Source organism: Cupriavidus oxalaticus, from assembly GCF_016894385.1.
Classification (GTDB): domain Bacteria; phylum Pseudomonadota; class Gammaproteobacteria; order Burkholderiales; family Burkholderiaceae; genus Cupriavidus; species Cupriavidus oxalaticus.
Genome location: NZ_CP069811.1, coordinates 731,178 through 786,508, shown reverse-complemented (window position 1 = coordinate 786,508; position 55,331 = coordinate 731,178). Strand labels below are relative to the sequence as shown.

55 protein-coding genes and 1 pseudogene (1 of these 56 only partly in view) are annotated in these 55,331 nt (G+C 68.0%); 36 read left to right on the top strand and 20 right to left on the bottom strand.

All coding sequences use genetic code 11. The features are described from left to right. A protein-coding gene (locus JTE92_RS03480; RefSeq protein WP_063242024.1) for a LysR family transcriptional regulator crosses the window boundary here: on the bottom strand, window positions 1-640 show its 5' portion. The gene continues 269 nt to the left of window position 1, outside the view; 640 of the gene's 909 nt are visible here — the first part of the coding sequence; it begins with the start codon at window positions 638-640; its stop codon lies off the left edge, out of view. Between the two features lie 156 nt (window positions 641-796). Here JTE92_RS03480 and JTE92_RS03475 point away from each other — a divergent pair, with 156 nt between their 5' ends. From JTE92_RS03475 to JTE92_RS03460, 4 genes are all read left to right on the top strand, one after another. Then, window positions 797-1,978: a M20 aminoacylase family protein gene (locus JTE92_RS03475; RefSeq protein WP_063242025.1), complete on the top strand. Its 1,182-nt coding sequence runs from the start codon at window positions 797-799 to the stop codon at window positions 1,976-1,978. A 24-nt stretch (window positions 1,979-2,002) separates the two neighbouring features. Further along, window positions 2,003-3,019 carry a tripartite tricarboxylate transporter substrate binding protein gene (locus tag JTE92_RS03470; RefSeq protein ID WP_063242026.1) on the top strand — a complete coding sequence of 339 codons (1,017 nt, stop codon included), beginning with the start codon at window positions 2,003-2,005 and terminating at the stop codon, window positions 3,017-3,019. 82 nt (window positions 3,020-3,101) lie between these two features. Beyond that, window positions 3,102-4,010: a DMT family transporter gene (locus JTE92_RS03465; RefSeq protein ID WP_063242027.1), complete on the top strand. Its 909-nt coding sequence runs from the start codon at window positions 3,102-3,104 to the stop codon at window positions 4,008-4,010. A gap of 252 nt (window positions 4,011-4,262) precedes the next feature. Continuing rightward, window positions 4,263-4,862, top strand: coding sequence for a hypothetical protein (locus tag JTE92_RS03460; RefSeq protein WP_063242036.1), 600 nt, complete (start codon window positions 4,263-4,265; stop codon window positions 4,860-4,862). 19 nt (window positions 4,863-4,881) lie between these two features. Here the strand turns inward: JTE92_RS03460 and JTE92_RS03455 are convergent, their stop codons facing one another. Both JTE92_RS03455 and JTE92_RS03450 read right to left on the bottom strand, forming a co-directional pair. After that, window positions 4,882-5,811, bottom strand: coding sequence for a 2-hydroxyacid dehydrogenase (locus tag JTE92_RS03455; protein WP_063242028.1), 930 nt, complete (start codon window positions 5,809-5,811; stop codon window positions 4,882-4,884). 57 nt (window positions 5,812-5,868) lie between these two features. Beyond that, the gene (locus tag JTE92_RS03450) at window positions 5,869-6,639 is read right to left on the bottom strand and encodes a class II aldolase/adducin family protein (protein ID WP_063242029.1); all 771 of its coding nucleotides are present in this window, start codon (window positions 6,637-6,639) and stop codon (window positions 5,869-5,871) included. 121 nt (window positions 6,640-6,760) lie between these two features. Between JTE92_RS03450 and JTE92_RS03445 the strand changes: the two genes are divergently transcribed. Together JTE92_RS03445 and JTE92_RS03440 are read left to right on the top strand one after the other, a co-directional pair. Further along, window positions 6,761-7,453, top strand: a complete 693-nt coding sequence (locus JTE92_RS03445; protein ID WP_232353471.1) for a Crp/Fnr family transcriptional regulator — start codon at window positions 6,761-6,763, stop codon at window positions 7,451-7,453. Between the two features lie 247 nt (window positions 7,454-7,700). Continuing rightward, on the top strand, window positions 7,701-8,813 hold the full coding sequence (locus JTE92_RS03440; RefSeq protein WP_116386808.1) for an IS481 family transposase: 1,113 nt from the start codon (window positions 7,701-7,703) through the stop codon (window positions 8,811-8,813). Between the two features lie 107 nt (window positions 8,814-8,920). Here JTE92_RS03440 and JTE92_RS03435 read toward each other — a convergent pair whose 3' ends face one another. The 4 genes and pseudogenes from JTE92_RS03435 to JTE92_RS03420 form a co-directional block, all read right to left on the bottom strand. Beyond that, entirely contained in the window at window positions 8,921-9,877 is a 957-nt protein-coding gene (locus JTE92_RS03435) for a Bug family tripartite tricarboxylate transporter substrate binding protein (protein WP_063241877.1), read from the bottom strand. Window positions 9,878-9,924: 47 nt separating this feature from the next. After that, window positions 9,925-11,079 carry an L-talarate/galactarate dehydratase gene (locus tag JTE92_RS03430; protein ID WP_063241878.1) on the bottom strand — a complete coding sequence of 385 codons (1,155 nt, stop codon included), beginning with the start codon at window positions 11,077-11,079 and terminating at the stop codon, window positions 9,925-9,927. 2 nt (window positions 11,080-11,081) lie between these two features. Beyond that, a pseudogene (gene glxR / locus JTE92_RS03425) lies at window positions 11,082-11,969 on the bottom strand (2-hydroxy-3-oxopropionate reductase); the annotation flags it as partial. Between the two features lie 58 nt (window positions 11,970-12,027). Then, window positions 12,028-12,828, bottom strand: coding sequence for an HpcH/HpaI aldolase family protein (locus JTE92_RS03420; RefSeq protein ID WP_063241879.1), 801 nt, complete (start codon window positions 12,826-12,828; stop codon window positions 12,028-12,030). Between the two features lie 390 nt (window positions 12,829-13,218). Between JTE92_RS03420 and JTE92_RS03415 the strand changes: the two genes are divergently transcribed. From JTE92_RS03415 to JTE92_RS03400, 4 genes are all read left to right on the top strand, one after another. Beyond that, window positions 13,219-13,413, top strand: a complete 195-nt coding sequence (locus JTE92_RS03415; RefSeq protein WP_063241880.1) for a hypothetical protein — start codon at window positions 13,219-13,221, stop codon at window positions 13,411-13,413. 118 nt (window positions 13,414-13,531) lie between these two features. Continuing rightward, the gene (locus JTE92_RS03410) at window positions 13,532-14,053 is read left to right on the top strand and encodes a hypothetical protein (protein WP_063241935.1); all 522 of its coding nucleotides are present in this window, start codon (window positions 13,532-13,534) and stop codon (window positions 14,051-14,053) included. 63 nt (window positions 14,054-14,116) lie between these two features. Beyond that, window positions 14,117-15,388, top strand: coding sequence for a phosphoglycerate dehydrogenase (gene serA / locus JTE92_RS03405; RefSeq protein WP_084254809.1), 1,272 nt, complete (start codon window positions 14,117-14,119; stop codon window positions 15,386-15,388). Window positions 15,389-15,591: 203 nt separating this feature from the next. Beyond that, complete coding sequence (locus tag JTE92_RS03400) at window positions 15,592-15,942, top strand: hypothetical protein (protein ID WP_232353472.1); 351 nt, start codon at window positions 15,592-15,594, stop codon at window positions 15,940-15,942. Window positions 15,943-15,991: 49 nt separating this feature from the next. Here the strand turns inward: JTE92_RS03400 and JTE92_RS03395 are convergent, their stop codons facing one another. After that, window positions 15,992-16,987, bottom strand: coding sequence for a tripartite tricarboxylate transporter substrate binding protein (locus JTE92_RS03395; RefSeq protein ID WP_063241883.1), 996 nt, complete (start codon window positions 16,985-16,987; stop codon window positions 15,992-15,994). A 307-nt stretch (window positions 16,988-17,294) separates the two neighbouring features. On the opposite strand from JTE92_RS03395, the gene JTE92_RS30685 reads away from it, so the two are divergent. The 15 genes from JTE92_RS30685 to ccmI all read left to right on the top strand — a co-directional run bounded on the left by JTE92_RS30685 (window position 17,295) and on the right by ccmI (window position 31,387). After that, window positions 17,295-20,045, top strand: coding sequence for a winged helix-turn-helix domain-containing protein (locus tag JTE92_RS30685; protein WP_063241884.1), 2,751 nt, complete (start codon window positions 17,295-17,297; stop codon window positions 20,043-20,045). Between the two features lie 137 nt (window positions 20,046-20,182). Next, window positions 20,183-20,347 carry a periplasmic nitrate reductase, NapE protein gene (napE, locus tag JTE92_RS03385; protein ID WP_084254811.1) on the top strand — a complete coding sequence of 55 codons (165 nt, stop codon included), beginning with the start codon at window positions 20,183-20,185 and terminating at the stop codon, window positions 20,345-20,347. An 88-nt stretch (window positions 20,348-20,435) separates the two neighbouring features. Beyond that, window positions 20,436-20,762 (top strand): chaperone NapD, encoded by a 327-nt coding sequence (locus tag JTE92_RS03380; RefSeq protein WP_084254812.1) that lies wholly within the window; start codon window positions 20,436-20,438, stop codon window positions 20,760-20,762. Further along, window positions 20,759-23,254, top strand: coding sequence for a periplasmic nitrate reductase subunit alpha (gene napA, locus JTE92_RS03375; RefSeq protein ID WP_063241887.1), 2,496 nt, complete (start codon window positions 20,759-20,761; stop codon window positions 23,252-23,254). Before JTE92_RS03380 ends, napA begins: the two co-directional genes overlap by 4 nt. Window positions 23,255-23,280: 26 nt before the next feature. Further along, the gene (locus tag JTE92_RS03370) at window positions 23,281-23,811 is read left to right on the top strand and encodes a nitrate reductase cytochrome c-type subunit (protein ID WP_063241888.1); all 531 of its coding nucleotides are present in this window, start codon (window positions 23,281-23,283) and stop codon (window positions 23,809-23,811) included. A 58-nt stretch (window positions 23,812-23,869) separates the two neighbouring features. Continuing rightward, on the top strand, window positions 23,870-24,457 hold the full coding sequence (locus JTE92_RS03365; protein WP_063241936.1) for a cytochrome c3 family protein: 588 nt from the start codon (window positions 23,870-23,872) through the stop codon (window positions 24,455-24,457). A 3-nt stretch (window positions 24,458-24,460) separates the two neighbouring features. Beyond that, the gene (gene ccmA, locus JTE92_RS03360) at window positions 24,461-25,108 is read left to right on the top strand and encodes a cytochrome c biogenesis heme-transporting ATPase CcmA (RefSeq protein WP_371136898.1); all 648 of its coding nucleotides are present in this window, start codon (window positions 24,461-24,463) and stop codon (window positions 25,106-25,108) included. After that, window positions 25,105-25,782 (top strand): heme exporter protein CcmB, encoded by a 678-nt coding sequence (gene ccmB, locus JTE92_RS03355; protein ID WP_063241889.1) that lies wholly within the window; start codon window positions 25,105-25,107, stop codon window positions 25,780-25,782. The genes ccmA and ccmB overlap by 4 nt, the downstream gene beginning before the upstream one ends. Further along, on the top strand, window positions 25,779-26,549 hold the full coding sequence (locus JTE92_RS03350) for a heme ABC transporter permease (RefSeq protein WP_063241890.1): 771 nt from the start codon (window positions 25,779-25,781) through the stop codon (window positions 26,547-26,549). Before ccmB ends, JTE92_RS03350 begins: the two co-directional genes overlap by 4 nt. Next, the gene (locus tag JTE92_RS03345; protein WP_116386951.1) at window positions 26,546-26,695 is read left to right on the top strand and encodes a heme exporter protein CcmD; all 150 of its coding nucleotides are present in this window, start codon (window positions 26,546-26,548) and stop codon (window positions 26,693-26,695) included. The genes JTE92_RS03350 and JTE92_RS03345 overlap by 4 nt, the downstream gene beginning before the upstream one ends. Beyond that, window positions 26,692-27,165, top strand: coding sequence for a cytochrome c maturation protein CcmE (ccmE, locus tag JTE92_RS03340; RefSeq protein ID WP_063241891.1), 474 nt, complete (start codon window positions 26,692-26,694; stop codon window positions 27,163-27,165). The genes JTE92_RS03345 and ccmE overlap by 4 nt, the downstream gene beginning before the upstream one ends. Then, the gene (locus JTE92_RS03335) at window positions 27,162-29,186 is read left to right on the top strand and encodes a heme lyase CcmF/NrfE family subunit (RefSeq protein WP_063241892.1); all 2,025 of its coding nucleotides are present in this window, start codon (window positions 27,162-27,164) and stop codon (window positions 29,184-29,186) included. The genes ccmE and JTE92_RS03335 overlap by 4 nt, the downstream gene beginning before the upstream one ends. Next, on the top strand, window positions 29,183-29,725 hold the full coding sequence (locus tag JTE92_RS03330; protein ID WP_063241893.1) for a DsbE family thiol:disulfide interchange protein: 543 nt from the start codon (window positions 29,183-29,185) through the stop codon (window positions 29,723-29,725). Before JTE92_RS03335 ends, JTE92_RS03330 begins: the two co-directional genes overlap by 4 nt. Then, window positions 29,718-30,191, top strand: a complete 474-nt coding sequence (locus JTE92_RS03325; RefSeq protein WP_063241894.1) for a cytochrome c-type biogenesis protein — start codon at window positions 29,718-29,720, stop codon at window positions 30,189-30,191. The genes JTE92_RS03330 and JTE92_RS03325 overlap by 8 nt, the downstream gene beginning before the upstream one ends. Then, window positions 30,188-31,387 (top strand): c-type cytochrome biogenesis protein CcmI, encoded by a 1,200-nt coding sequence (ccmI, locus tag JTE92_RS03320; RefSeq protein WP_063241895.1) that lies wholly within the window; start codon window positions 30,188-30,190, stop codon window positions 31,385-31,387. Before JTE92_RS03325 ends, ccmI begins: the two co-directional genes overlap by 4 nt. 3 nt (window positions 31,388-31,390) lie before the next feature. On the opposite strand, the gene JTE92_RS03315 is transcribed toward ccmI, so the two are convergent. Continuing rightward, complete coding sequence (locus tag JTE92_RS03315; protein ID WP_063241896.1) at window positions 31,391-32,347, bottom strand: L-threonine 3-dehydrogenase; 957 nt, start codon at window positions 32,345-32,347, stop codon at window positions 31,391-31,393. After that, window positions 32,347-33,546: a glycine C-acetyltransferase gene (gene kbl / locus JTE92_RS03310; RefSeq protein ID WP_063241897.1), complete on the bottom strand. Its 1,200-nt coding sequence runs from the start codon at window positions 33,544-33,546 to the stop codon at window positions 32,347-32,349. The genes JTE92_RS03315 and kbl overlap by 1 nt, the downstream gene beginning before the upstream one ends. Window positions 33,547-33,659: 113 nt before the next feature. Here kbl and JTE92_RS03305 point away from each other — a divergent pair, with 113 nt between their 5' ends. Next, complete coding sequence (locus JTE92_RS03305; RefSeq protein ID WP_063241898.1) at window positions 33,660-34,256, top strand: helix-turn-helix domain-containing protein; 597 nt, start codon at window positions 33,660-33,662, stop codon at window positions 34,254-34,256. Window positions 34,257-34,300: 44 nt separating this feature from the next. On the opposite strand, the gene JTE92_RS03300 is transcribed toward JTE92_RS03305, so the two are convergent. The 8 genes from JTE92_RS03300 to JTE92_RS03265 all read right to left on the bottom strand — a co-directional run bounded on the left by JTE92_RS03300 (window position 34,301) and on the right by JTE92_RS03265 (window position 43,117). Next, entirely contained in the window at window positions 34,301-35,467 is a 1,167-nt protein-coding gene (locus JTE92_RS03300) for a xanthine dehydrogenase family Fe-S subunit (RefSeq protein WP_063241899.1), read from the bottom strand. 8 nt (window positions 35,468-35,475) lie between these two features. Next, a complete protein-coding gene (locus JTE92_RS03295) occupies window positions 35,476-36,303 on the bottom strand; it encodes an FAD binding domain-containing protein (protein ID WP_063241900.1) in 828 nt (275 codons plus the stop codon). Window positions 36,304-36,306: 3 nt separating this feature from the next. Beyond that, window positions 36,307-38,703, bottom strand: coding sequence for a xanthine dehydrogenase family protein molybdopterin-binding subunit (locus tag JTE92_RS03290; protein ID WP_116386952.1), 2,397 nt, complete (start codon window positions 38,701-38,703; stop codon window positions 36,307-36,309). A 115-nt stretch (window positions 38,704-38,818) separates the two neighbouring features. After that, window positions 38,819-39,445: an N-carbamoylsarcosine amidohydrolase gene (locus JTE92_RS03285; protein WP_063241902.1), complete on the bottom strand. Its 627-nt coding sequence runs from the start codon at window positions 39,443-39,445 to the stop codon at window positions 38,819-38,821. Further along, entirely contained in the window at window positions 39,445-40,503 is a 1,059-nt protein-coding gene (locus tag JTE92_RS03280) for a 2,5-dihydroxypyridine 5,6-dioxygenase NicX family protein (protein ID WP_063241903.1), read from the bottom strand. The genes JTE92_RS03285 and JTE92_RS03280 overlap by 1 nt, the downstream gene beginning before the upstream one ends. A 16-nt stretch (window positions 40,504-40,519) precedes the next feature. After that, window positions 40,520-41,371, bottom strand: coding sequence for an alpha/beta fold hydrolase (locus tag JTE92_RS03275; protein ID WP_063241904.1), 852 nt, complete (start codon window positions 41,369-41,371; stop codon window positions 40,520-40,522). Window positions 41,372-41,380: 9 nt separating this feature from the next. Continuing rightward, window positions 41,381-42,133, bottom strand: coding sequence for a maleate cis-trans isomerase family protein (locus tag JTE92_RS03270; RefSeq protein WP_063241905.1), 753 nt, complete (start codon window positions 42,131-42,133; stop codon window positions 41,381-41,383). A 21-nt stretch (window positions 42,134-42,154) separates the two neighbouring features. Then, a complete protein-coding gene (locus tag JTE92_RS03265; RefSeq protein WP_063241906.1) occupies window positions 42,155-43,117 on the bottom strand; it encodes an amidohydrolase family protein in 963 nt (320 codons plus the stop codon). A 452-nt stretch (window positions 43,118-43,569) separates the two neighbouring features. On the opposite strand from JTE92_RS03265, the gene JTE92_RS03260 reads away from it, so the two are divergent. The 10 genes from JTE92_RS03260 to JTE92_RS03215 all read left to right on the top strand — a co-directional run bounded on the left by JTE92_RS03260 (window position 43,570) and on the right by JTE92_RS03215 (window position 53,571). After that, a complete protein-coding gene (locus tag JTE92_RS03260; RefSeq protein ID WP_063241907.1) occupies window positions 43,570-45,198 on the top strand; it encodes an MFS transporter in 1,629 nt (542 codons plus the stop codon). A 165-nt stretch (window positions 45,199-45,363) separates the two neighbouring features. Continuing rightward, entirely contained in the window at window positions 45,364-46,581 is a 1,218-nt protein-coding gene (locus JTE92_RS03255; RefSeq protein ID WP_063241908.1) for an ABC transporter substrate-binding protein, read from the top strand. Window positions 46,582-46,589: 8 nt separating this feature from the next. Continuing rightward, window positions 46,590-47,363 (top strand): ABC transporter ATP-binding protein, encoded by a 774-nt coding sequence (locus tag JTE92_RS03250; RefSeq protein ID WP_063241909.1) that lies wholly within the window; start codon window positions 46,590-46,592, stop codon window positions 47,361-47,363. Then, window positions 47,360-48,097, top strand: coding sequence for an ABC transporter ATP-binding protein (locus tag JTE92_RS03245; RefSeq protein ID WP_063241910.1), 738 nt, complete (start codon window positions 47,360-47,362; stop codon window positions 48,095-48,097). Before JTE92_RS03250 ends, JTE92_RS03245 begins: the two co-directional genes overlap by 4 nt. A 12-nt stretch (window positions 48,098-48,109) precedes the next feature. Next, the gene (locus tag JTE92_RS03240) at window positions 48,110-48,994 is read left to right on the top strand and encodes a branched-chain amino acid ABC transporter permease (RefSeq protein ID WP_063241911.1); all 885 of its coding nucleotides are present in this window, start codon (window positions 48,110-48,112) and stop codon (window positions 48,992-48,994) included. Beyond that, window positions 48,994-50,037, top strand: coding sequence for a branched-chain amino acid ABC transporter permease (locus JTE92_RS03235; protein WP_063241912.1), 1,044 nt, complete (start codon window positions 48,994-48,996; stop codon window positions 50,035-50,037). The genes JTE92_RS03240 and JTE92_RS03235 overlap by 1 nt, the downstream gene beginning before the upstream one ends. 82 nt (window positions 50,038-50,119) lie before the next feature. Continuing rightward, window positions 50,120-50,425: a non-heme iron oxygenase ferredoxin subunit gene (locus JTE92_RS03230; RefSeq protein WP_063241913.1), complete on the top strand. Its 306-nt coding sequence runs from the start codon at window positions 50,120-50,122 to the stop codon at window positions 50,423-50,425. An 11-nt stretch (window positions 50,426-50,436) separates the two neighbouring features. Then, window positions 50,437-51,717 carry an NAD(P)/FAD-dependent oxidoreductase gene (locus tag JTE92_RS03225; protein WP_063241914.1) on the top strand — a complete coding sequence of 427 codons (1,281 nt, stop codon included), beginning with the start codon at window positions 50,437-50,439 and terminating at the stop codon, window positions 51,715-51,717. Between the two features lie 11 nt (window positions 51,718-51,728). Then, complete coding sequence (locus tag JTE92_RS03220) at window positions 51,729-53,018, top strand: aromatic ring-hydroxylating dioxygenase subunit alpha (protein WP_063241915.1); 1,290 nt, start codon at window positions 51,729-51,731, stop codon at window positions 53,016-53,018. Between the two features lie 37 nt (window positions 53,019-53,055). Then, on the top strand, window positions 53,056-53,571 hold the full coding sequence (locus JTE92_RS03215; protein WP_174544898.1) for an aromatic-ring-hydroxylating dioxygenase subunit beta: 516 nt from the start codon (window positions 53,056-53,058) through the stop codon (window positions 53,569-53,571). Between the two features lie 47 nt (window positions 53,572-53,618). On the opposite strand, the gene JTE92_RS03210 is transcribed toward JTE92_RS03215, so the two are convergent. Next, the gene (locus JTE92_RS03210) at window positions 53,619-54,149 is read right to left on the bottom strand and encodes a MarR family winged helix-turn-helix transcriptional regulator (protein WP_063241938.1); all 531 of its coding nucleotides are present in this window, start codon (window positions 54,147-54,149) and stop codon (window positions 53,619-53,621) included. Window positions 54,150-54,258: 109 nt separating this feature from the next. After that, window positions 54,259-54,930: an ankyrin repeat domain-containing protein gene (locus JTE92_RS03205; RefSeq protein ID WP_063241917.1), complete on the bottom strand. Its 672-nt coding sequence runs from the start codon at window positions 54,928-54,930 to the stop codon at window positions 54,259-54,261. Window positions 54,931-55,331: the final 401 nt, after the last annotated feature.

Genomic DNA, 55,331 nt, shown 5'->3' with positions numbered 1-55,331 from the left:
GCTCCGCCGCCTGCACGTGCTTGCGCACGCCGAACGATTCCGCCAGCGCTGCGCCCTGGTGCGCGGCCAGGTCCGCCAGCGTCAGCGCGCGCCGGCGCCGCGCGAGCGGATGGTCCTTGCGCACATGCACGCGGATCGGCGACAGCCGCGAATAGTGCGAGCGCAGGCGCACATCGTCGGGCGGCTGGAAGGCGAAGCCGATATGCGCCAGGTCCTCCAGGATATGGCGGACGGTTTCGTCGGTGCCCGCCACCTGGATGCTGCAGGTGACGTCCGGGTGCTTGCTCAGGAACCCCTGCAGCACCGGCTCGAGCACGAGGTCGACGAAGCCCTCGCCGAAGACCAGCTCGACATGGCCGCGCCGGGCGTTCTTCAGGTTGTTGACCTCGGCCAGGAACGTGTCGTTCAGATCCTGCTGGCGCCGCGCGAACAGCGCCAGCAGGCGCCCGGCGTCGGTGGCGACCACGCCGCGCCCGCGCCGCTCCAGCAGCGTCAGCCCGGTGTCCTGCTCCAGCTTGGCCACGGCGCGGCTGACCACCGAGGGGTCCAGCTCGAGGACCTCGGCCGCGCCGCGCACCGTACCGGTTTCAATGATCTGCAGCAGGCACATTGCCCGCTTGCGGTCCAGCACGTCATCCATGTCGCTTGCTCCCCTTTTTCCTGGCGCGGCCCGCTCATGCCGGGCCGCGTTTTTTGGATTGTTGCTATTTATACAACGTTTCCGCTCAAACATTGTCATGGATGCCGCGACCCAGGCCGTAGAGAATAGGACGGAAGTCCACGTACGCCGACAACCATGACCGAGTCCCCCACCACCAGCCTGCGGCAGGCCGTCCAGGCCATCGCGCCCGAGTTTGTCCGGGTCCGCCACCAGATCCACGCCCATCCCGAGCTCGCCTTCGAGGAGCGCCGCACCAGCGACCTGGTCGCAGAACAGCTGGCGGCGTGGGGGTACGCGGTGCATCGCGGCCTGGGCACGACCGGCGTGGTCGGCACCCTGCGCAAGGGCCAGGGCACCAGGGCGCTCGGCATCCGCGCCGACATGGATGCGCTGCCGATCCAGGAGCAGACCGGCCTGGCCTACGCCAGCACCATCGCCGGCAAGATGCACGCCTGCGGCCACGACGGGCACACGGCGATCCTGCTGTGCGCGGCGAAATACCTGGCCGAGTCGGTCGCTTTCAACGGCACGCTCAACCTGATCTTCCAGCCGGCCGAGGAGAACGAAGGCGGCGCGCTGCGCATGCTGGAGGACGGCCTGTTCGAGCGCTTTCCGTGCGACGAGGTCTACGCGCTGCATAACTCGCCGGGGATGCCGGTCGGCCAGATCGGCGTGATCGCCGGCCCGGCGATGGCATCGTTCGACCGCGCCACGGTCACGCTGCGCGGCCGCGGCGCGCATGGCGCCATGCCGCACCACGGCATCGACCCGATGCAATGCGCGGCCAGCATCGTGCTGGGCCTGCAGTCGATTGTCAGCCGCGAGATCGATGCGCTGAAGTCGGCGGTGATCACGGTGGGCTCGATCCAGGCCGGCAGCACCTACAACGTCGTGCCGGAAAGCGCCACCATCAAGATCGGCGTGCGCACGCTCGATCCGAAGGTGCGCACGCTGGTGGAAACGCGCATCCGCGAATTCGTCACGGCGCAGGCGCAGAGCTACCAGCTGCAGTCCGAGGTGGTCTACGAGCGCAAGTACCCGGTGCTGGTCAATCACGCCGTGCAGACCGAGTCCGCACGCCAGGCCGCCATCCGGCTGGTAGGCACCGGCAACGTGGTCGAGCGCCCGCCGGTCATGGGCAGCGAAGACTTCGCCTACATGCTGGAGCAGCGGCCCGGCGCCTATATCCGGCTCGGCAACGGCCTGGGCGAGGACGGCGGCTGCATGGTCCACAACCCCCGGTACGACTTCAATGACAAGGCCTTGCCCGTGGGCGCCGCATTCTGGGCGCACCTGGCGCAGAGCTACCTGGTTTGAGCATCGCTTTTTTCGGGAGTCTTCATGTATTCACTGAACCGCCGCCGCTTCCTGCAACTGGCCGGCTGCGCCGCCGGCACCTCGGCATTGGGTGCGCTGGGTGCACGACCCGCGCTTGCCGCTGAAACCTTCCCCGCCCGGCCGCTGGCGCTGGTGGTGCCGTATCCGGCCGGCGGGGCCAGCGATACCTCTGCCCGCATCTTCGGCGAATCGATCAGCAAGAGCGTCAGGCAGCAGGTCGTGGTCGAGAACTACGGCGGCGGCACCGGCCTGATCGGCGCCAACAAGGTGCTGGCCGCACCGGCGGATGGCTACACCTTCTTCCACGGCTCGATCAACGAAGTGTTCCTGGCCCCGCTGCTGAACCCGGCCGCTCGCTACAAGCCGCAGGACTTCATGCTGGCCGCGCCGATCAGCGATGCCAATATCGTGCTGATGGCCAGGAACGGCCTGGGCGCAGACAGCCTGGACAAGTTCCTCGACCTGGCGAAGCAGAGCAAGGCCAAGCCGCTGACCTATGCGACCGTTGGCATCGACTCGATCTATCACCTGATGGGGGACGCGCTGGCCGCCAGGCTCGGCGCACCGCTGCTGCACGTGCCGTACAAGGGCGGCGCGCCGGCACTGCAGGGCCTGGCCGGCGGCGAAGTCGACTTCGCCATCCTGCCCTACCAGTCGAGCTTCGACGCCATGCAGCAGCAAGGCCGGCTGCGCATCCTGACCAGTTTTTCCAGGGCACTGCCGCCGGCGCTGAAGCATATCCCGCTGATCTCGCAAAGCAGGCAGATTCCGGACTTCGAATACACCATCGGCGGCGGCTACTTCGTCAAGGCCGGCACGCCGGCGGAGCGGGTCACGGTGCTGCGCAAGGCGATCGGCGAAGCGCTGTCCAAGCCGGATATCCTGGGCAAGCTGGAGGCGGAAGGACGCACCGTCGCCAAACCCATCGACAGCCAGGCCCAGGCGAACCAGGCGTTCGACCAGTACATGACGCGGGTCACGCAGCTGATCCGCAGCGTGGGACGCAAGACCAACGCCTGATTTGCGGTCCCCGCTGCGGACCATGCCGGTGTTGGCGCGATGTTGGCGGATAATGCGCGATTCGCCAACACCCTCCTTCGCCATGCAAGCAAGCCGCGCCGGCTCCGGACGCATCGACTGGACCACCCTGTTCCTGCTGACCTTCCCGCCGCTGAGCTGGGCCGGCAACGCCATCGTCGGCCGCCTTGCCGCGGGCACGGTGCCGCCGATCACGCTGAATGCCGTGCGCTGGGTGCTGGCTGGCCTGCTGCTGGCGCCATTCGCCTGGCGCGGCGTGCTGGAACATCGTGCGGCGCTGCGCCGGCACGCCGGCGTGATCGCGGCCATGGGCGTGCTGTCCATCGGCAGCTATAACGCGCTGCAGTACCTGGCACTGACCACGTCGACGCCGATCAACGTGACGCTGATCGGCGCGTCCACGCCGCTGTTCCTGATCGTGATTGGCGCCCTGTGCTTCCGCGAGCGGGTCAAGCCGCTGCAAGTCGCCGGCGCGCTGCTGTGCCTGGTCGGCGTGTCCTTCGTGCTGGTGCGCGGCGAGCCCGCGCGGCTGGCCCAGCTCGACCTCGTGCCCGGCGACCTCTACATGCTGGCCGCCACCATCGCGTGGAGCGCCTATACCTGGCTGCTGCGCAAGCAACGGCCCGACGTGCCGCTGCCGGTCCTGCTGTTTGCCCAGATCGTCATGGGCGTACTGGCGAGCGCGCCGGTCACGGCATGGGAACTGATGGTCCAGGACCAGCCGCTGCCCTGGAACGGCAAGGTCGCCGCGATCCTGCTCTACGTGGCGACGATTCCCTCGCTTCTGGCCTACTTCGCCTGGGACCGCGCCATTGCCCGGGCTGGCGCGCAGCTGCCGGTGTTCTTCATCACGCTGACGCCGGTGTTCGCGGCGCTGCTGTCGACGCTGCTGCTGGGCGACTGGCCGCGGTGGTACCACGGGGTCGGGCTGGCGGCGATCGGTGCGGGGATCTGGCTGGCGCAGCGACGGTAGGCACCATCAGGAAGCGCAAGGCTTCGACTCCGGTGACATCCGGACAGGCGTAGTGAATCTGGTCGTAGTCAGCGATGAGCTCGCCGAGCGTCGCGACCAGGTCCGCCAGGGAGTGCGCTTCTTCAGCAGCACCAGCGTCGAGCAAGGCGTTCGTGGCAATAGCCACCGGCCTGCAGGTGCGCACGGGAAAAGGCCGTAGAATCCGCGGTGACTTATCGATCCCACCCCGTGAATCCGCTCCGCACCCAGAAGATGACGAAGGCTCTCCCCCTCTGCGCCGCCCTGCTGGCCGCGTTTGCAGCATTTGCCGCACAAGCCGCGCCGCAGGCCGCGGCCAATGCCACCGCCCCCACCAGCAACGCCACCGCTGCCGCCACCAACACCGCGGCACCGCTTGGCCTGGAGCTTGGCAAATCGAAATGCGCGCGGCTCGCCCCGGCCGAAAACCACGTCCGCACCGGCAAATCCGAATGGGCCGGCGGCGATACGGTGGAACTCAGGCACCTGGAGCGCTTTCACCTGGCTGGCCTGACGCGCGTGACGCTGAACTGCGACGCGCAGGATACGGTGGCGCTGATCACCATGACCTTCGATCGCTCGGCGCTGGAAGACGTGCGCGGCAAGCTCGATGCGCGCTACGCCTCGCTGCGCAGGACCGAAGCCTCGGCGGAGAACGGCTATGCGGAATGGGCCGCGGCCAATGGCAGCCTGGAACTGCTGTATGGCCGTGACGGCAAGCACTTCACCGTGGCCTACTGGGCTCGCAACGCCAAGGCCAGGTACTTCTCCTACAGCGGTGCCGGCAGCAAGCCAGCCGCTGCGGTGGCGGCGCCACAGCCCGCGCCGCTGTAACGCAAGCCGGGCGCGCCGCTCAGTAGCCGGCGTGCCGGTCCACCTGGTTCAGCAACGGGCGCCCGTCGCGCGCGCGGCGCAGGTTTTCGATGCACTGCTGCGCGACCAGCTCGTATGAAGGATCGGCGGCGATATGCGGCGTCGCCTCGATGCGCGGGTGGGTCCAGATCGGGTCGTCGGCTGCCGGAGGCTCCTTGGCGAACACGTCCAGCGCCGCGCCGGCAAGGTGGCCTTCGTCGATCAGCGCGAGCAGGTCGGCTTCGACCACATGCTCGCCCCGCCCCACGTTGATGAAGTAAGCGCCCTGCGGCAGCCGCGCCAGCGTCTTGCGGTCGAGCATGCCGTTGGTCTGCGGCGTCAGCGGCAGCGTGCAGACCAGGATATCGGTCTGCGCCAGCATCGCATCCAGCCCGTCGTCGCCGGTGAAGTCCGCCACGCCGGGCAGGTGCTTGGGGCTGCGGCTCCAGCCTGCCACCGGGAAGCCGATGGCCGCGAACATGCGGGCCACCTCGCTGCCGATCTCGCCCAGCCCCAGCACGCCCACGCGACAGCGCGACAGCGCGCGCCCGCGGTGGCGCTTCCATTCGCCGCGGTGCCGCTGCTCGGCATACACACCCAGTTCACGGGTATGGCGCAGTGCCATGGCCAGCACGAAGTGGGCGATGCCGGTCTGCTGGCCGGGATCGACGATGCGCGTGACCGGCATGTCCTGCGGCAGGTCCGGCGCGGCCAGCAGCTTGTCGACGCCGGCGGTGGCGGCGCAGACCAGCCGCAGCTTCGGGTAGGCCGGCAGCACGCCGGGCTTCAGGCCCCAGGCGATGATGGCTTCGACCTCTTCCGGCACGGCGGCTTCGCGGCCGTTCCAGACGGTGATATCCGGCGCTTGCTCGCGCAGCAGGGCCGTGATGGGGACCGCCATGAACGACGGCAGGTGAACAAGAATGGCCATGGTCAGTTGGGGCTCAGTTGGGGCTCAGTTGGGGCTCAGTTGGGGCTCAGTTGGGGCTCAGTTGCGATAGTCGGGGTTGATGCGATCCAGGCGCCGCAGCAGGCCCGGCCAGGCCAGGTTGGAGCCCTTGCCCTTGGTGGCCTGGCGCGCCTGCTGGCCCATGTTGGCGCTGGCGGCTTCCGGCACCATGGTCAGCGGCGTGCCGCCGCTCTGCGCCAGGATCTGGATGCGGCAGGCAGATTCCAGCGTGTACATGGCCAGGAAGGCATCGGACACGGTGCGCCCGCACGTCAGCAGGCCGTGATTGCGCAGGATCATCTGCTTGCAGCGGCCGAGGTCGGCCACCAGCCGCGCCTTCTCGTCCTCGCGCAGCGCCACGCCTTCATAGTCGTGGTAGGCCAGCCCGGTCAGCGCGAACATCGATTGCTGCGAGATCGGCAGCAAGCCCGCCTGCTGCGCCGAGACGGCAACGCCGTGCGAGGTATGGGTGTGCATCACGCAGCCGACCTCGGGGCGTGCTTCGTGCACCGCGCTGTGGATGATGAAGCCGGCCGGGTTGACGTCGTACGGCGTCTCCAGCACGGGCTGGCCCTCGTGGTCGACCTTGACCAGGCTCGACGCGGTGATCTCGTCGAACATCATGCCGTACGGGTTGATCAGGAACTGGTCCGGCGCATCGGGCACGCGCGCCGAGATATGCGTGAAGATCAGGTCGTCCCAGCCGAAGTGGGCCACCAGCCGGTAGGCTGCGGCAAGGTCGACGCGCATCTGCCATTCCGCGTCGGAAACGCGGTCTCTTACTGAATCGACGAGCTGGATCTGCGCCATCTGCGTGGTCTCCCGGGGGTGAGGTGTGTGACTGGACGCAGGCATTGTCGCGGCGCACCGTGCCAAAGTCTGTTAAGTATTGGACAATCTCGGCTCAACCGGAACGGCAATGAGAGCGCAGGTGGCCAGCAAAGTGAAGCACATCGAACCCGTGCGGGCGTTGCCGCGCAGCGTGCTGGCCAGCGGCTGGCTGCGCAATGCGCCGCCCGGCGTGCTCGACGCCGTGGCTGGCGCCGCACGCCGGCTGCGCTTTGCCGATGGCGAGATGGTGTTCGCGCGCGGCGATCCGCCGACTTACTTCTGCATGGTGGTGTCGGGGCGCGTGCGCATGAGCCGGGTCAGCAGCGGCGGGCGCGAGTCGGTATATTCGGTGATCGGGCGCGGCCGCTGGTTCGGCGAGATCTCGCTGCTCGACGGCAAGCCGCGCACGCATGACGCCTTCGCGGTCGGCAATACCGAGTTGCTGGTGCTCGACCGGCGCGCGTTCGACCGGATCCTGGCGCAGCACCCCGAGGGGATGCACCTGATCGTGCAGCAGATCTGCGCGCGGCTGCGCGTGGCCTTCGACCACGCCGAGAGCGCAGCGCAGGCGCCGGTCGATGCGCGCATGGCCGCGCGGCTGCTGGAGCTGGCCGACCGCACCGACCATGTCGTGCAGATCAGCGCCGAAGACCTGGGCGACATGGTCAACCGCTCGCGCCAGACGGTGGCCAAGTACCTGCAGGCATGGGAAGACGCCGGATGGATCCGGCGCCAGTACCGGCAGATCGAGCTGCTGGAGCCGGGGGCGCTCAGGCGGCTGGCGCGGGGTTGAGTATTGCAGGCGGGCAAACGGAATGGCGCTTGCTGACGCCCCCGCAATCGCTCCCCTCTCCCGCGAAGTGGGAGAGGGGTGGGGGTGAGGGCCGGAGTATCCACGGAGTGGCCCGGCATCGTGCTTGCCAAACGCCCGCCCTCACCCCCTGCCCCTCTCCCGCACGCTGTATGGACCGGGGACAAAGGTAACAGGTGTGCCAGGACATGGGTAACACTTTTCCCGCTTAGTCAGCGGGAGGACAACGTTGCCGTGGAGCCAAATCACCGTGAAGCAGCAAAGAGAAGAGTTCGTCCGCCTGGCACGCCAGGCGGACGCCAATATTGCGGAGCTTTGCCGCCGCTTCTGCATCAGTCGCAAGACCGGTTACAAGTGGTTGAACCGAGAAGATCTGGACGACCGAACTCGGCGGCCACATAGCTCTCCCGGCCGAACTCCAGCGGCAGTCGAAGAGAGCGTGCTAGCGATACGAGCCGAACATTCGGCTTGGGGCGCCCGCAAGATCGCACGCGTGCTGGAACGTGACCACTGCGTCCAAATCGCTCCCAGCACAGTCAATTGGGTGCTGCGCCGCCATGGCTTGATCGATCCGGCCGCCAGTGCGGCCGCTACAGCATGGCAGCGCTTCGAGCACGACCGGCCCAATGCACTATGGCAAATTGACTTTAAAGGCCACTTCGCCACCGACACGCAGCGGTGCCATCCGCTCACAGTCTTGGACGATCACTCCCGCTTCAATGTGCTGCTCAGGGCCTTGGGCAACGAACAGTTTGAATCCGTACAGGAAGCGTTAGAGAACGCGTTCGCGCGCTACGGGCTGCCCGAGCGGATCAATGCAGACAATGGCCCACCTTGGGGTTCTCCGGTGCCCCGGGCACTTACCACGTTGGGCGCTTGGCTGATTCGCCTGGGCGTGCGGCTCAGTCATAGCCGACCTCGCCATCCTCAGACCAACGGTAAGGACGAGCGCTTCCATCGAACCATGCAGGCAGAGCTGCTGGCCAACCAGCGCTTCCGGGATCTGGATGATGCGCAGCATCACTTCAGCCATTGGCGCCACGTGTACAACTTCAAGCGCCCACACCACGCGCTGGATATGGAGACACCCGCAAGCCGCTATGCGCCTAGTCCACGGGCGATGCCGCACGAACTCCCGCCCATCGAGTACGGCAGCGATGACATCGTGCGAAAGGTAGGCGACGGTGGGCGCATCTGCTTCCGAGGAAAGACGTTCCGGGTCGGACGAGCCTTGATCGGAACGCCCGTAGCGTTGCGCCCTCGCGTGGATCTGGACGGCACCTTTGACGTCTACTTCTGCCATCAAAAGGTGGCCACAATAGACCTACAGCAGGCCGACTAAACTGATGACTGGACTGTTACCCATGTCCCGGCACATGTGTTACCCATGTCCCCGGTCTATACAGCACGCGGGAGAGGGGAGAAAACCGGCGGGCTGATAACGTGCTCTCAGTCGGCCGTGATCTTGCCCACCTCGATCACCTTCTTCCAGCGCGCATGCTCCGACGCCTGGAACGCCGTGAACTGTTCCGGCGTATTGGCGACGACCTCGAAGCCCAGCTCGAGCAGCTTGGGCTTGACCGCGGGATCGTTGAGCGCCGCGACCACGGCCGAGTGCAGCTTGGCCTTGATCTCCGGCGCCACACCCTTCGGCACCGCCACGGCCTGCCACGAGTAGACCGTCACGCCCTTCACACCCGCTTCGTCCATGGTCGGCACGTCAGGCAGGATCGGCGAGCGCTTGCTGCTGGTGATGGCCAGCGCGCGCAGCTTGCCCGCCTTGAGATGCGGGATCGCGGTGTTGATGTTCATGAAGGTGGCATCGACCTGTCCGCCGAGCAGGTCGTTCAGCGCCGGCGCGCCGCCCTTGTACGGCACGTGCAGGCCGGTGGTGCCGGTCTGCTGCCAGAACAGCTCGGCGGTCAGGTGGTCGCTGGTGCCGTTGCCGGCGGAAGCGAAGGTCATCTTGCCGGGATTGGCCTTCTCGTAGGCAATCACGTCCTGCAGGCTCTTGTGCGGCGAGTTGGCGGGAACGGCCAGCACATTGGGCGCCTGCACCGCCACGCTGATGTAGTCGAAGTCCTTGAGCGGATCGTAGCCGGCGTTCCTGGTCAGGTGCGGCCCGATCACGAACGGGCCCAGCGACGATACGAACACGGTGTAGCCGTCGGCCGGCGCGCGCTTGACCATGGCGGCACCGATCATGCCGGCCGCGCCCGGCTTGTTGTCGACCACGAAGCTGCCGCCGAACTGCGACTGCATCTTGGCGCCCAGGATGCGGGCGACGTTGTCGCTGGAGCCGCCCGCGGGGAACGGCACCAGCAGCGTGACGGGCTTTTCCGGCCAGGCGGCGTGCGCGGTGGCCATGGCTGCGCCGAGCAGCAGGGATGCGATCAGCTTTTTCATGGGTTGTCTCCTGTTTGCTGTGTGTCTTGTATATGGGTTGTTCGGGGTTACGGCTGCTGGCCGAATTCCGCCTGCTGGCGCGTCCAGGCCCTTGCCTGCTCGCTCAGGCTCAGGCCCAATCCCGGCGCGGTCGGCACCTGGATGCGGCCGTTGCGGATCTGCAGGCGCTCGTTGAAGAGTGGCTCGAGCCAGTCGAAATGCTCGACCCACGGCTCGCGCGGATACGCGGCGGCAAGGTGCACGTGCAGTTCCATCGCAAAATGCGGCGCGAGCATCAGCCCCGCATGCTCGGCCAGTGCCGCCACCTTGAGGAAAGGCGTGATGCCACCGACGCGCGGCGCATCGGGCATCAGGTAGTCCGCGGCGCGGTGGCGGATCAGGTCCCAGTGCTCGGCGGCGCTGGTCAGCATTTCGCCGGTGGCGATCGGGGTGTCGAACTGCGTCGCCAGCGCGGCGTGGCCTTCGTGGTCGTAGGCGTCGAGCGGCTCTTCGAGCCACACCAGGTTGAACGACTCGAAGGTGCGGCACATGCGCTGCGCGGTCGGGCGGTCCCATTGCTGGTTGGCGTCGACCATGATCGGCACCGCGTCGCCCAGGTGCTCGCGCACCGCGGCCACGCGCTTGATGTCGAGCGCGCCGTCGGGCTGGCCCACCTTGAGCTTGATGCCGCCGATGCCGCGCTCGACCGACGCCGCGGCATTGACCTTCAGCTGGTCCAGCGGCGTATGCAGGAAACCGCCCGAGGTGTTGTAGCAGCGCACCGCGTCGCGATGCGCGCCCAGCAGCTTGGCCAGCGACAGGCCGGCGCGGCGGGCCTTGAGGTCCCACAGCGCCACGTCGAAGGCGCCGATGGCCTGCGTCGACAGGCCGCTGCGGCCGACCGACGCGCCCGCCCAGCACAGCTTGTCCCACAGGCGCGCGATATCGCTCGGGTCTTCGCCGATCAGCGCCGGCGCGATCTCGGCCGCGTGCGCGAATTGGCCGGGGCCGCCCGCGCGCTTGCTGTAGCTGAAGCCCAGCCCCTCATGGCCGTTGGCGGTGCGGATCTCGGCAAACAGGATCGCCACCTCGGTCATCGGCTTCTGCCGGCCGGTCAGCACCTTGGCGTCGCTGATCGGCGTGGCCAGCGGCAGGTAGCTGGAAGACAGCCGGATCCAGGCGATGCTGTCGGCGGGTTGGGTGGACGATGTGGTTGCTGTCATGTTCAGGATCCGATTTCGTGGTTGGCCAGCAGCTCCAGCGCGCGCACCAGCGCGGAATGGTCCCAGCCAGCACCGCCGTGGCTCACGCAGGCGTTGAACAGCTCCTGGCAGGTCGCCGTGTTGGGCAGCGACACGCCCATTTCGCGCGCGTTGGACAGCGCGAGGTTCAGGTCTTTCTGGTGCAGCCCGATGCGGAAGCCGGGCTCGAAGGTGCGCTTGATCATGCGCTCGCCATGCACCTCCAGCACCTTGGACGAGGCAAAGCCGCCCATCAGCGCCTGGCGCACGCGCGCGGGGTCGGCGCCGGCCTTGGCGGCGAACAGCAGCGCCTCGGCCACGGCCTCGATGTTCAGCGCGACGATGATCTGGTTGGCGACCTTGGCGGTCTGGCCGGCGCCGTTGTCGCCGACCAGCGTGATGTTCTTGCCCATCAGCTCGAACAGGGGCCGCACGGTCGCGAAGGTTGCTTCGGGCCCGCCCACCATGATCGAAAGCGTGCCGTTGCGCGCGCCGACCTCGCCGCCGGACACCGGCGCATCGAGGTACCGGCAGCCCAGCGCGTTGATGCGGCTGGCGAAGCCCTTGGTGGCGATCGGCGAGATCGAGCTCATGTCGACCACGATCTTGCCCTCGCTCAGGCCGGCGGCCACGCCGTCTTCACCGAACAGCGCCGCTTCGACGTGCGGGGTGTCGGGCACCATCAGGAAGATGATGTCGGCGCCCTGCGCCACTTCGCGGCCCGACGCGCAGGCGATGCCGCCCAGGTCGACCAGCGCCCGCGGCGCACCGCTGCGGCTCGACAGCCTGACTTCATGCCCGCCGGCGATCAGGTTCTGCGCCATCGGGCTGCCCATGATGCCAAGGCCAATGAATCCGAGTTTCACGTTTTGCTCTCCTTGCGTTCGGTACGGTTCGGTGTTGTCTTGTGTTGTCTGGAACCAGGCGGGCTTAGTAGCCGCCGCTGTCGGGCGCCGGTGCCTGCGGTGGCTGTCCGGCGCGCATCTCGGCCATGACCTGCTGCGCCCCCGCGGCCATCAGCCGCGCATCGGAACTGACCGTGACAAAGCCGAAGCCTTGCCCGATGCGGCGCAACGCGGCCGCCGGCGCGCCGTTGTGGATGCCCGCAACACGCCCGTGCGCCCTGGCACGCGCAACCACGTGCTCGATGGCCTGCGCCACCGGCGGGTCGACGTCGTCGAAGGTCGGCCGGCAGCCCAGCGCGAGCGACAGGTCCGACGGGCCGATATAGACACCGTCGAGCCCGTCGACCGACAGGATCTCGTCCAGGTTTTCCAGCCCTTGCCGCGTCTCGATCATCGCCAGCACCACCACGGTGTCGTTGGCGTGCTGCGCGTAGTCGGCGCCGCCGTACAGCAGCCCACGGATCGGCCCGAAGCTGCGCGCGCCCAGCGGCGGGTAGCGCGTGGCGGCCACCAGGCGCTCGGCGTCGGCGCGGGTATTGACCATCGGGCAGATCACGCCATACGCGCCGGCATCGAGCACCTTCATCAGGATGCCGGGCTCGTTCCACGGCACGCGCACGACCGGCACGGTGTCCGTGGTCGAGATCGCGGTCAGCAGCGCCAGTGCATCGGCGTAGTCGAGCGCGCCATGCTGCAGGTCGATGGTGAGCGCGTCCCAGCCCTGGTGGGCCATGGTCTCGGCGGCAAAGGCGCTGGGGATGGACAGCCAGCCGTTCACCACCGCCTGGCCCGCCGCCCACATTTTCCGGATCCGGTTCTCGCGCATCTTGGGTCTCCGCTGCCTTTTGTAATACGTTGTCGTACAACATTTTATGCCGTTATGACAAAAATGGTGCTGGGGATTACCCGGTATCACCGCCCAGAGAGGCGAAGAATGGCGCCACAAATCGCCTTTTTCCCCCGGGAATTCGCTCGATGTAACCACTTGCCTCCGCCAGAATCCGTTCAGCAGCGATTTGCGCAATGTCATAGGATGACTGATAACAAACTGCCCTGACTTCGCCTTGCGATGCCGGGCAGGCCAACGCTGCCATGACGCGCCCGCAAGGCTCCGCAGGCCAGGCGGCGGCCCGCCTATTCACGATTCCTTACAATTGACGACAGGCCGAAGCCTTATCCTCGGGCGCATCCGGATCCCCACAATAAGGAGAAATCAATGAAACCAGTCCTGGCCTTGCTCGTTGCCTGCAGCGTCCTGCTTGGCGGCTGCGTGGTTGCCCCGTATGACACCTACGGCGGCGGCGGTCCCGGCTGCCCGCCGGGACAAGCCAAGAAGGGCAATTGCCGCGTCGACGCATACGGCAATGAATCCTTCTGCCCGCCGGGGCAAGCCAAGAAGGGCCGCTGCTGACCGCCCCGGCGGCAGCCGGCATCCCGGCACGCCGGGTCCTGTTGCGCCGCCCATCGCACTAGTCGGAGAATGGCGGATGCGGGCATGACGCCCGCAGGAGAACGCCATGCAGCTTCGCATGCAACTTCGGCTCGCCGGCCGCCTGTGCGCGGCCGCATGGCTGGCCGGCACGCTCGGGGGCTGCGCCACGCTGCAGCCCGTACAGACCGGCCAGAAATTGATCGGCAGCCCGGAAAGTGCGGTGCGCCAGACCTTCGGGCCACCCACCGAGACTTTCCGCCTGGCCGACGGCACCACCCGCTGGCTGTGGTCGCGCCAGCCCTTCGGCCATGAGGTCTATGCCGCCGATTTCGATGCCGGCGGCAAGCTCACCAGGTATCGCCAGATGCTGACCGAAACGGAGGTCTACCGTGCCCAGGTCAATGTCTGGACCAAGAAAGACATGCAGGAGCATTTCGGCCTGCCCCGCGAACCGATCCAGTACTACCCCCTGATGAAGCGTGAAGCGTGGTCGTGGCGGATGTACAAGGACGGCCTGCAGAGCGCGCATTTCAGCGCCTACTTCGATGACGGCGGGGTGTTGCGCCAGACCATGATCATCGTCGACCCGCTCGGCGGCGACTCGCGCCGCTCGCGCTGAACCGGCACGGCGCAACGCCGGTGTCATTGCCGGCAGCAGGGACTCCCGGGGTCCCATGCCGTTTTGCGCGCAGAATGGAGGCATACCCATCCCTCCAGGCGGAAAACGAACGTGACCACTGCGATCCTGCTCGAGAACATCCACCAGAGCGCCACCGCACGGCTGGCTGAAGCCGGCCTGCAGGTGGAGCGCCGTACCGGCGCACTGGCCGGCCCTGAATTGCGCGAAGTGCTGGCCAGCCACGACGTGGTCGGCATCCGCTCGGCCACGCACCTGCGCGGCGACGATATCCGCAGCGCCCCGGGCCTGCTGTCGATCGGCTGCTTCTGCATCGGCACCTCGCAGGTCGACCTGGAGGCCGCCACGCATGCAGGCATCCCGGTATTCAACGCGCCCTTTTCCAACACGCGCTCGGTGGCCGAGCTGGTCGTGTCCGAAGCGGTGATGCTGCTGCGCCGGATCCCCGAGAAAAACACGCTGGCGCATGCCGGCAAGTGGGCCAAGGGGGCCAGCGGCGCCTTCGAGGCGCGCGGCAAGACCATCGCCATCGTCGGCTACGGCAATATCGGCTCGCAGGTCGGCGTGCTGGCCGAATCGATGGGCATGCGCGTGGTCTACTACGACGTGCTGGCGCGGCTGTCGCACGGCTCCGCGCGTGCCGCGGGCTCGCTCGAAGACGCGGTGTCGCAGGCCGAGGTGGTGACGCTGCATGTCCCGGCCACGCCGCGCACCAAGAACATGATCGATGCGAGCGTGCTGGCCGCGTTCAAGCCTGGCGCGATCCTGATCAATGCCTCGCGCGGCAGCGTGGTCGACATTGCCGCGCTGGCCGCGGCGCTGCGCGAAAAGCGCCTGGGCGGCGCCGCCATCGACGTGTTCCCGCAGGAGCCCAAGACCAACAACGATCCCTTTGCCAGCGAGCTGCAGAACCTGCCCAACGTGCTGCTGACCCCGCACGTCGGCGGCAGCACCGAAGAGGCGCAGGAGAATATCGGCGCCGAGGTCGCGGCCAAGCTGGCGCACTTCCTGGCGACCGGCGGCACCATCGGGGCGGTGAATTTTCCCGAGGTCGATCCGGGCCCGCTGCAGGCACCGGCGCGGCTGCTCAACGTGCATGGCAATGCGCCGGGTGCGCTGGCCGCGCTCAATACGCTGCTGGCGCAGGAGGGGGTCAACATCACCGGCCAGCACCTGCAGACGCGGGGCACCACCGGCTATGTGGTGACCGATCTCGACCGCGTGCCGTCCGGCCAGTTGATGCAGGCGCTGCGCACGCACGCCGGTTTCGCGCGTTCGCGCCTGATCCTGCGGCAGGGCACTGGCGAGGCAGGCTGAAGCCGCGCAGGGCGCCTTCGCGCCCTGCACCCCACTCGCCGGCACAATGGTCACAGCATTGTTCCAAATCTCAAGATATCACTATTGCGGCCGCTAACATCAAGTGGCGCATGTACTGCCTTCCGGTCGCGCAGTGGCAGCACCGCATCGCTCGGAGGCTTGCATCCGCACGACACCGACAGCGGAGTGATGACATGAGATCAATGAAACGAAGCGGGACAGTTCCCGGCATCACCGGGCAGCTGATGGCGGGTGGAGTCCTGGCGCTGGCGCTGGCCGGCATCGCGGCGGCGCAGACAGGCACGATCACGTTTCGCGGCGCCATCGCCAATCCGTCATGCGGCTTCACGCCCACGGCGGTGCAGGTGCAGGCGCGCTGCGTCGATGCTTCGGGACGGACAGTCTCGGCACCGGTGCCAATGCCACCGGCGCGCGCCGGCGCGCACGCGCGTGTTGCGACGGCGAAGATGCGCGTGGAGCCGGTGTTCCGCAGCCTGCTCGGCGGGCGGCGCGGCAGGCCGGACGGCTACGTGATGGTAGTGACTTACCAGTAGGCGTGGCACATGGAGCGGGACGGGGCGGCGCGGCCGCCCGTTCTTTCGTTCAATCGAGCCGGATATCCGAGGCGCGGATGGCCTCGGCCCAGTAGGCCTGCTCCTGCTTCACCACGTCGGCAAACGCCGCCGGCGATGACCCCTTCAGCAAGATGCCGAGTTCGACCATGCGCGCGCGCAGGTCGGCGTTGGTCAGCACGCGATTGACGTCGACCGACACCTTGTCGACGATGTCGCGTGGCGTTCCCGTCGGCGCGAACAGGCCGATCCATCCCTGCCGCTCCAGGCCAGGCACGCCGCCCTCCTGGAACGTTGGCACGTCGGGCAGCAGCGGCGAACGCGCCTGCCCGGCGACGGCGATCACCTTGAGCTTGCCGGTGCGCGCATGCTGGCGTGCCGACACCGCTGCCACCATGCCGGCAGGCAACTGGCCGCCGAGCAGGTCGTTGAGCATCGGTCCCTCGCCCTTGTACGGCACGTGCGTCAGCGGCACGCCCGCGTTGCGGCCGAAGATCTCCATGTAGAGGTGCCCGCTCGAGCCCAGCCCGTACGAACCGTACGGCAGCGGCTTGCCGAGCTTGCGGATGTATTCGACCAGCTGCCTGATGTTGGCAGCGGGCACGTCGGGCTGCACCACCAGCGCGAGGTGGGAGGTTGCCAGTTCCGAGATCGGCGCGAAGTCCCGCACCGGGTTGAAGGTCGCCCTGGTATAGAGGCTGGGCGCCTGCACCAGCCCGGTCAGCGCGAACAGCAGCGTATAGCCGTCGGGCTCGGCCTTGGCCACCATGTCGGCACCGATCATGCCGCCGGCGCCGGGCCGGTTGTCGACCACCACCGCCTTGCCCCAGGCCTTGGCCAGGCCATCGGCGATGGTGCGCGCAACCACGTCGCCGGTGCCGCCCGCGGCATACGGCATGACGATGCGCACCGTGCGCCCGGGATAGGCCGCGCCCTGTGCGCGTGCCGTCCAGGCGGTTCCCGCCAGTGCCGCGCCCGCGGCGCCAAGCCCCAATTGCCGCAGTACCCTGCGCCTGCCTTGCTGCATTGCTTGTCTCCTTGGTTCCCTGTCATTGGCCGCATCCGGGCAGCGCCCGTGCCGGCTCGGACTGCGCCACGCTGCCGGTCGGCCTCTGCGTGCCGTTCCGAACAGGTGCCAGTCTTGCTCCCCTGCTGCGCACCCAGCGGCGCGTGCGGGCCACTTTAGGCGCAGCGCGCGGCAGTGTCGTCCATCGAAAGGAGCAAAATCCCGCCGGCCGCCAAAATCGTCCAAACGAACTAGGACGCAACCCTGAGGCCATGGAAGAATCGGCCGCTCTCCAGCCCCCACCCGCGCTCCCGCGCCAGGAACGTCCTTGCAACCGCCTGCCCTTCACGCCACATCCCGGGCCGAACCGCCAAGGCCCGCCGTCCTTGCCTCCAAGCTCGCGCCGCCGGTGGCGCATGCGGCCATGCTGCACCGCCCGCACCTGGTGGCGCAGATGGCCGAAGCGCGCGCGGCGCGCGTGATCGTGCTGCGCGCCGCAGCCGGCTTCGGCAAGACCACGCTGATGCAGCAATACGCCGCGCATTGCGTGGCGCAGCATCACGCGGTCGCCTGGCTGCGCCTGGATGCCGGCGACAACGACCTGGAGCGCCTGCTGGCGCACCTGGAAGCGGGCCTGGCGCCATTGCGCGGCAAACGCGGGGCGTCGGCCGAGACCGGTGGCAGCGGCCCGCGGCTGGCGCACGCCCTGCTCGAGCGGGTGGCCAGCGCGTCACAGCCGTTCGCGATCGTGCTGGACGATCTCGAAACGCTGCATGGCGCGCCCGCGCTCGACTTTCTGCAGCAGCTGATCGCGGCGCTGCCACAGTGCGGCACGCTGGTGGCCGGGTCGCGGGCCACGCCGGAGATCGGGCTGGGGCGGCTGCGCGCACGGGGCCAGCTGCTGGAGATCACGCCGGCGGCGCTGCGCTTTTCGCTGCAGGAGACCACCGAACTGCTGCGCGGCCGCTGCGGCCTGCCGCTGCGCGACCCCGACATCGACACGCTGCACCGCGGCACCGAGGGCTGGGCCACGGCGATCTATCTCGCGGCACTGTCGCTGCAGCAGCGCAGCGACCACGCGGCTTTTGTCGCATCGTTCTCCGGCACGCACCTGGAACTGGGCGAGTTCCTTGCCGAAGACATCCTGGCGCGGCAGTCCGACGCCTGCCGCGCCTTCCTGCTCGACACCAGCGTGCTCGGCCAGCTCAGCGCGCCGCTGTGCGATGCGCTCACCGGCCGCGGCGACGCGCGCCAGATGCTCGACCACCTGGAACGCGCAAACCTGCTGCTGTTCCCGCTCGACGCCGAGCGCAACTGGTACCGCTACCACCGTCTCTTTGCCAGCTTCCTGCAGCACCGGCTGGCCGCGCAGGCGCCGGGGCGCGCACCGCAGCTGCATCTTGCCGCCGCACGCTGGTACCTGGCCAACGGCTACCCGGTGCCCGCGGTGGACCACCTGCTGCAGGCCGGCCACCACGACGAGGCGCTGGCCGCGATTGCCAGCGAATCCGGCACGCTGCTGGCCACCGGCCGCGTGCGGCTGCTGCTGCGCTGGTTCGACCAGGTGGCACCGGCCGCGCTGGCCCAGCAGCCCGCGCTGGCCCTGACGCGCGCCTGGGCCCTGCTGCTCAACCGCCGCCACGGCGAAGCGATGGCGGCGGTCGAGCCGTTCCTGGCGCAGGCGGCGGATGCCGATACCGGCCTGGCGGTGGAGGCGCAGACGCTGCACTGCGTGGTGCTGGCCATGGCCGACCGGGTCCACGCCTGCCGCGACGCCGCCACGCCCCACCTGCACCGGCTCGCGCCGGACGACAGCTTCCAGTACTGCATCCTGGCCAACTCGCTGGCCTATGCGCTGCTCTGCACCCACCGCTACGACGAAGCCCGCAGCGTGCTGTCGCGCGCCATGCAGCGCGCGCCGCGCCCGCTGCCGATGCGCGGCATCACCGACAGCCTGGAAGGCGTCATCGACCTGGTGCAAGGCCGGCTCGGCAATGCGCTGGCACGCTTTCGCGCGGCCTCCGGCGGCAGCTGGGGCGACTGGAGCGCACCCCCCGGCGAAGTCACCGGCGGCAAGCCTTCCAGCGACATCTGCTGGGCGCAGGCGCTGTACGAGCACGATGCCGTCGACCAGGCCGCGCGGCTGCTCGCCGATGCGCTGCCATACAGCAAGGGCAATGGCCCGCCCGACGCGTTGATCGCCTGCCACGTGCTGAGCGCCCGCGTGGCGCTGTTGCGCGGCGACCGCGGCCAGTGGCTGCAGCGCCTGGCCGAGCTCGAGCAGCTCGGCCAGCAGGCCGATGCCGCACGCGCGTTGTGCTCGGCGTGGCTGGAGCGGGCACGCGTCGCCACGCTCGAGGGCCGGCTCGAAGCCGCCGCGCAGGCGGTGCGCGCCGCGCAGCTGTACGGTGCCTGGGAAGCCGGCGACGCCGCCGGCCACGCCAACGATATCGAGCGGCCTAGCGTGGCGCGCTGCCGCCTCGCCATCGCGCAGGGCGAGTTCGCGCAGGCTCTCGATCTGGTCGAGCCTGCCATCGACACCGCCATCGCGCACCAGCGCTACTGGCGCCTGATCCGCCTGCGCCTGCTGCGCGCCGCCGCGCTCGACGGCCTGGGCCAGCGCGATGCGGCACTGCAGGATGTCACCGACGCGCTGCGGCTGGCGAGCCATGAGGGCTTTGTGCGCAGCTTCCTGGACGAGGGCCAGCACGTGTCCGCGCTGCTGCGCCACTGGGCCGCCGCGCACCTGCAGCAGGCGGCGGCGCTGGGCGTGGCGGCGCCGTTCGTGACCGGCGTGCTGGCGCGGCTGCAGCAAGCGCCGGTGGCCGGTACGCAGGCAAACGCACCCGGCGCAGAACCTGCCGCGGCAAGCGCGGGATCCGCCGATCCGCTGACCGCGCGCGAACTCGAAGTCCTGCACATGCTGTCCGCGGGATACCGCAATCGGGTGATTGCGCAGAAGCTGTTCGTCTCGGAACTGACGGTCAAGTCGCACCTGCGCCGCATCCACGCCAAGCTCGGCGCGCAAAGCCGCACCGAAGCCGTGGCGTTGGCGCGTGCGCGCGGGCTGATCGCATGAGCCGTTGCACCGGACATTGCCCAGGCTGCCGGCACGCCGCACGAGTGCAGTCTTGACACCTTCGGCCACGCTTCCTTTAATGGTGTTACGCATCAGGTGCATTGCCTGACCACTTTCACCGATTACTTCAAGCCATGATGGAAACCGGGGAAGTCCACGATCCGCAGCGCAAGAAAGAAGAACTGCGCAGCTTCCTGTTTCTGACCGCCGTGATGGTGCCGGTACTTTCCGTCATCATCGTGGCAGGCTATGGGTTCATTGTCTGGATGACCCAGCTGGTCAGCGGTCCCCCAACGCACTGAACGCGCGGCACGCCCCGCTGGCGCGAGTTGTAAGATAAAAAAACAAGCTGCAGCACAGACTGAAACGGCATTGAACCGGAGCATGCGCATGCCCGCAGCCAGATGTGCGATTCCCATCCAGCCGCTGCCAGCCAGCGACGAGTGGCATATTGCCGGCATCGTCGTGCATGCGCATCCGGCCAGCGTGGCGCAGGTACGCAGCGCCATCGAATCCCTCACCGGCGCAGAGGTCCACGCCGCCAGCGATGCCGGCAAGCTCGTGGTCACCATCGAAGCGCCCACCTCGCGCGCCATTGCCGCGCACCTCACCTACCTCCACCAGCTCCCCGGCGTGCTGTCGGCCGCGCTTGTCTACCAGCACAACGAAGACGCCGAAGCCATGAGCGAGACCATCTACGAGGAGGGCGCAAGATGAACATCTCCCGCCGCGATTTCATCAAGCAGACCGCCGTCGCCGCGACGGCGTCGGTGGCCGGCGTCACGCTGCCGGCCGGGGCCGCCAACTTTGTCACGGACAGCGAAGTGACAAAGCTGAAATGGTCCAAGGCGCCGTGCCGCTTCTGCGGCACCGGCTGCGGCGTCACGGTGGCGGTCAGGGACAACAAGGTGGTGGCCACCAACGGCGACCCGCAGGCCGAGGTCAACAAGGGGCTGAACTGCGTCAAGGGCTATTTCCTGTCGAAAATCATGTATGGCCAGGACCGGCTGACCAAGCCGCTGCTGCGCATGAAGAACGGCCAGTACGACAAGAACGGCGAATTCGCGCCGGTCACGTGGGAGCGCGCCTTCGACGAAATGGAGCGGCAGTTCAAGCGCGTGCTGAAGGAGAAAGGCCCCACCGCGGTGGGCATGTTCGGCTCGGGCCAGTGGACCGTGTGGGAAGGCTATGCCGCATCCAAGCTCTACAAGGCCGGATTCCGCTCCAACAACATCGATCCCAATGCGCGCCACTGCATGGCATCGGCGGTACAGGGCTTCATGCGCACCTTCGGCATGGACGAGCCGATGGGCTGCTATGACGATTTCGAGGCCGCCGATGCCTTCGTGCTGTGGGGCTCGAACATGGCCGAGATGCATCCCATCCTGTGGACCCGCATCACCGACCGGCGCCTGAGCCATCCGAAGACTCGCGTGGCGGTGCTGTCCACCTTTACGCACCGCTCCTTCGACCTGGCCGACATCCCGGTCATCTTCAAGCCGCAGACCGACCTGGCGATGATGAACTACATCGCCCACTACATCATCAAGAACAACAAGGTCAACAAGGACTTCGTCAACAAGCACACCGTCTTCAAGGAAGGCGTGACCAATATCGGCTACGGCCTGCGCCCGGAGCATCCGCTGCAGAAGGCGGCCAAGAACGCGGCCGATCCCGGCGCCTCGCGCCCGATCACGTTCGACGACTTCGCGCGCTTCGTGGCCAAGTATGACGCCGATACCGTCAGCAAGCTGTCGGGCGTGCCCAAGGCCAAGCTCGACCAGCTGGCCGAGCTCTATGCCGATCCCAACATCAAGGTGATGTCGCTGTGGACCATGGGCTTCAACCAGCATACGCGCGGCAGCTGGGCCAACAACATGGTCTACAACCTGCATTTGCTGACCGGCAAGATCGCCACGCCGGGCAACAGCCCGTTCTCGCTGACCGGGCAACCGTCCGCTTGCGGCACCGCGCGCGAGGTGGGCACCTTCTCGCACCGGCTGCCGGCGGACATGGTGGTGACCAATCCCAAGCACCGCGAAGAGGCCGAGCGCATCTGGAAGCTGCCGGCAGGCACCATCCCCGACAAGCCGGGCTACCACGCCGTGCTGCAGAACCGCATGCTCAAGGACGGCAAGCTCAATGCGTACTGGGTGCAGGTCAACAACAACATGCAGGCAGCGGCCAACCTGATGGAGGAAGGGCTGCCGGGCTACCGCAATCCGCAGAATTTCGTGGTGGTGTCCGACGCCTATCCCACCGTCACCGCGCTGGCCGCAGACCTGATCCTGCCCAGCGCGATGTGGGTCGAGAAGGAAGGCGCCTATGGCAATGCCGAGCGCCGCACGCAGTTCTGGCACCAGCTCGTCGATGCGCCGGGCGATGCGCGCTCGGACCTGTGGCAACTGATGGAGTTTTCCAAGCGCTTCAAGGTCGAGGACGTGTGGCCCGCCGACCTGATCGCGAAGAAGCCCGAGTACCGCGGCAAGACCCTGTTCGACGTGCTCTACCGCAACGGGCAGGTCGACAAGTTTCCGCTCAAGGAAATCAGCGCCGAGTACAACAACGCCGAGGCCAAGGCCTTCGGCTTCTACGTGCAGAAGGGGCTGTTCGAGGAATATGCCACCTTCGGCCGCGGCCATGGCCACGACCTGGCGCCGTTCAACGCCTACCATGAAGCGCGCGGCCTGCGCTGGCCGGTGGTCAACGGCAAGGAAACCCGCTGGCGCTACCGCGAAGGCAGCGACCCGTACGTCAAGGCCGGCACCGGCTACCAGTTCTACGGCCACCCGGACGGCAAGGCGGTGATCTTCGCCCTGCCCTACGAGCCGCCTCCCGAATCGCCCGACAAGGAGTATCCGTACTGGCTGGTCACCGGCCGCGTGCTGGAGCACTGGCATTCCGGCTCGATGACGCGGCGCGTGCCCGAGCTGTACCGTTCCTTCCCCAACGCGGTGGTGTTCATGCACCCCGAAGACGCCAGGGCCATGGGCCTGCGCCGCGGCGTGGAAGTGGAAGTGGTGTCGCGGCGCGGGCGCATGCGCTCGCGCGTGGAGACCCGCGGACGCGACGCGCCGCCGCGCGGGCTGGTGTTCGTGCCATGGTTCGACGCCAGCCAGCTGATCAACAAGGTAACGCTGGACGCGACCTGCCCGATCTCGCTGCAGACCGACTTCAAGAAGTGCGCGGTCAAGATCGTCAAGGTCTAGCGCGGCCGATACAACAGGGAGACGCCATGAAACCGAGTCGATCCTGGCTGCCACTGCTGGCCTTGCTCACGCTGCTGCTGGCGGTGCTGGCGACGGCACCGCTGCCGGCGCGCGCGCAGCAGCAACCGCAGCAAGGCCTGGTCGATGCCATGCGCGGGCCCACACCCATCGGCAACGAGGCCAAGGCCCCGATCCTGTACCCGACCGAGAACAAGGACATCCGCCGCAACCGCAACTACACCATGCAGCCGCCGACGATCCCGCACAAGATCGACGGCTACCAGGTCGACAAGGATTTCAACCGCTGCATGTTCTGCCACGCGCGCACCCGCACCGAAGAGACCCAGGCGATCCCGGTCAGCATCACGCACTACATGGACCGCGACAACAACGTGCTGGCCGAAGTGTCGCCGCGCCGCTATTTCTGCACGCAATGCCACGTGCCGCAGGCGGAGGCCAAGCCACTGGTGGGCAATAGCTTCATCGATGTCGAGCAGATGCTCAAGCGCAAGCCCGGCGCGAAAGGAGCGGCCGACACCAAGGGAGCGGCCAAATAAGGGAGCGACCAGATAGCTGCGCCCGGCCACGACATCAACCTCATTGCGGATGCGCGCCATGCTCGACCTGCTCAAGCGCTACTGGCGGACCATCAACCGGCCCAGTGCGTATTTCAGCCTGGGCTTCCTGACACTGGGCGGCTTTGTCGCCGGCGTGGTGTTCTGGGGCGCGTTCAATACCGCGCTGGAACTGACCAACACCGAGCAGTTCTGCACCGGCTGCCACGAGATGCGCGACAACGTCTACCAGGAGCTGCAGGGCACCATCCACTTCACCAACCGCAGCGGCGTGCGCGCCAAATGCTCGGACTGCCACGTGCCGCACAACTGGACCGACAAGATGGCGCGCAAGATGCAGGCGTCCAAGGAGGTCTGGGCCAAGGTCTTCGGCACCGTCGACACACGCGAGAAGTTCCAGGCGCACCGGCTCACGCTGGCACAGCACGAATGGGCCCGCTTCAAGGCCAACGATTCGCTGGAATGCCGCAACTGCCATGACTACCAGTCGATGGACTTCACGCGGCAGAGCCCGCGCGCGCAGGCCATGCACTCGACTTATCTCGCCAACAAGGAAAAGACCTGCATCGACTGCCACAAGGGGATCGCGCACCACCTGCCAGACGTATCCAAGGCCGAGGAGAAATGACGCGTGCCGCCATCCGCCGTCCGGCCAGACCACGCCCCCGCGCTGAGCGGTGAAGGGCTGGGCCTGTCGCGCGCCGGCCGCCCGGTGCTGCGCGGCATCGACCTGGCGCTGTCGCCCGGCTGCCTGCTGCAGGTACTGGGCGCCAATGGCAGCGGCAAGACCAGCCTGCTGCGCGTGCTGTGCGGCCTCGCCGTGCCGGACGAAGGCACGTTGCACTGGCAGGGGCGGCCGGTGCGCGCCGGCGATCCTGCCTACCTGCAGGCGCTTGCCTATGTCGGCCATGCCAATGGCATCGACCCGGACCTGAGCCCCGCTGAAAACCTGCGCTTTGCCGCGCGCATGGCCGGTGCCGGCGATGCGGGCGCGCTCGACCGTGCCCTCGCCGCGCAGGCGCTGGAGCGCGTCGCGCGCACACCGGTGCGCGCGCTGTCGCAGGGCCAGCGCCGGCGCGTGGCGCTGGCGCGCTTGTCGCTGGCGCGGCGCGCGCTGTGGCTGCTCGACGAACCGGTGGCGGCGCTGGATGCCGACGCCTGCGCGCGCTTCGACGCGCAGCTCGAAGCGCACCTGGCAGCGGGCGGCATGGCGGTGATCGCCACCCACCAGTTGCTGCGTGCCGGCGGCGCGGTGCTGCGGCTGGAGGCACCGGCATGACCCGCACCCTGGCCGCCATCGTCGCGCACGACGTGTCGCTGTCCTGGCGCCGGCGCGGCAGCCTGCTCGGCAGCGTGGTGTTCTTTGTCATCGCGGCGAGCCTGTTCCCGCTGGCGCTCGGCCCCGAGCCGCAGCAGCTGCGCGCGCTGGCGCCCGGGATCCTGTGGGTCACGGCACTGCTGGCGTCGATGCTGTCGCTGTCGCGGCTGTTCGCGCAGGAGCATGCGGACGGCAGCCTCGACCAGCTGCTGCTGTCGCCCCATCCGCTGGCGCTGCTGGTACTGGCGAAGATCGCGGCGCACTGGCTGACCAGTGGCCTGCCGCTGTTGCTGCTGACGCCGTTGCTGGCGCAGCAATACGGGCTGCCGTGGAGCGCAGCGCTGCTGCTGTCGGCCTCGCTGCTGGTCGGCACGCCGGCACTGAGCCTGATCGGCGCCGTCGGCGCCGCGCTGACGCTGGGCGTGCGCGGCGGCGCGGTGCTGCTGTGCATCCTGGTGCTGCCGCTGTGCGTGCCGGTGCTCGTGTTCGGCGCCAGCGCCGCGGCGGCCGCCGATGCCGGGCTCGACGTGGTGCCGCAGTTCTCGCTGCTGGGCGCATGCCTGGCGCTGTCGCTGTTCCTGTGCCCGCTGGCCACCGCCGCCGGGCTGCGCATCGCCATGGAGACGCCGGCATGAGCCAGCCGCTGCCATCGCTGCACACTGCCGAGGCGCCGCAGGCGCGTGTCGCCTGGATGGCATATGCGGCGCCGGTACGGTTCTATCCGCTGGCCGGGCGCATGGCGCCGTGGTTCTTCGCCGCGGCGGCGCTGTTTGCCCTGGCCGGCCTGTATGTGGGCTTTGCCGTGGCGCCGACCGACGCGCAGCAGGGCGAGGTCTACCGCATCATCTTCATCCACGTGCCGGCGGCATGGATGTCGATGTTCATCTACCTGGTCATGGCGGGCTACTGCGCGCTGGCGCTGGTGCTGCGCACGCGGCTGTCGTCGATGATGGCCTCGGCGCTGGCGCCCACCGGCGCGCTGTTCACGGCGCTGGCGCTGTGGACCGGCGCGCTGTGGGGCCAGCCGACCTGGGGCACGTGGTGGGTCTGGGATGCGCGGCTGACCTCCGAACTGATCCTGCTGTTCCTGTACCTTGGCTTTATCGCGCTGGAATCCGCCATCGACGAGCCGCGCCGCGCCGAGCGCGCCTGCGCGGTGCTGGCGCTGGTGGGCGTGGCCAATATCCCGGTGATCTACTTCTCGGTGCAATGGTGGAACACGCTGCACCAGGGCGCTTCCGTCAGCCTGACCGCGGCGCCGTCGATGGCGGCCACCATGCTGGCCGGCATGCTGCTGATGGCGCTGGCATGCTGGATGTACACCATCGCCGTGGCGCTGGTGCGCGTGCGCTGCATCCTGCGCGAGCGCGGCGAGGTGCCAATCAACGGAGAGATATCATGAGCCTGTCGTCGCTGCTGCCCTACGGGCACCATGGCATTTTCATCGCCGGCGCGTTCGGCATGAGCGCGCTGCTGCTGGCGCTGGAACTGGCGCTGCTGGCGCGCCGCTGCCGCGCCGGCGCGCAACCGGCCGGCACGCGCCGATGACGCCGCGCCAGCGCCGCTTCGGCATGCTCGCCGCGGCCCTGGCCTGCGGCGGCATCGCGCTGGCGCTGGTGCTCAATGCCTTCCGCTCCAACCTGGTGTTCTTCTTCAGCCCGAGCCAGGTGGCCGCGCAGGAGGCGCCGGTGGCGCGCAGCTTCCGGCTCGGCGGACTGGTCGAACCCGGCTCGATCCGGCGCGAAGGCGACGGCATGACCGTACGCTTTGTCGTCACCGACACCGCGCGCCAGGTGCCGGTGCGATACCGCGGCCTGCTGCCCGACCTGTTCCGCGAGGGCAAGGGCGTGGTCGCGCGCGGCAAGCTGGAAGCCGACGGCACCTTCGTCGCCAGCGAGGTGCTGGCCAAGCACGACGAAAACTACATGCCGCCCGAAGCCGCCGATGCGCTGAAGCAGGCCGAACAGGTGAACCGCCGCATGGCGGCCGGTGCGCCGGCGCAGGGAGCGCGCCAATGATTGCGGAACTGGGACACTTTGCCCTGATCGTCGCGCTGCTGGCCGCGCTGGTGCAGGCAGTGGTGCCGCTGGCCGGGGCAGCGCGCGGCAGGCTGGCGTGGATGGCGGTGGCGCGGCCGGCGGCGCGCGTGCAATGCGCGCTGGTGGCGTTGTCGTTCGCGGCGCTGACCTGGAGTTTCATCGCCAACGACTTCAGCGTGCGCTATGTCGCCGCCAACGCCAACAGCGCGCTGCCGCTGGCCTACCGCGTGGCAGCGGTATGGGGCGGGCATGAGGGCTCGATGCTGCTGTGGACGCTGATGCTGGCGCTGTGGTCGCTGGCGGTGGCGCACTTCAGCCGCCAGCTGCCGCTGGCCGCGGTGGCGCGCGTGCTGGGCGTGATGGGCGCGATCAGCGCGGGCTTCCTGCTGTTCCTGCTGTTTGCCTCCAACCCCTTCGTGCGGCTGCTGCCGCCGGCAATGGCGGGGCGCGACCTCAATCCGCTGCTGCAGGACCCGGGCATGGTATTCCACCCGCCGCTGCTCTACATGGGCTATGTCGGTTTCTCGGTGACCTTTGCCTTTGCCGTGGCGGCGCTGCTGGCCGGACGCGTGGATGCCGCCTGGGCGCGCTGGTCGCGGCCGTGGACCACGGTGGCGTGGGCCTTCCTGACGCTGGGCATCATGCTTGGCAGCGCGTGGGCATATTACGAACTGGGCTGGGGCGGATGGTGGTTCTGGGACCCGGTCGAGAACGCCTCGTTCATGCCATGGCTGGCCGGCACCGCGCTGATGCATTCGCTCGCGGTCACGGAGAAGCGCGGGGCGTTCCGCGCATGGACCGTGCTGCTGGCGATCTTCACCTTCTCGCTGAGCCTGCTCGGCACCTTCCTGGTCCGCTCCGGCGTGCTGACCTCGGTCCATGCGTTCGCGGTCGATCCCAAGCGCGGCATCTTCATCCTGGCCCTGCTCGGCCTGGTCACCGGCATCGCGCTGGCGCTGTACGCATGGCGCGCGCCGCGCCTGTCGTGCGTGTCGCGGCGTGTCGAGTTTGCCGCGGTCTCGCGCGAATCGCTGCTGCTGGCCAACAACGTGCTGCTGGCGGTGGCGGCGGCAACGGTGCTGCTCGGCACGCTCTACCCGCTGCTGGTCGATGTCCTGGGGCTGGGCAAGATCTCGGTTGGCCCCGCCTACTTCGAGCAGGTGTTCGTGCCGCTGATGGCTCCCGCGGTGCTGCTGATGGGCGCGGCGCCGCTGGCGCGCTGGCGCCATGGCAGCCTGCCCGACATGGCGCAGCGGCTGCGCTGGGCCGGCATCGCCAGCGTGGCCATCGGCCTGGGGCTGCTGCTGGTGCTGCGCAACGCCTCCGCCATGACCGGGCTGGGGCTGCTGCTGGCGGCATGGTGCGTGCTGAGCGCGGTGGCGAGCCTGGCGGCTCGGCTGCGCCACCAGCAGGGGCGCCGCTTCAGCGCGCTGCGCCAGCTCGCGCCGAGCTACTGGGGCATGCTGCTGGCGCATGCCGGCGTCGGCATCTTCATCGCGGGCGTGACGCTGGTCACCGGGCAGGAAAGCCTGCGTGAACTGCCGATGCGCGCGGGCGATACCGTCAGCGTCGGCGGCTACGACTTCCGCTTCGCCGGCGTGAGGCAGGCCGCCGGCCCCAACTACGATGCGCTGCGCGGCACGCTGACCGCAGCGCGCGACGGCAAGCGCGTGGCGGTGCTCCATCCCGAGCGGCGCATCTACCGCAGCCAGGACATGCCGACCACCGAGGCCGCGATCGACAGCGGCCTCACGCGCGACCTGTACGTGGCACTGGGCGAGAATGTCGACGGCAGCGCCTGGGCCGTGCGCATCCACGTCAAGCCTTTTGTCGACTGGATCTGGGCCGGGTGCGTGCTGATGGCGCTGGGTGGCCTGCTGGCGGCGTGCGACAAGCGCTACCGGCTGCGCCGCCGCGTCGCGGCCGAAGCCGCTCCTGCACCGGCGAATGCACCCGCCGCGCCCGCCCTCGCCTCCACGCGCGAGGAGACACCGGCATGACGCGCTTCCTGCTGCCGCTCGCCGCCTTCCTGGCGCTGGCCGTCGCGCTGGCCGCGGGGCTGCGCCACGATCCGCGCGAGCTGCCCTCGCCGCTGGTCGGCAAGGCCGCACCGGCCTTCACGCTGCCGCTGCTGGAGCCGGAAGGCCGCACGCTGGCGTCCGCCGACATGCGCGGCAAGGTGTGGCTGCTGAACGTGTGGGCCTCGTGGTGCGCAGCCTGCCGCACCGAGCACCCGGTGCTGGTCGACTTCGCCGCGCGCGCGCCAGTGCCGCTGTACGGCCTGAATTACAAGGACGAGGCCGGCGCCGCGCGCGACTGGCTGCAGCGGCTCGGCAACCCTTATACGGCATCACTGGTCGATGCCGACGGACGCGTGGGCATCGACTATGGCGTCTATGGCGTGCCCGAGACCTTTGTCATCGACCAGCACGGCGTGGTGCGCTACCGCCAGGTCGGCCCGGTCACGCGCGAGGTGCTGGAGCAGAAGCTGATCCCGCTGATCGAGCGGCTGCAGCGCCAGGGAGGCGGCCATGCGTAGGCTGCGCGCCGCGCTTGCCCTGTGGCTATGCTGCCTGTCGATGCAGGCGGCCGCCGCGCCGACCGAGGCGGAACTCGATGCGCGCGTGCATGCACTGTCCAATGAACTGCGCTGCCTGGTGTGCCAGAACCAGACGCTGGCCGATTCCAACGCCGACCTTGCCGTCGACCTGCGCCGCCAGATCCGCGAGCAGCTGCGCGGCGGCGCCAGCGACCAGGCGGTCAAGGACTACCTGGCGCAGCGTTATGGCGACTTCGTGCTGTACAGGCCGCCGCTGCGGCCGGTGACATGGCTGTTGTGGTTTGGTCCGCTGCTTTTGGTTGCCGGCGTGGCGTGGGCGATCGTACGCACCCGCGCGCGTCATCGCGGCACGGGCCCTGCGCTCGACGGCGGCGCGCGCAGCGACCTTGAACGCTTGCTTAACGATACCGCCAACGCCACCGACACCGGCCCTCGCCAACCATGACGACCTTCTGGCTGCTCGCCGCCGCACTGATCGCCGCCGCCATGGCCGGGCTGCTGTGGCCGCTGCTGCGCCGCCACACCATTCCGGACCCTGGCACGCCGGAGCGCACGCTGCTGGTCGACCTGTACCGCGACCAGCTGCGCGAACTCGACGCCGACCTGCGGGTGGGCACGCTGAGCGCAGCCCGGCATGCCGAAGCCCGCGACGAACTCGGCCGCCGGCTGCTGGATGAAGCCGCGGACGCCGCCGTCGGCACGCACCGCGCCAGCACTTCCCCGCTGCTCGCGGCAGCGTTGCTGGCGGCGTTGCCGAGCGCCGCCATCCTGCTCTACCTGCACCTGGGCAATCCCGTCGCGCTCTGGCGCGCCGACGACGTGCCGCAAGCGACCAGCAGCCAGCACCAGCTCAGCGGCGCGCAGGTCGAAGGCATGGTCAACCAGCTGGCGCAGCGGCTGCGCGAAGCCCCTGCCGATCCCGAAGGCTGGGCCATGCTGGCGCGTTCCTACAGCGTGCTGGAGCGGTATGCCGACGCCGCCGCGGCCTACGCCCGCGCCGTCGAGCTGGCGCCGGACGTGGCATGGTTGCGCGCCGATTATGCCGACGTGCTGGCCAGCCTCGACAATGGCTCGCTGCAAGGCGCGCCGATGGCGGAGATCAGCCGGGCGCTGGCGCTGGATCCGGATGACCCCAAGGCGCTGGCGCTGGCGGCCAGCGCCGCGGTGGAACGCGGCGACAAGGCAGCGGCGATCGGCTACTGGGAACACCTGCACCGGCTGCTGCCCCCGGACTCGCAGACCGCGGCACGCGTTGCCGCCAACCTTGCCGCAGCGCGCGGCACTTCCGCCGCGCAGCCGGCGAAGATTACCGGCTTGGTCACGCTCAGCGAAAAGGCGGGACGCACGCCGCAGCCGGGCGACACCCTCTTCGTCTACGCCCTTCCTGCCGACGGCTCGCGCATGCCGCTGGCGGTGGTGCGCCGGCAGGCCAGCGACTTGCCACTGACGTTCACGCTGGACGATGCGATGGCGATGCGGCCCGACCGCAAGCTGTCGGGACATACGCAGGTGGTGGTGGAAGCGCGCATTTCCGCGAGCGGGAATGCCATGCCGCAGTCGGGCGACCTGGTCGGGCGCAGCGGTCCGCTGGCGGTCGGCAGCGAAGGCGTGCGGATCGCGATCGACGCCGCCGTGCCATAGCGTTCAGGCGGCCAGCGTCGCCCTCAGGTTAGCCAGCATGTCCGCGACCATTTCCTTCAGGCCGTACTGCGCCTTCCACCCCCAGTCCGCGCGCGCGACCGAATCGTCGATCGAATCCGGCCAGCCTTGCGCGATCGCCTGGCGGTAGTCGGGTTCGTAGCGGATCTCGAAGTCCGGCACATGCTCGCGGATCGCCGCGGCGATCTGCGCGGGCGTGAAGGTGGTGCCGGCGATGTTGTAGCTGCCGCGCTCGCCCAGCCGTTCCGCCGGCGCCTCCATCAGCTCGATGGTGGCGCGCAGCGCGTCGGGCATGTACATCATCGGCAGGGCCTCGTCTTCCTTCAGGAAGCATGTGTAAGGCTCGCCCTTCACCGCCGCATGGAAGATGTCGACCGCATAGTCGGTGGTGCCGCCGCCCGGCGGCGTCTTGTGCGAGATCAGCCCCGGATAGCGCACGCTGCGCACGTCGACGCCGTGGTTGGCGTGGTACCAGCGGCACCAGCCCTCGCCCGCCTGCTTGGAGATGCCATAGACGGTGGTCGGCTCCATCACGGTCTTCTGCGGCGTATCCACCGACGGCGTGGTCGGGCCGAACGCCGCGATCGAGCTGGGCCAGAACACGCGCTCCAGCCCGGTCTGCCGCGCCAGCTCCAGCACGTTGAGCAGGCTGGTCATGTTCAGGTTCCACGCCCACTGCGGCGCCTTCTCGCCGGTGGCCGACAGCGCCGCCGCCAGCAGGTAGACCTGCGTGATGCCATGGCGCTCGACCACGGTGGCGAGTTCGCCGCGGTCGGTGGCGTTGAGCATCTCGTGCGTGATGTGCACGTGCCGGCCGGTCGGCACCACGTCGGAGGTGATGACGCTGGTACGGCCGTAGCGCTCGGCCAGCGCCAGTGCCAGTTCCGAGCCGATCTGGCCGTTGGCGCCGACGATCAGGATCCTGGGAGTGCCGTCGGCCATCAGATCAGCCCCAGTTCGCGGCCGGCCTGGCCGAACGCATCCAGCGCCGCCCGCAGCGCGGCCTCGTCATGCAGCGCGCTCATCTGCACGCGGATGCGGGCCTGGCCCTTGGGCACCACCGGGTAGAAGAAGCCCACCACGTACACGCCCAGCTCCAGCAGCCGCTGCGCGAGCTGCTGCGCTTTCTCCGCGTCGTAGACCATGATCGGAACGATGGGGTGCTCGCCCGCCTTGACGTCGAAGCCCAGCTGGTCCAGCCCCGCGCGGAAGAACTTCGTGCTGCGTTCCAGCCGGTCGCGCAGCTCGGTGCTGCCTTCGAGGATATCGAGCACCGCGATCGACGCCCCGACGATCGCCGGCGCCACCGTGTTGGAGAACAGGTACGGCCGCGAGCGCTGGCGCAGCAGCGCCACCACTTCCTGGCGCGCGCTGGTGAAGCCGCCCGAGGCCCCGCCCAGCGCCTTGCCCAGCGTGCCGGTGATGATGTCGATCTTGCCGAACACGCCGCGCAGCTCATGCGTGCCGCGCCCGCGCGGACCCAGGAAGCCCGTGGCATGGCATTCGTCGATGCCCAGCAGCGCGCCATGCTCGTCGCAGATCGCGCGCATCTCGTCGAGCCGCGCGATCGTGCCGTCCATCGAGAACACGCCGTCGGAAAACACCAGCATGAAGCGCGCGCCGTCCGCGCGTGCCTGCGCCAGCTGCACGCGCAGGTCGTCGAGGTCGTTGTGCTGGTAGCGGTAGCGGCGCGCCTTGCTCAGGCGGATGCCGTCGATGATCGAGGCATGGTTGAGCGCATCGCTGATGACCGCGTCCTCGGCGCCCAGCAGCGTCTCGAACAGTCCGCCATTGGCATCGAACGCGGAGCCGTAGAGGATGGTGTCCTCCGTGCCCAGGAACGCCGACAGCCGCGCCTCCAGCGTCTTGTGCAGGTCCTGCGTACCGCAGATAAAGCGCACCGAACTCAGGCCGAAGCCATGCGTGCGCAGCGCCTCGTGCGCGGCCTCGATCACCTGCGGGTGCGACGACAGCCCAAGGTAGTTGTTGGCGCACAAGTTGATCACCTCGCGGCCGTCGGTGGTGCGCACCCGCGCGCCCTGCGGCGTGGCAATCACGCGCTCCTGCTTGAACAGCCCCGCCTCGCGGATCGCGTCGAGTTCGGTGCGGATGGATGCGTAGAATGCCTCGGCATTCGACATGGCTGGCTCCCGGTGATGTGCAGTGGTGTGCTGGGGATGTGCTAGGATTCGATCGATAAATCGAACGTGTTCTGTATATCGAACATTCTTCGCAATATAACGAACATCCATCCATGACGCAAGCCCCGCTCCAGACCCCGCAGGCAGAGGGTCCGCCGGCCGTCGGCCTGGCGCTGCAGGCCTTGCGCCAGCAGCAGCGCCTCTCGCTCGACGAACTGTCGCGCCGCGCCGGCGTATCCAAGTCGATGCTGTCGCAGATCGAACGCAACCTGGCCAACCCGACCGTTGCGGTGCTGTGGCGACTGGCCAATGCGCTCGGCGTGAGCCTGGCCGACTTCCTCGCCGGCGGCGCCGCGCAACGGTCCGGCAGCGGCATCACCGTGGTCCAGCCGCACGCGATCCCGTCGCTGAAAAGCCCCGATACCCGCTGCGACCTGCGCATCCTGGGCCCGATCGAGCTGGCCGGGCGCTTCGAGTGGTATGAGCTGACCATCCAGGCCGGCGGCGAGCTGGCCTCCGAGCCGCACGAGGCCGGCACGCAGGAACACCTGACGGTTTTGGGCGGGTCGATGACGGTGCGCGCCGGCGCCGACGAGAAGAAGCTGCGGCACGGCGAGACCGCGCGCTATGCGGCCGATGTCGCACATGCGATCTCCAATGGCGGCAAGACCACTGCCACCGCACTACTGGTTGTAGTGCATCCGGGGTAAGGCGGGCAAGGGGGCCACGCCCCCGCCTCCCTGGACAGCGTTGCTCAGCGGGCGCCGAACAAATGCTTCACACGCTCCCACAGCACACCGAAGAACATCGCCACGGGGTTCAGGCGCACGGCCTGGTTGCGCTCGGCCTCGCTGAGCGTGGGGTCCATCCTGCGCGACACCGACTTGCCGAAGTCGGCAATCATCCGCCGCACGAAGTCGCGTACCAGCCCCGAGCGCGAGAACTGGGCGAGCGGCCCTTGCAGCGAATACTGCAGGTCGACCGCGACTTCGGTCTCGCCGGCGGACAAGGCCCTGAGCGCGTAGGCGATATCGCCCGCGGCCTTGGAGTTGCTGAGCGAGTCCTGCCCTGCCCCCTTCAGCACGCCGCGCTTGTTCGCGTCATCGCGCTGCAGGCGCGCGGCGCCTTCGAACCTTGCCGACATCGGGCCGAACTTGATGGCGATATGGCCCCTGACCTTCTCCCCGGCCACGTCCGTCAGCACCGCGCCGGGCAGGCAGCCCGCCACGGCCGGCAGGTCCGCCATGAAGGCCCATACCGCGTCCAGTGAATAAGGCACGGTGAAGCCGCCTTCGATGCGCGACCAGCCCTTTTTGTCAGCCGAGCGCTCGGGCTCGGCGCCGGCAGCCGTCGCGAGATGCGGCTGCGCGCCCAGCGCCTCTTCCGCGACCGCGAAGCCCGCGAACGGCATGGTGGCGGTGACCGCGCCGGCGTGCCGCGCGATCACACCCGCGGCCGCGCGGCGCGCGTCCAGCACCGAGCGGATCGCGGCGACGATGCCCATATAGCCGGTGCAGCGGCACAGGTTGCCCGACAGCTCATGCCGGATGGTCGCTTCGTCGGCATCGGGCAGGCGCAGCACGATATCGCGCGCGGTGGCCAGCATCCCGGGCGTGCAGTAGCCGCATTGCAGCGCGTGGTGCCGGTTGAACGCGGCGCGCAGGTCGGCCATGACCGCGTCGTCCTCGTAGCCCTCCACCGTGACGATGTCGGCGCCCTGGCAGGCGGCGGCGAAGGTGATGCACGAGCGCACCGGCTTGTCGTCGACCAGTACGGTGCAGGCGCCGCACACGCCGTGCTCGCAGCCAAGGTGAGTGCCGGTCAGGCGATGCGTGTCGCGCAGGTAGTCGCCCAGGTGCGTCCGGTCCGCGCACGCGCCGGACACCCGGCGGCCGTTGACGGTGAATTCGATGGTCTGCACGGCGCTCCTCAGTTCAGCAGTTGCGTGACGCAGCGCATCACGACGGTTCGGTACAGCTTGCGGTCGATGGCGTCCTTGCCCGGTGCGGCTTGCGCGATGGCTTCGGCGACGGCATCGGCCGTCAGCGCGGCCGCGCCCTGCGCCGCGACCGCGCGCGTCAGGCCGGGCAGCACCAGGGGCGGACCGTCCAGCGCGCCGAGCACGATGCGGGCGAAGCGGCGGCTGGCGTCGAAGTATGCGGCGCAGCTGGCCTCGGCGAATTCGCCGGTCTTGCGGCACAGCTTGTGGTAGCCCCAGCGGCTGTGCGCGGTCTTCGGCGGCACCCGCACCGCGGCGATCAGCTCGCCGTCGGCCAGCACCGTGGTATAGGCGCCGAGCATGAACGATTCCATCGGCACTTCGCGCATGCCGGCCGCGGACGCGATCTCGATGCGCGCACCCAGCGCGGTCATCGCCACGACCCAGTCCGCGGCCGGATCGGCGTGCGCGAGGCTGCCGCCCACGGTGCCGCGGTTGCGGATCGCCCGATAGGCGATGCCACCGGCAACGCCTTGCAGCATGGTGCCGCGCAGCGGCTCGAACACGCCGTCCTCGATCTGCGCGTGGGTCACGCAGGCACCGATACGGATGCCATCGGCGGTTGCGGTCACGTCGCGCAATTCGCGCAGCGCCGACACATCGACCACCGTATCGGGCCGGGTCAGGCGCAGGTTCAGCATCGGCCCGAGCGATTGCCCGCCACCCATGGCTTTGGATATATCCGTGCCCGCGCCCAGGCGGGACAGCGCCTCCGGCAGCGAGCCGGGTGCGTGGTAAGAAAATGCAACGGCTTTCATCGCTCAGGCTGCCTTCCGGTTATGCGCATCGGCCTCGGCCGCAGCCAGCGCCTCCAGGATCTTGCGCGGCGTCAGCGGGGTTTCCTTCAGCTCGACGCCAAAATCGCGCAATGCGTCGTTGACGGCATTGAAGATCGCCGCCGGCGGCGCGATCGCCCCGCCCTCGCCCATGCCCTTGGCGCCGAACTCCGTGTGCGGCGACGGCGTCTCGAAATGATGGATGCGGATCGACGGGATCTCGGTCGGCCCCGGCAGCATGTAGTCCGCCAGCGTCGACGCCAGCGGCTGGCCGTTGCCGTCGTAATGCATGGCTTCGAACATCGCGGTGCCGATGCCCTGCGCCACGCCGCCGTAGGTCTGCCCCTCGACCACCATCGGGTTGATCATGGTGCCGCAGTCCTCCACCACCACGTAGTCGAGGATCTCGACGTGGCCGGAATCGATATCGACCTCTACCGCCACGGCATGCGTGGCGTAGGTGAAGCTGCCGGTATCGACAGCCGGCTTGAAGCCCATCGTCACTTCAAGACCTTGCGCGTCGACGTCCGGCGGCAGCAAATGCGGGTTGATGTACCAGGCGTTGGCGATGCGCGCGATGTCGGTGGTGCCAGCATCCCCGCCCGCCACGGCGCCGTCGCGGAACACCACGGCATCCTGCGGCTGGCCCAGCATGTGCGCGCCGATCTTCAGCAGGCGCGGCAGCAGCGCCTTGCATGCACGCGACACCGCGCCGCCCGACATCACCAGCGAGCGCGACGCATACGTGCCCGTCGAGAACGGCGTCAGGCCGGTATCGCCGTGCACCACCTTGATCCGCGCGATATCGATGCCGAGGATCTCGTTGGCGATCTGCGCGAAGGTGGTCTCCATGCCCTGCCCATGCGAATGCACGCCCACGCGCACCTCCAGCCCGCCGTCCGGCGTGATCCGCACTGTCGCCGAATCGAAACCCGGGATCACCGGCGTGCCCCACGCGGCAAACACCGAGGTGCCGTGCGCCGATTGCTCGGTGTAGGTGCCGAAACCCACGCCGACATAGGTGCTGCCCTGCGGCCCCGCCTTCTGGCGCGCGCGGATCGCGGGCAGGCCGATCATCTCCATGGCCTTGCGCACGCTGGCGGGATAGTCGCCGCCGTCGAAATGCTTGTTGGTGACGTTGACATAGGGCATGGCCTCGGGCGGCACCAGGTTTTCGCTGCGCACCTCCCACGGCTCGCGCCCCACTTTGCGGGCGATGGCATCGATCATCAGCTCCATGGCAAAGCAGACACCGGTACGCGCCACGCCCCGATACGGCACGAAGCCCGGCTTGTTCGTCGCCACGCATGTGGTTTCGCAGCGGTAGCCGTCGAAGGCGTACGGCCCCGGCAGGTTGCCGATCGCCTGCCCCGGCTCCAGCCCGATGGTGAACGGCCACACCGAATAGGCGCCGCCATCGATCACGATCTTTGCATCGAGGGCCAGCAGGCGGCCGCGCGCATCGGCATACGCCGTCAGGTCATAGTGGTGCTCGCGCGAGTTGGCGCCGGCGGTCAGGTGCTCGCGCCGGTCCTCGATAAAGCGGAACGGGCGCTTGTAGGTCAGCGCCAGCCAGGCGACGCACAGCTCTTCCTGCTGCAGCACGCACTTGTAGCCGAAGGCGCCGCCCACGTCGGGCGAGATCACCCGCACGCGCTCCTGCTCCAGCCCCAGGCAATGCGCCAGGATCGTGCGGATCATGTGCGGCACCTGCGTCGCGCTGTAGACCACCAGCTGGTCGAACTGGTGGTCCCAGCAGGCCAGCACCGCCTTGCCTTCCATCGGCACCATGCACTGCCGCGCGAGGTCGATCTGGCGGCGCACCACGACCGTGGCCTCGTGCTGGCGCGCCTCGAAGTGCTTGTCGGCGGTCAGCGTCAGGAAGGTGTTGTCGCGCCAGTGCTCGTGCACGCGCACCTCGCCGGCAAGCTGGCGCGCCTGCGTCACGTCGGCCAGCGCGGGCAGTTCGTCGAACGACACGGCAACCTGCTCGGCGATGTCTTCGGCCTCGGCGCGCGTGGGCGCGAACGCCATCGCCACCGGCTCGCCGACAAAGCGCACCTTGCCGCTGGCCAGTGGCGGCTGTGCCGAGGGCTGGTACGACGGGAAGGCCGAGTCGGCGACGATGTCGCTGGCCGCCGCCATGTCCTCACGCACGATCACCGCGGCGGCGTGCCGGGACGGCTTGGTCACCGACAGCAGCCGGGCGTGCGCCACCGGGCTGCGCAGGAACGCCACTTCCTGCAGGTCCGGCATGGCGATGTCCGCGACGAAGCGGCCCTTGCCGTGCAGGTGCCGCGCGTCCTCCTTGCGCGCCACGCGGGCGCCGACGCCCTGGCCGCGCGGGCTTTCCGGATGATCCGGTTCCATCGACGATGTCATTGCCCTGTCCGTTCCGATGATAAGCGTGGTTTATTCAGCATGCTGACCAAAATCCTATGAAAATGCGGGCGGCCCTGTCAATTGCGGCTTTACCGCATCCCGCCCCTACATGCGCCTATTCCCGCACGCCGATGGCGGCAAGCCCCTCCGCCCGCGTGGCGACCGTCGCGTACTTCTGCGCCATGTCGAACAGGTTGGCCTCGTGCGGCGCCAGCGCGCGGTCGCCCACGCAGTCGGACAGCACCAGCGGGCGGAAGCCGTACTGCATCGCATCGACCACGCTGGCGCGCACGCAGCCGCTGGTGACGGCACCGGCTACCAGCAGCGTGCGCACGCCGCGCTGCGTCAGCCACGCCGCCAGCGACGTGCCGAAGAACGCCGACGGCACCGTCTTGCGCACCACCAGTTCGCCCGGCTGCGGCGCCAGTTCTTCTACGATGGCGCTGTGGAAGGCATGCTCCTTCAGCGTCAGCATGTTCGGTACCTTCATCGAGAACACGTTGTGGTCCGCACCATCGTCCGCATATACGATGCGGCTGTGCGCGACCGGCCAGCCTTCGCGCCGCGCTATCGCGAGCAGCGGCACGGTGCTGGCGATGGCGTCGCGGATGTTGCCGCCGCCGAATACCGCCGGATCGGCAAAGCCGTTGACGAAATCCACGATCAGCAGCCCGAAGGGCCCAGCCAACTCAAGCGCATTGCCGAAGCCCTGGCGCTGGTACGCGCCGATTTCCTTGTGCATCACGACTTGTCCTCCGGATAGCGGAAACCGTCGGTCACCTTGCCCGCGGCCACCACGTCGACGCCGTCCAGGCGCACGGTGCATCGCCGCAGCGGGATGTCGATATGGCAGGCCGTGGTGCGATGGCCGCCGGCCTCGTTGTTGGGACCGAGCGAAAACAGGAAGTTGCCCTCGAACGCGCGCGCATCCATGCCGATGGTGGCCTCGCGGTCGTACAGGCCCAGCGTCGACCAGTGCGCGCGCGGCTGCAGCCCCCAGCCGATATGCGAGATCGCATACGCCTCCGGATCGTTGAACGACGCCATGTACTCGCTCAGCAGCTCGGCATGGAGCCCGCCTTCGATGCGCGTCGCAAAACCGGCTTCCACCGTCAGGCGGATCGGCTCGGTCACGTAGGCCTTCTGCGGCAGCAGGATGTCGCCCTGGTCCAGCACGATGGTGCCGTGGGCGGCGCCTTCGTTCGGCCAGGTGAGCGCAAAGCCGCTGGGCCAGTGGTCCCAGCGCCCGGGCTCGTCGACAAAGCCGTACTCGCTGATGGCGGGGAATTCACCCAGCGGGCAGCGCAGGTCGGTGCCGGCGGGCGAGAGGACGTGCATCTCCTTTGCGCTTGCCAGCCGCTGCGAGGCCGCCTTCACGCGTTCGCGATCGGCCTCGCAGGGCACCATGCGCGCCAGCACCTCGGGCGGCTCGACGGCCAGCAGGATTTTGGTCCCGCCCTGCAGGATCTCGTGCTGCTCGGGCGAGAACAGCAGCGTCATCAGGTCCAGCACCAGGTCGCTCGCCTTCAGCGCGGCGATGGCAGCCGGGTTGCCGGTCAGCGGCGTGGTGCCGAGGTAGGCGAGCGCATCGCGGCTCAGCGCCTTTTCGCCGTTGACGGGCGGCAGGTCGAGCCGGTTGACGATGGCGCCCATCGACTGCGTGGCGGTCAGCGCGGTGGACAGCGTCTGCGGGTGGGTGGCGGCACTGGTCAGGATGGTGACGGTCTGGCCCCGCTCCAGCCGGGACAGCCGCAGCACCTTGCGCCACGCCTCGATCATCTGGTGGTCAGTTACCGGCATGTCGGCTCCTTGCTCGTTATTGCGCCAGCGATTGCGCCAGCGATTGCGCCAGCGGCGCGCCGAGGAAATCCCCCAGCGCGGCGTAGAAGCCCGCTTCGTCATCCCACGGGATCATGTGGCCGGCATCGGCCACGTGGCTGACCAGCATGCCGGGCAGCAGCATGCGGATCTCCGCGACGTCTTCGGGCCGCACCACGTCGCCGCGCCCTGCGGTCATCAACAGCGTTGGCACCCTGACCCGCGGCATGTCTGCGTGGATATCGTCATGGTGGAAATCCTCGAAGCTGCGCACCACCGCGTCTTCATTGCAGGTGTGCAGCCATTCGGCGCGCAGGCGCAGTTGCTCGTCGGTCCAGGTCGGGCAGAAGCGGCGCATGCCTTCCAGGCCGGTGCCTTCCCGGGACAGCCGGATCGAATCGACGTACCACGGCAGTTGCGCCGGATACGGGCGACGCCCGGGCCCCGACACGGGCGGGTCGACCATCACCAGCCGCGCCAGCCCGCCCGGCTGTGCCGCCGCGGCACGCAGGCCGATCCGTGCACCCATCGAATGGCCGACCACGCTGTAGCGCCGCAGGCCCAGCGCTTCGGCGAAGGCCGTTACATCGCGCGCCTGTGCATCCAGGCCGTAGTCGAGTTCCGGCTCCGCCGAGGACAGCCCGCGGCCGCGCACGTCGAGGATGTAGGTGTCAAAGCGCGTGCCGAAGCGCTCGCCGACAAAGCCCCAGGTGATCGCGGGGCTGGTGATGCCCGGCACGATCACGACGGCGTCGCGCGCGGCACGCTCGCCCTCATTGCCGCCGTAGCGCAGGTAATGCTGGCGGATGCCGTTGGCGTGGACGTGGCCGCCGTACTGGAAGGTACTCATCGCCGCTCCTCAGTAGGCGCCGGACAGCAGCGCGCCCGCGCCCGGCACCACCGGCTCCAGGTCCAGCGCCCGGAGCATCGCGTAGGTGGTGGCAATGGCGGCGGTCAGCACCGGCTTGCCGGTCATCGCCTCGACCTTCGCCACCGCCGGCAGCGATGGCATCTGCACGCAGGCGGACAGCACGATCACGTCGGCATCGGCGAAATTCATCTGCGCGACGATCTCCGGCAGGCGCGCCGGGTCATGGCGGCCCACGTCGAGGTTGTCGGGGATCTCCAGCGCGCGGTAGTCCACGACTTCATGGCCCTCGTTGCGGATGTAGTCCACGACCAGTTCGGTCAGCGGCTTCATGTAGGGCGCGACCACTGCAATGCGCTTTGCACCCATCACCTTGAGCGCATCCACCAGCGCGCCGGCACTGGTGATGACGGGCGCGTCGCCGCCGTTGGCCGTGGTGTGCGCCTTCAGGCGCTGTTCGGACTGCCGGTGGTAGCCATGGCCCATCGCCATGATCGCGACCAGGCAGGCATAGCCGAGCACGTCGACGCGGGCATCGCTCAGCTCCACCGCGCAGCGGTCGGACTCGGCATCCATTGCCGCCAGCTCTTCCTTGACCACCTTCTTCATCCGCATGCGGCTCGAATGGAAGGTGAAGCGCTGCGGGCGGATCTGCTGGCGCGCCATCAGCATGGCGGGGATTTCGGTTTCCATCGTCGTGTTCGAGCTGGGGACGATCTGGCCGATACGAAAGACTTTTTGCATGAGGGTTCCCGGTTGGTGCGATCAGAGCCTGAGCAGGCGTTGCGCGTTGCCATGGCAGACCAGCGCGCGCGTGGTGTCGTCGAGCGGCGCGCTGTCGATGAACCGCGCGGCCACTTCGGTGGATTCATAGGGATAGTCGACCGAGAACATCACCGCCTCCGGCCCCAGCTCGGCGATGGCACCCGTCAGCGCGCCGTGCGAGCACACGCCCGAGGTGGTGATGACGATATTGGTGCCGATGTACTCGGATGGCGCGCGCTCCAGCTGCACGCCGTGCGAATAGACCGCGAAGCGGCTGTCGAAGCGCCAGCGCTGGTACGGCAGGCCCTCGCCCATATGGCCGAGGATCAGCTTCAGCCGCGGAAAGCGGTCGAACACGCCGCTGAACAGCAGCCGCAGCGCGTGCGAGGCGGTTTCCACGCCCCACCCCCACGCGGCCCCGGCCAGTTCCGGATGGCCGGCGAGCACTTGCGGCGACACGAAGGCATCGGTCGGATGCAGGTACATCGGTACATCCAGCGCCTGCATGCGTTCCCAGAATGCGTCATAGGCGGGATCGTCGTAGTAGCGCCCATGTGTATGGCCGTTCACCAGCGAGCCCCTGAAGCCGAGCTGCTGCACGGCTCGCTCCAGTTCGGCTGCCGCCTGCAGCGGGTCATGCATCGGCAGCGCGGCAAAGCCGGCATAGCGCGTCGGATGGCGCGCAATCTGCGCCGCCAGGAAGTCATTGCTCTCGCGCGCCCGCGCCAGCGCCAGCCCGGTGTCGGGTTCGCCCTGGACGCCGGGCCCGGTTTGCGACAGCACGGTGATATCGATGCCGCACCGGTCCATCTCGGCCAGGCGCTCTTCGTCGAAATCGGCAAGGCGGCGACCGAGCTCGGCAAACACCGCCGGGTCGATATGCCGCGTGAACCCTTTGGAATAAGCCTGGAAGCCGGGGGTCATGAAATGCTCTTCCAGGGCGATCTTCTTCACGTAGGTCATGCTGGTGGGGGCTCCTGATGGGTGGAATCGCTGCGTGCCGAGCTTGTCCCGCGTGCGCAAACGCGTTGTTTCTCTAATTGCTCAGTACACTGATTAGTTTCGGATTCTAGTCAGCGGATTTTCAAAAGTCCAGACGCCGCGCGGAGGGTTAACACCTATAACGATGGGCAAAGTCGCTCAGTACACTGACTCGCAGATGCTCAGTATGCTGACAATATGAAATAACCGTTTAAATCGGGCTTTCCGGCGACTTGGGGAGACACCAGGAAGCGCCGGCACTGGCCCGCATTTTGCTCAGCATACTGCGTTTCTCATCAGCATACTGACTGATGCACCGGCGGCATGCGGCGCTGCACAGTGGCGGGTCATGACGACCCGCGCCACCGGCGCCGGCACCACCGGGAAGCAAACAAACAACAGAGACAACGGCCTGACCAAGAGGAGCCCCCGCCATGACGATCAGCCTGACCCGCGCCGAGAAGCGTGCCGACAAGCACGCCGACAAGCGCGCCCCAGCCTCCGGCATGACCGCCGAAGAACGCAAGGTCATCCTTGCCTCATCCTTCGGCGCCCTGATGGAGTGGTATGACTTTTACATCTACGCGGCGCTGGCAGTGTACTTCGGCGCACTGTTCTTTCCGCCGGGCAATGAAACGGCCGCCTTCCTGGCCAGCCTGGCCACCTTCGGCGCAGGCTTCCTGATCCGCCCGGTGGGCGCGCTGCTGTTCGGTCGCCTGGGCGACCGGATCGGCCGCAAGTACACCTTCCTGGTCACCATCCTGCTGATGGGAGTGGCCACCGTGGGCGTCGGCGTGCTGCCGACATACGAGCAGATCGGCATCACCGCCACGGTGCTGCTGGTGCTGCTGCGCCTGCTGCAAGGCCTGGCGCTCGGCGGCGAAGTGGGCGGCGCGGTCACGTACGTCGCCGAGCACTCGCCGGCAAGCAAGCGCGGCTTCTACACCAGCTCGCTGCAGACCACGGCCACGCTGGGGCTGCTGGCCTCGCTGTTCGTGGTGTATCTGCTCAAGACCTTCCTGACCGAAGCGGAATTCCGCACGTGGGGCTGGCGCATCCCGTTCATCGTGTCGCTGGTGATGCTGGTGATCTCGGTCTATATCCGCGGCAAGCTGCATGAATCGCCGGTGTTCGCGCGCATGAAGGCGAGCAATGCCACCTCGAAGTCCCCCATCCGCGAGAGCTTCACCCAGTGGCAGAACCTGAAGTCGGTGCTGCTGCTGTTCGTGGTGGCCGCAGGCCTTGGCGCGATCTTCGGCACCGGCCACTTCTACAGCATGTTCTTCCTCAACAAGACGCTGCACGTGCCGATCGAAACCGTGCACAAGCTGATCGCGATCGCACTGGTGGTGGCCACGCCCTGCTACCTGTTCTTCGGCTGGCTGTCGGACCGCATCGGCCGCAAGTACATCATGATGGCGGCGTGCCTGCTGGCGGCGCTATGCATCCAGCCGGTGTTCAAGGGGCTGACCCACTACGCTAATCCGGCGCTGGAGCAGTTCCAGCGGCAAGGCGCGGTGCAGGTGAGCGCCGGCGACTGCCGGGCGCGCCTGTTCGGCGAACCGGTGTCGGCCTGCGACAAGATCCGCGGCTACCTGACCGACCTGGGCGTGGGCTACACCTTCGTGCCGGCCAGCGATCCGGCACAGGCCGAAGTACGGATCGGCGAGCGCACTCTGCAGGGCTTCGACCGCGCCGCCATCAAGGGCGCGCTGATCGAGGCCGGATGGCCCGAGCGCGCCGATCCCGCCAGGATGAATACGCCGATGGTATTCATGCTGCTGCTGGTGCCGATCCTGTTCCTGGCCATGGTCTATGGCCCGATGGCCGCCTTCATGGTCGAGCTGTTCCCGGCCAGGGTGCGCTACACCTCGCTGTCGCTGCCCTTCCACCTTGGTGCGGGCTGGGTCGGCGGCATGCTGTCGTTCGTGGTCACGGCGATGAACGTGTCCAGCGGCGACGTGTACTTTGGCCTCTGGTATCCGGTGGTCATCGCCGGACTCGCCTTCGTCATCGGCATGGTGTTCGTGCCGGAGACGCGCGGGCGTGACCTGTCCACCTGAGCGCTGCTGACAGTGCATTGACAGGGCGGAGAGGTCCGCCCTTTTCACCCATACATCTTCAGCATACTGAATTATTTCCGACGCGAGCGCGGCGATGGCGCCCGCGTCGGGCGAATGCAGCCATCGCCAACTTCCGTCCCTTCGCGCAGACAAACTGGAGCCCCCATGTCCACCTCTCGCATTCTCCGCACCCTTGCCGCGTCGTCCGCCCTGCTCGGCCTGGCGCAGGCCGCGCCCGCCCTGGCCGACGCCAGCGGCGTGAAGATCGGCGTCATCACCGATATGTCCGGTTCCTATGCCGACCTGTCCGGCAAGGGCTCGGTCGTTGCCGCCCAGATGGCCGTCGAGGAGTTCGGCGGCAAGGCGCTGGGCAAGCCCGTCACAGTGCTGTCCGCCGATCACCAGAACAAGGCCGATATCGCCTCGTCGCTGGCGCGCCGCTGGTTCGATACGGACGGTGTCGACATGGTGATCGACTTCCCCAACTCGTCGACCGCGCTGGCGGTGCAGGAAGTCGCGCGCCAGAAGCAGAAGATCGATATCGTCTCCACCGGCGGCGCCATGGCGCTGACCAACCAGAACTGCTCGCCCACGGGATTCCACTGGGCCTGGGACACTTACTCGGTGTCGTATCCGCTGGTGCGCCGCCTGATCGACCAGGGCCGCAACAGCTGGTACTACATCACGGTGGACTACGCCTTCGGCCAGTCGCTGGAAGCCGACTTCCGCAAGGCCGTGGATGCCGGCGGCGGCAAGAACGTGGGCAGCACCCGCCATCCGCTCAATGCCAGCGATTTCAGCAGCCCGGTGGTCGCGGCCTCGGCCTCCAAGGCCAAGGTGGTGGTGCTGGCCAATGCCGGCAATGACATGATCAACGGCGTCAAGGCGGCCGGCGAGTTCGGCCTGATCAAGGCGGGGCAGACGGTCATCACCCCGTCCACCTTCATCACCGACATCAAGAGCCTGGGACTGCCCGCCGCGCAGGGCCTGACCTATGTCGACCCGTTCAGGCTCGACCTCGACGCAAAGTCGAAGGACTTCGTCGAACGCTACTACAAGCGCCACAAGGCGTATCCCACGCACGGGCAGATCGGCGTCTATTCCGGTGTGCTGCATTACCTGAAGGCCGTGGAAGCCGCCAGGACCGTCGAGGGCCCCGCGGTGGCGGACAAGATGCGCGCCCTGCCCGTCAACGACGCCTTCGTGCGCAACGGCAAGGTCCGGATCGATGGCCGCATGGTGCACGACATGTACCTGGCCCAGGCCAAGACGCCGGCGGAATCGAAGGGGCCGTGGGACCTGGTCAAGTACATCGGCACGATTCCCGGCGACGAGGCCTTCCGCCCCCTGTCCGCCAGCGAATGCGCGCTGGTCAAGAAGTGAGCGCGCCAATGCCCGAGCAAGACGTGATCCTGCGCACGCAGGGGCTGACCAAGGCGTTCAAGGGCTTCACCGCCGTCAGCGATGTCAGCCTGTCGGTGCGGCGCGGCTCGATCCACGCGCTGATCGGCCCCAACGGCGCCGGCAAGACCACCTGCTTCAACCTGCTGACCAAGTTCCACGCCCCGTCATCCGGTTCCATCCATTTCAACGGCACCGACATCACCGCGCTGCGCCCGGCGCAGATCGCCCGCATGGGCGTGATCCGCTCGTTCCAGATTTCCGCGGTGTTCCCGCAGCTGACCGTGCTCGAGAACGTGCGCATCGCGCTGCAGCGCAAGCTGGGTACGTCGTGGCAGTTCTGGCGCGGCAAGCGCTCGCTGTCGCAGCTGGACAAGCGTGCGATGGAACTGCTGGACGACGTGGGGCTGGCCGGCTTCGCGCACCTGGGCACCGCCGAACTGGCCTATGGCCGCAAGCGCGCGCTGGAGCTGGCCACCACGCTCGCCACCGATCCCGAGCTGATGCTGCTGGACGAGCCCACGCAGGGCATGGGCCATGAGGACGTCGAGACCGTGACGGCGCTGATCAAGCGCGTGTCGGCGGGACGGACCGTGCTGATGGTGGAGCACAACATGAGCGTGGTGTCGTCGATCGTCGATCGCATCACGGTGCTGCAGCGCGGCGCCGTGCTGGCCGAGGGCACGTATGACGAGATCTCGCGCGACCCGCAGGTAAAGGAAGCCTATATGGGAACCACGGAAGACCAGCAGGAGGCCGCATGAGCGCAACCGCCACCCCGGCTCTGGAATTGAGCGGCCTGCATGCCTGGTACGGCGAATCGCACATCCTGCACGGCGTCGACCTGGCGGTCCAGCCGGGCGAAGTGGTGACGCTGCTGGGCCGCAACGGCGCGGGTCGCACCACCACGCTGCGCGCCATCATGGGACTGGTTGGCACGCGCAAGGGATCGGTGCGCGTATTCGGCCAGGAAACCATCGGCATGAAGACACACCGCATCGCGCCGCTGGGGCTGGGATATTGCCCGGAGGAGCGCGCCATCTTCGCCAGCCTGTCGTGCGAAGAGAACCTGATGCTGCCGCCGGCTTTCGAGGCAGGGCCAGGCGCGACGGGGCTGCGCGAGCCGATGTCCGTTGCCGAGATCTACGAGATGTTCCCCAACCTGCACGAGCGGCGCAAGAGCCAGGGCACGCGCATGTCGGGCGGCGAGCAGCAGATGCTGGCGGTGGCGCGCATCTTGCGCACCCGCGCGAGCGTGCTGCTGCTCGACGAGATCTCGGAAGGGCTGGCGCCGGTGATCGTGCAAAAGCTGGCGAAGATGATCGCCACGCTGCGCCGGCGCGGCTACACCATCGTCATGGTGGAGCAGAACTTCCGCTTCGCGGCACCGCTGGCGGACCGCTTCTTCGTGATGGAGCACGGCCGCATCGTGGAGGCCTTCGCCGCCGGCGAGCTGGAGCGGAAGATGCCCGCGCTCAATGCCCTGCTGGGCGTGTAAGGAGACCTTGTCATGGAATTGTTTGGAGTGCCCCTGCCCGCGCTGCTGAGCCAGCTGCTGCTGGGGCTGGTCAACGGATCGTTCTACGCGATCCTGAGCCTCGGGCTGGCCGTGATCTTCGGCCTGCTCAACGTGATCAACTTCGCGCATGGCGCGTTGTTCATGCTGGGCGCGGTGCTGGCCTGGATGGGCCTGAACTACCTCGGGATCAACTACTGGCTGATGCTGCTGCTGGCGCCGCTCGCGGCCGGCGCGCTGGGCGTGGTGCTGGAGCGCACCATGCTGCGCCACCTGTACCGCTTCGACCACCTGTATGGGCTGCTGCTGACGCTCGGCATCTGCCTGCTGATCGAAGGCCTGCTGCGCTCGGTCTATGGGGTCTCGGGCCTGCCCTACCCCACCCCGGAAGCGCTGACCGGCGTCAGCCAGTTGGGCTTCATGGTGCTGCCCAACTACCGTGCCTGGGTGGTGCTGGCTTCGCTGACGGTGTGCTTCGCCACCTGGTTCATGATCGAGAAGACCCGGCTGGGCGCCTACCTGCGCGCCGGCACCGAGAATCCGCGCATGGTGGAGGCCTTCGGCGTCAACGTGCCGCTGCTGGTGACGCTGACCTATGCCTTCGGCGTGGGCCTGGCAGCGTTCGCGGGCGTGCTCGCGGCGCCGGTCATGCAGGTGTCGCCGCTGATGGGACAGAACCTGATCATCACCGTATTCGCGGTGGTGGTGATCGGCGGCATGGGGTCAATCCTCGGCTCGATCTTTACCGGCCTGGGCCTGGGTGTGTTCGAAGGCATCGCCAAGGTCTACTACCCCGAAGCCTCCGCGACTGTTGTCTTCGTCGCGATGGTCTGCGTGCTGCTGGTGCGGCCGGCCGGCCTGTTTGGAAAGGAGAAATGATGGCAAGTCCCACTAACGCAACGCGGCCTCTGTTCGCATACGGACTGCTGCTGGCGGCCCTGCTGCTCGCGCCCTGGCTGGGCGCCTACCCGGTGCTGGTGATGAAGCTGCTGTGCTTTGCGCTGTTCGCCTGCGCCTTCAACCTGCTGCTGGGCTACACCGGGCTGGTGTCGTTCGGCCATGCCGCCTTCTTCGGCGGCGCGGCCTACGCCTGCGGATATGCGATGAAGTCGCTGCAGCTCACGCCGGAACTGGCGCTGCTGGGCGGCACCGCGTTCGGTGCCCTGCTGGGACTGGTGTTCGGCACGCTGGCGATCCGCCGCCAGGGCATCTACTTCGCCATGATCACGCTGGCGCTGGCGCAGATGTTCTACTTCTTCTGCCTGCAGGCACCGGTGACCGGCGGCGAAGACGGCATGCAGGCGGTGCCGCGCGGCGAGCTGTTCGGTGTGCTGCCGCTGGCGTCCGACCACACCATGTACTACGTCGTGCTGGCGATCACGGTCGCAGCCTTCCTCGGCATCATGCGCATCGTCAACTCGCCTTTCGGGCAGATCCTGCGGGCGATCAAGGAGAACGAGCCGCGCGCGGTCTCGCTGGGCTATGACGCGGATCGGTTCAAGCTGCTGGCGTTCGTGCTGTCGTCGGCCCTGGCAGGGCTGGCGGGGGCGCTCAAGACCCTGGTGCTGGGCTTCGCCACGCTGACCGATGTCCACTGGATGATATCGGGCTCGGTGATCCTGATGACATTGGTTGGCGGCATGGGCACGCTGTCCGGCCCGCTGGTCGGCGCGCTGGTCATCGTTGCGCTGGAGAACAAGCTGGGGGATGCGGGCAACGCGCTGGCGGCCATGACCGGGATCAGCTGGTTCGATACGCTGGGCGAGTCGGTCAGCATGGTGACCGGGCTGATCTTCGTGGTCTGCGTGCTGACGTTCCGCCGCGGCATCATGGGCGAGATCCTGGCACGCTGGCAGGCACGTCCCGCGCTTCAGCACAATGCCGCGCCCACGCCCGGCGCGGCCCGCACCAGTCAGGGTTAACGAGAATATTTCGCGCCACAAACATCAGTACACTGAGCTTATATATTCAGCATACTGACAAATCAGATTCACGGAGATGACCATGGCATGGATTCACATCGATGCGGCCGACACGCTGCAGAACGACGAGGTGATGCCGCTGACGCTGGGCGAACGCCAGCTTGCCGTCTATCGCAGCGACGATGCGTACTTTGTCACCGACAACGTCTGCACGCACCAGTACGCGCTGCTGTCGGACGGCTACCTGGAAGACGGCTGCATCGAATGCCCGCTGCACCAGGCACGCTTCGACATCCGCACCGGCAAGGCGATGTGCGCGCCCGCCACCGGCGATATCCGCACCTATCCGGTCAAGATCGAAGACAGCCGGGTGTGGGTCGAGCTGTAACGGAGCCGCTCATGACACAGCACACGCCCATCCTGATCATCGGCGCCGGACAGGCCGGGGCCATGGCCGCCGCCGCGCTGCGCGGCCTTGGCTACGGCGGCCGCATCGTCATGGCAGGCAGCGAACGGCACGCGCCGTACGAGCGCCCGCCACTGTCCAAGTCCGTGCTGGCCGACGCCGGGCAGGAAGGCAGGATCGGCGTGCATCCCGCCAGCTTCTATGCGGACCAGGACATCGAACTGCGGCTGGGCGCCTGCGTCACCGCGCTCGATCCCGCGCAGCGGGTCGCGCACGTGGCGGACGGCAGCGCCATCGGCTACGACGCCTGCCTGCTCACCACCGGCGGCAATGCCCGCGTGCTGGCGGCGCTGCCGCCGGGTACGCCGCATGTGCACTACCTGCGCTCGCTGGACGATGCAACGCGCCTGCGCGACGCCATGCGGCGCGCTGGCGAACTTGTGGTGATCGGCGGCGGCTTCCTTGGCCTGGAGACCGCTTCGACCGCCGCGGGCATGGGCCTGAAGGTAACGCTGGTAGAGAGCGCGGACCGCCTGCTTGGCCGCGCGCTGCCACCGGAGCTTGGCACCTGGCTGGCAGACCGGGTGCGGGCACAAGGCGTGACCCTGCGCCTCGGTTGCGGCATCGCCCACTGTGATGTGCGGGGCTATGCCGTGCAGATGCGGCTCGCTGACGGCTCCGGACTGCGCGCGCCACTGGTGGTGGTCGCCATCGGCCTGACCCCGGAAGTGACGCTCGCCGCCGGCGCCGGCCTGGCGCTGCATCCGCAGAATGGCGGCATCCGGGTCGACCAGCAGGGCCGCACCAGCGCGCCGGGAATCCATGCCGCCGGCGACTGCTGCAGCCAGCACCAGCCGCTGTTCGGCACCGAGATGCGGCTCGAGTCGTGGCAAAGCGCCAATGAACAGGCGCGCATCGCGGCGGCATCCATGCTGGGCGTGGATGCGGAACCCGCGGCGCTGCCGTGGTTCTGGACCGACCAGTTCGGCTGCAACGTGCAGATGCTCGGCGCCGCGCATCCGGATATCCGCTATGCCTGGCGCGGCTCCGCCGCCCACGATGCCGCCGCCCCGAAGTTCATGCTGCTCGGCACCCGCCACGGCCGCCTGAGCCATGCCATTGCCGTGAATGCCGGCGGCGACCTGCGCCAGCTTCGCCCACTGGTCGGACAGGACGTCTCGGCGCATCTGGCCCGCCTGTGCGACGGCACATTGCCGCTGCGGCAAGTCGTCCGCCAATGCCACGCCGACGCTGACAGCTCCATCACACTCTGAGAGGACCCCACATGTACCAGACACAAGCGGTGATCCAGCACACGCTGGGCAAGAAGAACCCGGGACTGGATGAATGCCGCTGGCCCGAGGATGGGCTGCACTACATCCCCGACTGGGTCTACACCAGCCAGGCCGTCCATGACCTGGAGCTGCAGAAGATCTTCCGCGGCCGCTCGTGGAACTATGTCGCGCTCGAAGCCGAAATCCCGCATGCCGGGGACTTCAAGCGCTCGTATGTCGGCGCGACGCCGGTGGTCGTGTCGCGCGCCGAGGACGGCTCGATCCATGTCTTCGAGAACCGGTGCGCGCACCGCGGCGCCGAGTTCTGCCGCCACAGCCAGGGCAACACCAAGGAATTCGTCTGCCCTTACCACCAGTGGTCCTATGACCTCAAGGGCAACCTGCAGGGGGTTCCGTTCAAGCGCGGCGTCAACCGCGCCGGCGGCATGCCCAGGGACTTCCGCAACGAGGACCATGGGCTGGTGAAACTGCACGTGGCGACGCGCAACGGCGTGATCTTCGCCTCCTACGCCCCCGACATGGAAAGCCTGGAAGACTACATGACGCCGGAGATCCTGAAGGACTTCGACGTGGTCTTCAACGGCAAGCCGCTCAAGGTGCTCGGCTATTACAAGAACGAGCTGCCGTGCAACTGGAAGATGTACCACGAGAACCTGAAGGACCCGTACCACGCCACGCTGCTGCACTCCTTCCTGGTGGTGTTCGGCCTGCTGGTGGCGGGCAACGAGTCGGCGATGATCGCCGACCCGGTGCACGGCCGCCACGGCACCATGGCATCGGCCAAGAAGGAAGACAAGTACGCGGCCGTGAGCGACGAGAACAAGAAGGAGATGCGCTCGTACCACGAAGGCATGAGACTGGAGGACGAACGCTTCCTGGAGTACGTGCGTGAGTTCGACTCGCCGTGGTCGGTGACGATGCAGACGATCTGGCCGAACCTGATCGTGCAGCGCGAGATGAACACGCTGGGCGTGCGCCAGATCGTGCCCAACGGCCCCGACAGCATGCTGATGCTGTGGACCATGTTCGGCTACGAGGACGATACCGAGGAAATGACGCAGCATCGCCTGCGCCAGGGCAACCTGATGGGCCCCGCCGGCTTCCTCGGGCTGGAAGACAACGAGGCGATGAAGTTCGTGCAGGAAGGCGTGCGCCGCTCCAGCAGCGACCTCAACGTGCTCAAGCTGGATGCGCAGCAGGTCGGCACGTCCAGTTCCCTGATCTCCGAATCCGCGATCCGCGCGATGTACCAGTACTACCGCGGCGTGATGGGGTTCTGAACGCGGCCTGACGGGAATCCAAAAGCATATGAAACCGATGAACTACTCCCTCTATCGCGAGAGCACCCTCGGCACGGCGCGCGCGATCGAACTGCGGCTGGAGATCGATGCCTTCCACGCGGACTACTGCGCCGCACTGGACGCCGGCATGGTCGAGCATTGGCCGGGCTTCTTCACCGACGATGCGCTCTACCGCATCACCGCGCGCGAGAACGCCGAACGCAACCTGCCCGTCGGGCTGGTGTATGCCGAAGGCATCGGCATGATGCGCGATCGCGCCGCGGCGATCGCCAATACGCAGATGTTCGCGCCGCGCTACAACCTGCACCTGGTGACCAACACGCGGGTCAGCGCTGAAACCGCCGACGGCGATATCGTGGCGCAGGCCAACTTCATGCTGTTGCAGACGCTGGTCGAAGGCCCCACCACGATCCACCTCGCCGGGAGCTATCACGACCGCTTCCGCCGCCAGGGCGGCAGGCTGCTGCTGCGCGAGCGGCAGGTGGTGTATGACACCACCATCATTGCGAACGACCTGGTCTATCCGGTCTGAGCCACATCGCAATGAAGGACGGCGGGCCTTGCGCCCGCCGTCCTTGCTTACATGCTTCGCAACACCGTGCGGCTGTACTGGTTGTTGGCCTCCACCAGCGTCGCCAGCAACTCCATGAACACCTCGCGCTGCGCCGGCTTCAGCGGCGCCAACATGCGTTCCTGCGCGCGCGCCATGTCGGCGCGCAGCGACGTGACCACGCTCTTGCCTTCGCGCGTCAGGTGGACATGGCGCGTGCGCCGGTCCGCAGGGTTCTCGCGGCGCTCGACCAGGCCGCGGTCTTCCAGCCGGCGCACCACGTCCATGGTCGTGGTGCGGTCAAGCCCCACTTCCTGCCCCAGCGAGGTCTGGTCCAGTCCCGGCAGCACCGACAACACAGTCAGGATGGCGTACTGGACCGGCGTGATATTGGGCGCCTTGCACTCCTCGAAGAACATCGCCACGTGGATCTGGTGAAGCCGCCGCACAAGAAACCCGGGACGTGCCCAGAGCAGTTCCTTGGCCGGATCCGCTTCCGGCACCGCAGTTGCCGTGCTGCCGCTTTCACTCGTTGCGTTGCGCTTTGCTCTCGGAGACATCGCCTTCACCATTTTGTATGCACACTGACAGTATATATGAGGCATGGTGGAGGCGATTCGCCGGAACGGGTCACAGCGCGTCGCGTGAATGGCCCGGAGTGCCGGCGCCTCAGCGCGCGCCAGCGGCGCTGAGAATGCGCTCGATCTGCGCATAGCCGCGCTGGCGCGCATGCTGCAGCGGACTGACGCCCTCGCCGTCGGCGAGGTTCACATTGGCGCGCGCCTGCACCAGCAGGCGCACGATCTCGGTATGCGCGGCGCCGCCGTTGCCGAGGATGATGGCCTCGAGCAGCGCCGTCCATTTCAGCCGGTTGACATGGTCGACGTCCACGCCCGCCGCGATCAGCATGCGCACGGTCTCGACATGCCCGCGCTCGGCGGCGGGGATCAGCGCGGTGCCGCCGTAGCGGTTGGTGCTGCGCAGGTCTGCGCCGTGGGCCAGCGCCATGCGCAGGATCTCGTTGTGGCCGCGCGCGCCGGCGTAGAGGTAGGGGCTGTCCTGGATCGCATCCTTCGCATTGACGTCGGCGCCGGCCTCGATCAGCACCGTTGCCGCCTGCACCCGGTTGTGATGCGTGGCGACCAGCAGCGCGGTACGTCCCTGCGCATCACGGGCGTCGATGGTGGCGCCGCTGGCAAGCAGCGCACGCACGCGTGCGGTGTTGCCGCTGGCAGCGGCGGCATGGAGTTCGGTGGCCGGCAAAGCGCCGGCCGCGGAAGAAACGTGGGTCAGCATGACAATGACGAAGGCGAAACAGAGGAGCAGGCGCGCAGCCAGCATGCAAGGATCTCCGTGCGGAATGCGGAATGAGAAAAAACAAGGCCATGGTCGCGCAGCTGAGGCGGCCTGGCCGCCGCATTCTGTCACGCTGGCACCGCGCGCCGGAAGTTAAGGTTTTGAATGGGATCCAGTGCCAAAGCGAATGACCGGCTCGCGCGGGCCGCCGGCCAAGGCCGCGCCACCGGCATGGCCATCACACTGTCATCGTCGCTGGCCGATAATGATTCCGACACCGGTGACCGCGAGGCAACTTGTAACGGCGAGCCGTGGCAAGGAACCGTGCGCTACCGGTGCCGTCAAACAAGCTAGCCGCCTGAGACCGGGCATGCGGCTGGGCACCGCGCTGCAGCATTCGTGCCGCAACGCAGCACTCCCTTCCGCAAGTGCCATGGTCTCCACGG

Excerpts from the sequence above, each read along its gene's own strand:
- JTE92_RS03475 (WP_063242025.1), top strand. The coding sequence starts at position 797 with ATGACCGAGTCCCCCACCACCAGCCTGCGGCAGGCCGTCCAGGCCATC.
- JTE92_RS03470 (WP_063242026.1), top strand. The coding sequence starts at position 2,003 with ATGTATTCACTGAACCGCCGCCGCTTCCTGCAACTGGCCGGCTGCGCC.
- JTE92_RS03465 (WP_063242027.1), top strand. The coding sequence starts at position 3,102 with ATGCAAGCAAGCCGCGCCGGCTCCGGACGCATCGACTGGACCACCCTG.
- JTE92_RS03460 (WP_063242036.1), top strand. The coding sequence starts at position 4,263 with ATGACGAAGGCTCTCCCCCTCTGCGCCGCCCTGCTGGCCGCGTTTGCA.
- JTE92_RS03455 (WP_063242028.1), bottom strand. The coding sequence starts at position 5,811 with ATGGCCATTCTTGTTCACCTGCCGTCGTTCATGGCGGTCCCCATCACG.
- JTE92_RS03450 (WP_063242029.1), bottom strand. The coding sequence starts at position 6,639 with ATGGCGCAGATCCAGCTCGTCGATTCAGTAAGAGACCGCGTTTCCGAC.
- JTE92_RS03435 (WP_063241877.1), bottom strand. The coding sequence starts at position 9,877 with ATGAAAAAGCTGATCGCATCCCTGCTGCTCGGCGCAGCCATGGCCACC.
- JTE92_RS03430 (WP_063241878.1), bottom strand. The coding sequence starts at position 11,079 with ATGACAGCAACCACATCGTCCACCCAACCCGCCGACAGCATCGCCTGG.
- JTE92_RS03420 (WP_063241879.1), bottom strand. The coding sequence starts at position 12,828 with ATGCGCGAGAACCGGATCCGGAAAATGTGGGCGGCGGGCCAGGCGGTG.
- JTE92_RS03415 (WP_063241880.1), top strand. The coding sequence starts at position 13,219 with ATGAAACCAGTCCTGGCCTTGCTCGTTGCCTGCAGCGTCCTGCTTGGC.
- JTE92_RS03410 (WP_063241935.1), top strand. The coding sequence starts at position 13,532 with ATGCAACTTCGGCTCGCCGGCCGCCTGTGCGCGGCCGCATGGCTGGCC.
- JTE92_RS03400 (WP_232353472.1), top strand. The coding sequence starts at position 15,592 with ATGAAACGAAGCGGGACAGTTCCCGGCATCACCGGGCAGCTGATGGCG.
- JTE92_RS03395 (WP_063241883.1), bottom strand. The coding sequence starts at position 16,987 with ATGCAGCAAGGCAGGCGCAGGGTACTGCGGCAATTGGGGCTTGGCGCC.
- napE (WP_084254811.1), top strand. The coding sequence starts at position 20,183 with ATGGAAACCGGGGAAGTCCACGATCCGCAGCGCAAGAAAGAAGAACTG.
- JTE92_RS03380 (WP_084254812.1), top strand. The coding sequence starts at position 20,436 with ATGCCCGCAGCCAGATGTGCGATTCCCATCCAGCCGCTGCCAGCCAGC.
- napA (WP_063241887.1), top strand. The coding sequence starts at position 20,759 with ATGAACATCTCCCGCCGCGATTTCATCAAGCAGACCGCCGTCGCCGCG.
- JTE92_RS03370 (WP_063241888.1), top strand. The coding sequence starts at position 23,281 with ATGAAACCGAGTCGATCCTGGCTGCCACTGCTGGCCTTGCTCACGCTG.
- JTE92_RS03365 (WP_063241936.1), top strand. The coding sequence starts at position 23,870 with ATGCTCGACCTGCTCAAGCGCTACTGGCGGACCATCAACCGGCCCAGT.
- ccmB (WP_063241889.1), top strand. The coding sequence starts at position 25,105 with ATGACCCGCACCCTGGCCGCCATCGTCGCGCACGACGTGTCGCTGTCC.
- JTE92_RS03350 (WP_063241890.1), top strand. The coding sequence starts at position 25,779 with ATGAGCCAGCCGCTGCCATCGCTGCACACTGCCGAGGCGCCGCAGGCG.
- JTE92_RS03345 (WP_116386951.1), top strand. The coding sequence starts at position 26,546 with ATGAGCCTGTCGTCGCTGCTGCCCTACGGGCACCATGGCATTTTCATC.
- ccmE (WP_063241891.1), top strand. The coding sequence starts at position 26,692 with ATGACGCCGCGCCAGCGCCGCTTCGGCATGCTCGCCGCGGCCCTGGCC.
- JTE92_RS03335 (WP_063241892.1), top strand. The coding sequence starts at position 27,162 with ATGATTGCGGAACTGGGACACTTTGCCCTGATCGTCGCGCTGCTGGCC.
- JTE92_RS03330 (WP_063241893.1), top strand. The coding sequence starts at position 29,183 with ATGACGCGCTTCCTGCTGCCGCTCGCCGCCTTCCTGGCGCTGGCCGTC.
- JTE92_RS03325 (WP_063241894.1), top strand. The coding sequence starts at position 29,718 with ATGCGTAGGCTGCGCGCCGCGCTTGCCCTGTGGCTATGCTGCCTGTCG.
- ccmI (WP_063241895.1), top strand. The coding sequence starts at position 30,188 with ATGACGACCTTCTGGCTGCTCGCCGCCGCACTGATCGCCGCCGCCATG.
- JTE92_RS03315 (WP_063241896.1), bottom strand. The coding sequence starts at position 32,347 with ATGGCCGACGGCACTCCCAGGATCCTGATCGTCGGCGCCAACGGCCAG.
- kbl (WP_063241897.1), bottom strand. The coding sequence starts at position 33,546 with ATGTCGAATGCCGAGGCATTCTACGCATCCATCCGCACCGAACTCGAC.
- JTE92_RS03305 (WP_063241898.1), top strand. The coding sequence starts at position 33,660 with ATGACGCAAGCCCCGCTCCAGACCCCGCAGGCAGAGGGTCCGCCGGCC.
- JTE92_RS03295 (WP_063241900.1), bottom strand. The coding sequence starts at position 36,303 with ATGAAAGCCGTTGCATTTTCTTACCACGCACCCGGCTCGCTGCCGGAG.
- JTE92_RS03290 (WP_116386952.1), bottom strand. The coding sequence starts at position 38,703 with ATGACATCGTCGATGGAACCGGATCATCCGGAAAGCCCGCGCGGCCAG.
- JTE92_RS03285 (WP_063241902.1), bottom strand. The coding sequence starts at position 39,445 with ATGCACAAGGAAATCGGCGCGTACCAGCGCCAGGGCTTCGGCAATGCG.
- JTE92_RS03280 (WP_063241903.1), bottom strand. The coding sequence starts at position 40,503 with ATGCCGGTAACTGACCACCAGATGATCGAGGCGTGGCGCAAGGTGCTG.
- JTE92_RS03275 (WP_063241904.1), bottom strand. The coding sequence starts at position 41,371 with ATGAGTACCTTCCAGTACGGCGGCCACGTCCACGCCAACGGCATCCGC.
- JTE92_RS03270 (WP_063241905.1), bottom strand. The coding sequence starts at position 42,133 with ATGCAAAAAGTCTTTCGTATCGGCCAGATCGTCCCCAGCTCGAACACG.
- JTE92_RS03265 (WP_063241906.1), bottom strand. The coding sequence starts at position 43,117 with ATGACCTACGTGAAGAAGATCGCCCTGGAAGAGCATTTCATGACCCCC.
- JTE92_RS03260 (WP_063241907.1), top strand. The coding sequence starts at position 43,570 with ATGACGATCAGCCTGACCCGCGCCGAGAAGCGTGCCGACAAGCACGCC.
- JTE92_RS03255 (WP_063241908.1), top strand. The coding sequence starts at position 45,364 with ATGTCCACCTCTCGCATTCTCCGCACCCTTGCCGCGTCGTCCGCCCTG.
- JTE92_RS03250 (WP_063241909.1), top strand. The coding sequence starts at position 46,590 with ATGCCCGAGCAAGACGTGATCCTGCGCACGCAGGGGCTGACCAAGGCG.
- JTE92_RS03245 (WP_063241910.1), top strand. The coding sequence starts at position 47,360 with ATGAGCGCAACCGCCACCCCGGCTCTGGAATTGAGCGGCCTGCATGCC.
- JTE92_RS03240 (WP_063241911.1), top strand. The coding sequence starts at position 48,110 with ATGGAATTGTTTGGAGTGCCCCTGCCCGCGCTGCTGAGCCAGCTGCTG.
- JTE92_RS03235 (WP_063241912.1), top strand. The coding sequence starts at position 48,994 with ATGGCAAGTCCCACTAACGCAACGCGGCCTCTGTTCGCATACGGACTG.
- JTE92_RS03230 (WP_063241913.1), top strand. The coding sequence starts at position 50,120 with ATGGCATGGATTCACATCGATGCGGCCGACACGCTGCAGAACGACGAG.
- JTE92_RS03225 (WP_063241914.1), top strand. The coding sequence starts at position 50,437 with ATGACACAGCACACGCCCATCCTGATCATCGGCGCCGGACAGGCCGGG.
- JTE92_RS03220 (WP_063241915.1), top strand. The coding sequence starts at position 51,729 with ATGTACCAGACACAAGCGGTGATCCAGCACACGCTGGGCAAGAAGAAC.
- JTE92_RS03215 (WP_174544898.1), top strand. The coding sequence starts at position 53,056 with ATGAACTACTCCCTCTATCGCGAGAGCACCCTCGGCACGGCGCGCGCG.
- JTE92_RS03210 (WP_063241938.1), bottom strand. The coding sequence starts at position 54,149 with ATGTCTCCGAGAGCAAAGCGCAACGCAACGAGTGAAAGCGGCAGCACG.
- JTE92_RS03205 (WP_063241917.1), bottom strand. The coding sequence starts at position 54,930 with ATGCTGGCTGCGCGCCTGCTCCTCTGTTTCGCCTTCGTCATTGTCATG.